Genomic DNA, 57671 nt, shown 5'->3' with positions numbered 1-57671 from the left:
GTCGCGCCCGGCGCCGGTCCTGCGGACCGCCCCCGTGCTCGCGGTGCTGGTGTGCCACGACGGGGCGCAGTGGCTGCGGGTGGCGCTGTCGGCGCTGCGGCACTCCACACCGAGACCGCGGCACGTGATCGCCGTCGACACCGGCTCCACCGACGAGACCGCCGAGATGCTCGCCGCGGCCGCCGAGGGCGAGGACAGGGTCCTCGATGGAGTGATCACCCTCGACCGGCGGGCCGGTTACCCCACCGCCGTGCACGCCGCCGTCGACCACGCCGTGCAGCGCTGGGGCGACCCCGGCGGGTGGATCTGGCTGCTGCACGACGACTCCGCGCCCGACCCGGACTGCCTGTCCACCCTGCTGCTGGCCGCCGAGCTGTCGCCGTCGGCCGCCGTGCTCGGCCCGCTCGCGGTGGACTGGCACGACCCGCGGCTGGTCGTCGAGGCGGGACTGTCCACCGACGCCTCCGGGCACCGGCAGACCGGCGTGGGTCCGTCCGAACTGGACTGGGACCGGCTCGGCCGGGGCGGCGACCGCCGGTTCGACCAGAGCACCGAGGTGCTCGGCGTGTCCTCGGCCGGGATGCTGGTGCGCCGCGACGCGTGGGAGTCCCTCGGCGGGTTCGACCGCGCGTTCACCGTGCTGCGCGAGGACATCGACTTCGGCTGGCGGGTCAACCGCTCCGGCCGCGTGGTGCTGTGCGTGCCGTCCGCGCGCATCCGGCACGCCCGCGCCATCGGCACCGGCCGCCGGGTGCTCGACGCGCACCCCGTGGCACTGGGCTCGTCGGCGCGCGCGGTCGACCGCGGGCACGGCATGCGCGCGTTCCTGGTCAACTGCTCGGTCGTCTCGTTCGTGCTCGGCGTCCCCCGCCTGGTCGTGCTGGCGCTGCTGCGGGCGCTCGGCTCCGCGCTGCAACGGCGGGGGGCCGACGCGCGCGCCGAGTTGACCGCGCTGAGCTACCTGGTGACCGGCCACGCCGAACTGCTCCAGGCCCGCGCCCAGCGCGCGGAGTCGGCGGGCGGGGGCAGCGTCCGCGGGTTGTTCACCAGCCGCTTCACCCGGCTGCGCAACGCCGCGCGCGGCGCGCTGTCGGCCATGGTCCGCCGCCGCGTCCAGGCCGACGCCGCGCTCGGCCGCCTGCCCAGCGACTACGCCCCCGACGCGGTCTGGCTGGCCCCCGGCACGGCGCGCCCCCAGACCGGGCCGGAGGCGCTGCCCGCGGGCGTGCAGGGCCGCCGGCCCAGGCGCCCGGCGGGCCTGCGCCGCCCGGCCCCGGCCATCGCCGTGCGGCTCCCCGAGCCGATCCCGGTCGACGGACCCAGGCCCGCCCCCGCGCCCCGGCCCTCGCCGGTCCCGCGCGACGGCAGCGGCCCGGAACCCGCCCCGGACCTGGTGCTCGTGCCGGTCGACCGGGGCCGGGTGCTGCGCCAGATCCTGCTGGCCCCGCCGCTGCTGCTGCTCATCGGCCTCGCCGCCCTCGCCCTCGTGGTCAACTCCGGCAGGCTGGGCCTGGACCTGGCGGGCGGCAGGCTGCTGCCGGTGGGCGGCCTCGGCCAGACCTGGGCGGGGTACGTCGGCTCCTGGCACGGCGTCGCGGGCGGCACGGCGGCCCCCGCGCCCGCCGCGCTGGCCGTGCTCGGGCTGCTCGGGGCGCTGCTGGCCCCGCTCGGCGGGGTGCAGGCCGCGGTCGCGCTCCTGCTGTTGGCCGACATCCCGCTGGCGGGCCTGAGCGCCTACCTGGCCACCCGCCGGGCCCCCGTGCGCCGCTGGGTGCGGGCCCTGCTCGCCATCGGCTACGCCCTGCTGCCCACCGGCGCGGCGGCCGTGGCCCAGGGCAGGCTCGACGTCGTCGTCGTGCACGTCCTGCTGCCCGTCGTCAGCGCCGGGATCACCGCGCTGCTGGTGCGGCGGCGGACCGGCGCCGGTCCGACGGCCTGGCTGTCGACCGCCGCGGGCACCGCGCTGGGCCTGGCGGTCATCGGGGCGTTCTCCCCGCTGACGCACCTGGTGCTGGTCGTGGTCGCGCTGGGCGGGTTCGTCGCCGTGCCCGGCGCGGGCAGGCGGCGCGGGGCGGCCCTGTTCCTGCTGGTCCTGATGCCGCTGGCGCTGCTGCTGCCGTGGCCCGCGGTGGTGATCCAGCACCCCGGCGTGGTCCTGCACGGCGTCGGCGCCCGGGTCGACACGCCTGCCGCGTCGTTCTGGGACGTCCTGTCGCTGCACGCGGGCGGGCCGGGGGCCTGGCCGGTGGTCGGGCTCGTCGTGGTCGCCGCCGTGGTCCTGGGCGTGGCGCTGCGGCCGGGCCGGGCGGTGCTGCCCGGGCTGGGCTTCGCGTTCGTCGGCGTCCTGGCGCTGCTGCTGGTGCGGGTGGCCCCGGCGACCGCGCTGGGTGCCGACACCGCCACCCACGCCTGGGCGGGCGCGCCACTGCTGGTCGTCGGGTGGGGCCTGGTCTGGACGCTGACCGGGGTGCTGCGCACGGGCACGGCCGGACTGCGCCTGCCGTCGTCGCCGGTGGTCGTGCGCGTCGTGACCGGCGTCGGCCTCGCGGGCCTGGTGGCCCTGGCCCTCGGCCCGGTCCTGGCCCCCGCGGGCCCACTGCGCGCGGACGGCGGCATGACCCTGTCGCCCACCCTCACCGCCGAACTCGCCAACACCCGCCGCGCCGTCCTCATCATGGCCGCCGACGGCGCCCCCACCCGCCAGACCACCGCCCGCCTCCCCAGGTTCGCCGACGACGACCTGGCCCCGACCCCCTCGGCGCCCCCGCGCCTGGCCGCCCTGGACCGCGACCTCCGCTCCCCTGAGCCCGGCACGGTCCGCAGCGCGGCGGCCCAGGCCGCCGCCTCGGGTGTCCTGTTCGTCGTCGCCCCGGACCACCCCGCGGCCGACCTCCTGCGGGACCGCGCGGGCCAACTGGTCGCCGACGCCCCACCCACCAGCACCGGCCGCCCCGTGTTCCGCCTGCTGCCGCCCTCGGGCTCGGCCTACCTGCTGCCCCCGGACCAGGCGCGCGGCGCGCTGCTCGGCACCCTGCCACCACCGCTGGTCGACAACCCGGCCCTGGTCCCGGTCGACGCCGCCGCCCCCTCGGTGGCCATCCGCGTGTCAGACGGCCCCCAGGGCCGCCTCCTGGTCCTGGCCGCCGAAGAGGAACCAGGCTGGACCGCGACCATCGACGGCCGCCCCACCGGCATCAACCGAGCCTGGTCGGGCCAGGTGGCGGTCACCCTGCCGACCCGAGCAGCGGAGATCCGCGTAGAGCAGCCAACCGCCCTGCGCGGAGTGCTCCTGCTGGTCCAGGGCGCCGTCCTCCTGTTCACCCTGCTGACAGCCATCCCCGGCAGACGAAAGACCCCTTAGCCCCCAGAAAGAGCGCACCCCACCCACCCAAATCTCCCAGCGCCGTTCCCAGCCAACGGCTGGATCGGGTGGTTCTGTGTGGTTGGGGGAGGCGATCATGTGCAAGCCTCGGGAGGGCGTGAGGGTGCCTTTCCCCTCACTTTTTGCCCTCACGCACATGATCGTCGTAGGGGTCCCCGGCCACACGGAACCACCCGATCCAGCACCCCCCACAGGCACCCGTGAAACCTAACCCTCCCCATCGATCACACCGGGGTCCAACCCCAGATAGGCCGCGACCTGCTCCACCAACACGTCATGGACCAGATCCGCCAGATCCGCGCCGTCCTTGGCCCGAGCCTCCAACGGCCGCCGGTACAGGACGATCCGAGCCCGAGTCGGCTGCCCCCTCCGGTCGACCCCCGCCGAGACCAGCCGCGCCAGCGGCACCCCGCCATCAGCCAGGACACCCTCCGGGGCAGGGCTGTCCGGAACCTCGGGGACGTCATCCACAGCCACGTCCAGCTTGGTCAACTCGGTGCGCCACCGCGCCTCGATGGGCTCGAGGGCGTCGAGGACCAGGGTGTCGAACTTCTCCGCGCGCGTGGCGGCCGCGGGCAGGGTCGACGGGTAGAGCGGCCCGCGCAGCCCCCGGCCGTGGCGGTCGCGGGTCGCTCGGCGGGGGTGGCGGCGCGGGGTGCGGGGGCTGACCACCGGGCCAGCGTACTGGGCCTGTGATGCACCGGATGGCGGGCTTGGGGCGTGTCGCGGGTGCTCTTGCGGTGCGCGGCACGGGGGACGCGCTATCGTCACCGGTTGTGCGGAGCGTGCGTCGGTGTTCACGAACCGGGTGTCTCAACCCGGCCGTCGCCACGCTGACTTACGCCTACGCCGAGTCGACCGCCGTCGTCGGTCCGCTGGCCACCTACTCCGAGCCGCACAGCTACGACCTGTGCGAGGACCACGCGGTGCGGCTGACCGTGCCCCGCGGCTGGGAGGTCGTGCGCCACGACGGGTCCTTCGCCCTGCCGGAGCCCTCGGTCGACGACCTCACCGCGCTGGCCGAGGCCGTGCGGGAGGCGGGCCGGGCCGACCGGCCCGCGGAGCAGACCGACCCCGGCCAGCCCGGCGGCGGGCGGCGGGGCCACCTGCGGGTGCTGCCCGACCCGGTCAACGACTGACCCCCGCCGGTAGGCTGCCGGGCGGAGCCCAACCGTCGACCACCGTCGACCACCGACCCTGGGGAGAACCCGTGCGCGACCTGTCCGGCGTCTTCAAGGCCTACGACATCCGCGGCGTCGTCGGCGAGCAGGTGGACGCCGACCTCGTGCGGGCCACCGGCTCGGCGTTCGCCCGCCTGGTCGGCGGACCCACCGTGGTCGTCGGGCACGACATGCGCGACTCCTCGCCCGGCCTGGCCGCCGCGTTCGCCGACGGGGTCAACGCCGAGGGCGTCGACGTGATCAGCATCGGCCTGGCCAGCACCGACATGCTCTACTTCGCCTCCGGCAGCCTGGACGTGCCCGGCGCGATGTTCACCGCCAGCCACAACCCGGCCAAGTACAACGGGATCAAGCTCTGCCGCGCGGGCGCCGCCCCGGTCGGGCAGGACACCGGCCTGGACACCATGCGCGCCGAGATCGAGGCCGAGACCCCGGTCAGGCACACCGGCGCGCCCGGCTCGGTCGAGACCCGCGACCTGCTCTCCGGCTACGCCGAGCACCTGCGCACCCTGGTCGACCTGACCGGCATCCGCCCGCTCAAGGTCGTGGTCGACGCGGGCAACGGCATGGGCGGCCACACCGTCCCGGTGGTCCTCGACGGCCTGCCGCTCGAGGTGACGCCGATGTACTACGAGCTCGACGGCACCTTCCCCAACCACGAGGCCAACCCGCTGGACCCGGCCAACATCGTCGACCTGCAGGCCAAGGTGCGCGAGGTCGGCGCGGACATCGGCCTGGCCTTCGACGGCGACGCCGACCGCTGCTTCGTCGTCGACGAGAACGGCGACCCGGTCTCGCCGAGCGCGATCACCGCCCTGGTCGCGGTGCGCGAGCTGGCCAAGGCCCCGGGCGGCACGGTGATCCACAACCTGATCACCTCCAACGCGGTGCCCGAGATCGTCCGCGAGCACGGCGGCACCCCGGTGCGCACCCGGGTCGGCCACTCGTTCATCAAGCAGGAGATGGCCGCCACCGGCGCGATCTTCGGCGGCGAGCACTCCGCGCACTACTACTTCCGGGACTTCTGGAAGGCCGACACCGGCATGCTCGCCTCCATGCACGTGCTGGCCGCGCTCGGCGAGCAGGACCGCCCGCTGTCGGAGCTGACCCGCGAGTACAACCGCTACGCCGCGTCCGGGGAGATCAACTCCACCGTCGACGACCAGACCGGGCGGCTGGCCGCGATCAAGGCCGAGTTCGGCGCCCGCGACGGCGTGCAACTCGACGAGCTCGACGGCCTGACCGTGCGGCTGCCCGGCGGCGCCTGGTTCAACCTGCGCGCCTCCAACACCGAGCCGCTGCTGCGGCTCAACGTCGAGGCGGCCGACGACTCCGCCGTCGCCGCGCTGCGCGACGAGGTGCTGGCGGTCGTGCGGGCCTGACCGGCCCGCGAGCACCGAACTCGCACCCGCGCCCCGCGACACCTCGCCCCCGGAGGAGGAACCCATGGCAGTCACCCTCGACCCGCAGTTGCTGGAGATCCTCGCGTGCCCGTCCGCCGACCACGCCCCGCTGGCGGTCGGCACCCCCGACGACCCCGGGGCCGACGCCCTGACCTGCACCGAGTGCGGCCGGGTGTTCCGCGTCGAGGACGGTGTGCCGGTGCTGCTGCTCGACGAGGCCACCGAGCCCGGCGAGCCGACGGAACCCTGATGACCTCCATCCCCGACGACACCCTCCTCGACGACGCCGCCCGGCTGCGCGACGCCGACCCCGACGGCCTGCTGCGCGCGGTCGCCGGGGCGGGCGCGCAGGTCCGCGCCACCATCGAGGCCGCGCGCGAGGCGGGCGTCGACCGGCTGGAGGGCCTGCGCCCCCGCGCCCTGGTGCTGATCACCCGCCCCGGCCTGGCCCCGGGCGTGGCGCGGCTGCTGGCCGCCATGCTGCACCCGGGCTGCCCCGTGCCGGTCGTGCTGACCGACGAGGTGCCCGGCTGGGTCGGGCCGCTGGACGTGGTCATCGCGCACACCGACGACCCGGGCGACCGGGTGCTGGCCGAGGGCGTCGACCGGGCCGGGCGCCGGGGCACGTCCGTCGTGCTCACCGCCCCGCCGGACGGACCGGTCGCCGCCGCGGCCGCCGGGTCCGCGCTGCTGGTCGCGCCGCGGCTGCCGGTGCGCCCCGGGTTCGGGTTCTTCACCGCCTACGCCGCGGGCCTGCTGGCGCTGGTCGCCCTCGGCCTGCTGCGCGCCGACGTGGCGGGCCTGGCCGACGAGCTCGACCGCGAGGCCGAGCGCGCCCACCCCGACCACGAGTCCTTCGTCAACCCGGCCAAGGCGCTGGCCCTGCGGCTGGCCGAGCACACCCCGCTGCTGTGGGGGCTCGACCCGGTGGCCACCGCTGTCGCCGGGCACGCCGCGCAGGCCCTGTCCACCCACACCGACCTGGTGTGCGACGTGGCCGACTACCCGCAGGCGATGAGCCGGACCGCGCTGCACCGGGCGGCGGTGCGCGCCACCTCCGGCGGCGACATCTTCGCCGACCCCGACGACTTCGGCGGCCCGGCGGCGACCCCGCCGCGGGCGGTGCTGCTGTCGGTGCGCGAGGTCCCCGGGGACCAGGTGCGCCGGATGTCGGCGCAGACGCTGCCCGGCGTCGACGTGCTCAGCCCGGCCGAGGAGATCACCGCGGACGAGCCCACCCGGGCGGCGGTGCTGGCCCTGCGCTTCGAGCTCGCCGCCCTGTACCTGGGGCTGGCGGCCGGGACGGCGGGCGGTGCCGGGTGGTACGCGCCTGCGACGGCGTAGCGCGTAGGTGGTGCGGCGCCGGGCGGGCGCCGGGCCGGTTCGATGGGAGTTGAGGGTCAGTGGAGCTGTTGCGCAACGCCGTGCGCCCCTACGCGTGGGGTTCGCGCACCACGCTCGCTGAGCTGCTGGGCAAGCCCTCGCCCGCGCCGCACCCCGAGGCCGAGCTGTGGATGGGCGCGCACCCCGGAGACCCGTCCCGGGTGGTCGACGCGTCCGGTGTGGAGCGGTCGCTGCTGGCGCGCATCGACGCCGACCCGGTCGCCGAGCTGGGCGGGGACACCGCGGCCAGGTGGGGCAACCGGCTGCCGTTCCTGCTCAAGATCCTCGCCGTGGAGGAGCCGCTGAGCCTGCAGGCGCACCCGTCGGCCGCGCAGGCCGCCGAGGGGCACGCGCGCGAGGAGCGGGCGGGCATCGCCCGGGACGCGGCCACCCGCAACTACCCGGACCCCACGGCCAAGCCCGAGCTGGTCTGCGCGCTCACCGAGTTCCACGCCCTGGCCGGGTTCCGCGACCCGCACCGCACGCTGGCCCTGCTGGAGGCGGTCAGCACGCCCGGCCTGTCCCCGTACGCGGAGCTGCTGGCCAACCAGCCCGACTCCGGCGGCCTGCGCGCGCTGTTCACCATGTGGATCACGCTGCCGCAGACCGCGCTGGCCGCGCTGCTGCCCGACCTGTTCGACGCGTGCGTGCGCCACGTCAAGGACCACGGCGAGTTCACCACCGAGTGCCGCACCGTGCTGGAGCTGGGGGAGAGCTACCCCGGCGACGCGGGCGTGCTGGCCGCGCTGCTGCTCAACCGGCTGGTGCTCAGCCCCGGGGAGGCCATCTACCTGCCCGCCGGGAACCTGCACGCCTACCTGCGCGGCACCGGCGTGGAGATCCTGGCCAACTCCGACAACATCCTGCGCGGCGGGCTGACCCCCAAGCACGTCGACGTGCCCGAGCTGCTGCGCGTGCTCGACTTCGGCTGCGGGGACATGCCGGTCACCGCGGGCGAGCGGCGCGGCCGCTGGCAGGTCTACCGGACCGGCGCGCCGGAGTTCGAGCTGGCCAGGGCGCAGTGGGACGGCGCCGAGCGCGACGAGGTCGTACTGGGGGGTGCGGGCGCGCCCAGGGTGGTGCTGTGCTGCGCGGGCTCGGTCCTGCTGCGCGACGGGGAGCGCGAGCTGCGCCTGGGGCCGGGCCGCTCGGCGTGGGCCCCGGCCTCGGACCCGGACCTCGTGCTGGTCCCGGAGGCCGCCGACACCCAGGTCTTCGTCGCGACCGTGGGCGCCGACGCGGCCTCGCACGACGCGCTCTGACCGCGTCCCCTAGGCTGCCACCCCGTCGGACACCGCGTCTCGACCATCGGACCAGGGAGCCACCGTGTCAGCAGGGGGAAGCACCAAGGCGATCCTCGCCGCGCTCTTCGCCAACGGCGGGATCGCCATTGCCAAGTTCGTCGGATTCCTCATCACGGGTTCGTCGTCGATGCTGGCCGAGTCCGTGCACTCGGTGGCCGACACCTCCAACCAGGGCCTGCTGCTGCTCGGTCAGAAGACCTCGCTGCGCAAGGCGAACAAGGAGCACCCGTTCGGCTACGGCCGCGACCGGTACTTCTACTCGTTCATCGTCGCCCTGATGCTGTTCAGCCTGGGCTCGGTGTTCGCCCTCTACGAGGGCATCCACAAGCTGTCCGAGCCGGAGGCGCTGACCTCGCCGATCGTGGCGGTGGTCATCCTGGTGGTCGCCATCGGCCTGGAGTGCTACTCGTTCCACACCGCGATCGTGGAGTCGAGGAAGGTCAAGGGCGACGCCACCTGGTGGGGCTTCATCCGCCAGTCGCGCACCCCGGAGCTGCCGGTCGTGCTGCTCGAGGACGCGGGCGCGCTGTTCGGCCTGGTGCTCGCGCTGCTGGGCGTCGGCCTGACCGTGATCACCGATGACCCGGTGTTCGACGCCCTGGGCACCGTGTCCATCGGCGTGCTGCTCGGTGTCATCGCGGTCATCCTGATCATCGAGATGAAGTCGCTGCTGATCGGCGAGGGCGCCACCGACGTCGAGCTGTCCACGATCGAGGACGAGCTGGCGACCGGCAAGGTCGAGCGCATCATCCACATCCGCACCCAGTACATCGGCCCGGACGAGCTGCTGATCGCCGCCAAGATCGCGCTGCGGCCGAACTTGTCGATGGAGGACGTGGCCCAGGCCATCAACGACGCCGAGGTCCGGGTGCGCACCGCCGTGCCCGCCGCCCGGCTGATCTACCTGGAGCCCGACCTCTACCGCGACAAGCTCGCCACCCCGCCCGCCGAGGTCTGACGGAGCAGGGCGCGGGGGCCCGGCGCTGGCCCCCGCGCCCGGACAACTCCCACCGGCTGCCGCACTTCCGGCGAACTACCCACCACGGGGGTAGCCTCGCGTGGTTCTGCGCAGCCGACGCCGAGGGGAGGTGGACCGTGCCGCGAAGCGGCCTGTTCCGCACGAAGTCCATCGAGCAGTCCATCGCCGAGACCGACGAGCCCGACACCAGGCTCCGCCGCAACCTGTCCACATGGGACCTGACGGTCTTCGGTGTCGCCGTGGTCATCGGGGCGGGCATCTTCACCCTGACCGCGCGCACGGCGGGCGACTACTCCGGGCCCTCGGTGTCGATCGCGTTCGTCATCGCCGCGGTGGCCTGCGCGCTGGCGGCGCTGTGCTACGCCGAGTTCGCCTCCACCGTCCCGGTCGCGGGCAGCGCGTACACGTTCTCCTTCGCCACCTTCGGCGAGTTCGTCGCCTGGATCATCGGCTGGGACCTGATCCTGGAGCTCGCGGTCGGCTCCGCCGCGGTGGCCAAGGGCTGGTCGACCTACCTGAACACGGTGCTGGGGTACCTGTTCGGGTTCGACCCCGCCAGCACCACCGCGACGGTGGTCGACCTCGGGTTCGTCGAGGCCGACTGGGGCGCGCTGGTGCTGGTGACCACGCTGGTGGCGCTGCTGGCGGTGGGCACCAAGCTGTCCTCGCGGGTGAGCATGGTGATCACCGCGATCAAGGTCGCCATCGTGCTGTTCGTGATCGTGCTCGGCCTGTTCTACGTCAAGGCGGCCAACTACACCCCGTTCATCCCGGAGCCGGGCTCGGGCCCGGCCGTGGCGACCGGCGTCGACCAGTCGCTGCTGTCGTTCCTGACCGGCAGCGAGGGCAGCTCGTTCGGCGTCCTGGGGCTGCTGGCGGGCGCGTCGCTGGTGTTCTTCGCGTTCATCGGGTTCGACATCGTCGCGACCACCGCCGAGGAGACCAAGAACCCGCAGAAGTCGGTGCCGCGCGGCATCTTCGCCTCGCTGTCGATCGTCACCGTGCTCTACGTCGCGGTCTCGCTGGTCGTGGTCGGCATGGTCAACTACACCGAGCTGTCCACCACCAACCCCGACGGCACCGAGAGCAAGAAGACGCTGGCGACGGCGTTCTCCGCCAACGGCATCGACTGGGCGGCGCAGGTCATCTCGATCGGCGCGCTGGCGGGTCTGACGACCGTGGTGATGGTGCTGATGCTGGGCCAGATCCGCATCATCTTCGCGATGTCCCGCGACGGGCTGCTGCCCCGCAAGCTGGCCAAGACCAACGCCAACGGCATCCCGGCCCGCGCGACCCTGGTCGTCGGCGGCCTGATCGCCGTGGCCGCGACCTTCTTCTCCGCGGACAAGCTGGAGGAGATGGTCAACGTCGGCACGCTGTTCGCCTTCATCCTGGTCTCGGCCGGTGTGGTCGTGCTGCGCAGGACCCGGCCGGACCTGCCGCGCGCCTTCCGCGTGCCCGCGGTGAAGTGGGTGGCGGGCCTGGCGATCGCCGCCTGCCTGTGGCTGATGCTGAACCTGACCGTGCTCACCTGGGTCCGGTTCGTGATCTGGATGGCCCTGGGCGTGCTGATCTACTTCGTCTACAGCAGGCGGCGCTCCGTGCTGGAGGACAAGGCAGGCGACCCGGTGGACAAGAGCTAGTGGCTCGGCTCGAACGTTCGCCGTGTATGGGCGGGTCGAGACGGGGTGAACGTTCTGGGCCGGGCCACTAGCATCCGGTCCGTGCCGCTGCTCTGCCTGGACGTCGGGTCCACCTGGACCAAGGGCGCCCTCGTCTCGGACGGGGGCGCCCTGCTGCGCACCGCCCAGCACGCGACGACCCCGCCGGAGGTGCTGCGCGGCATCGACGCGGTGGCGGGGGAGCTGGGGGCCCGGCCGTCGCTGGTGTGCTCGTCGGCGGGCGGTGGGCTGCGGTTGGCCGTTGTCGGGCAGGAGCGGCTGGTCAGCGCGGAGGCCGGGCGGCGGGTGGCGCTGTCGGCGGGGGCGAAGGTCGTGCACGTCGCCGCCGGGGACCTCGACGGGGCGGGCGTGCGGGAGCTGCGCGCGAGCGAGCCCGACGTCGTGCTCCTGGTCGGCGGGACCGACGGCGGCGACCGCAGGACCCTGCTGCACAACGCGCGCAGGCTGGGCGCGGCCAGGGTGCGGTTCCCGATCGTGCTGGCGGGCAACGCCGACGCGCGCGCCGAGGCGCACGGGCTGCTGGCGGGCCGCACGGTCGTCGCGACCGACAACGTCCTGCCCGACATCGGGGAACTCGAGCCCGGCCCGGCGCGCGCCGCCATCCGCGAGGTGTTCCTGCGCCACGTCATCGGCGGCAAGGGCCTCTCGCGCGGGCGCCGCTTCCGCGACCTGGTCCGCGCGGTCACCCCGGACGCGGTGCTGACCGGGGTGTCGCTGCTGGCCTCCGCCACCGCCGACACCGGCGCGGTCCTCGTCGTCGACGTCGGCGGCGCGACGACGGACGTGTACTCCGCCGCCCCCACCGCCGACGCGCCCACCGGCGCCGTCGCCCTCCCGGCCGACCGCCGCACCGTCGAGGGCGACCTGGGCGTGCGCTGGTCCGCCCCCGGCGTCGTCGCCGAGGCCACCACCGCGCGGCTGGTCGAACCCGACCCGGCCCTGTCCGCCGCCGCCGACCACCGCGCCACCGCCGTCGCGGACGTCCCGGGCACCCCCGCCGAGGCCGCCACCGACCTGCGCCTGGCCACCCTCGCCGCCCGCCTCGCCATCCGCCGCCACCTCGAGGCGGTGGGCTCATCCTTCGGACCGCTCGGCCTCGGCCTCGTGGTCCTCTCCGGCGGCGCGTTCCGCCACGCCAAGTCGCTCGACGACGTCGAGCACGCCCTGCGCGACGACCCGGCCCTGCGCCCCCTGCTGCGCACGGCCCGCCTCGCAGTCGACCGCCACCACGTCCTGGCCCCGGCCGGACTGCTGACCGCGGCAGGCCACCCCGGGGCAGCCACCCACCTGATCACGAGCGAGCTGACATGAAGACCATCGAACTCCCCGCAGGCGGCACGATCCGCGGCCGCCCCATCGCCACCACCCCCACCCCACCCCCCACCTTCGGCGTCTACCTCGTCCCACACCCCACCTACCCGTGGCCACACACAAACCTGATCTGGCCCGACTTCCGCACCCCGCGCTCCACCCCGGACACCCTGACCGCGCTGAAAGACCTCAACACCCGCGCCAAGTCAGGCGAACTGGTCGAGATCGCCTGCCGAGGCGGCATCGGCCGCACGGGCACCGCCATCGCCGCCCTGGCCGTACTCGACGGCCTGACCCCGACCGAGGCGTTCCGCTGGACCCGCGCGACCTACCACCCCCGAGCGATCGAAACGCCCTGGCAGCGCTGGTGGCTCAAGAAAGTCCGCTGAGCGCGATCGCCCCTCCGCGACACCACACCCCGCGACACCTCTGGTCTGCCATGGAGTTCTCGGACGGTGGTTAGTTGGGTTTCAGGCTGCTGTTTTGGTGTGGTGGTAGTGGTTTTCGGCTCATGTGATCGGCGGTGGTCCAACCGATGACTTTTCGGGTGGCGCAGTCGATGACGGTCGCCAGGTACAATCACCCCTGCCCTGTCGGGATGTAGGTGATGTCACCGACGAGTTTGTGCCCCGGGCGATCGGCTGTGAAATCGCGGCCGATCAGATCCGGCACGGCGTGGACGTCCGGCGCCCGCACGGTCGTGACCTGCCTCGGTCGGGGCCCGACCGGGACCAGGCCCAGCTCGCGCATCAGCGCCCGCACCAACTCGGGGCCCGTGTGGACGCCCTTGCCAGGGCGGCGTGGACCCGGCGGTAGCCGTAGGTGCGGCGGGACTCGGCGAACACCACCCCGATCTCGTCGTTCAACGATTCTCGCCGTTCTGCGGTCGCCGAACTCACTCGCACATCGACGTCACCGGATACGCGCCCTTCTCGCCGTCGATGAACTCGTAGATCTCGGTCACCGATAGTCGAGGGCGAAGAAAGCCGCGGCCTTTCCCAGGAACTCGTTCTTCGTCCTCAGCTCCTGATTCTCCCGCTCCAGTTCCCGCAAGCGGGCCCGCTCGTCCAAACCCAACGGGGCGGCGTCCTCGGGGGTGCTTTTCCGGTGCGCCTCGACCCTGTTCCGCAACGTCTGCTCGACCAGCCCCAACTGGCGGGCGGCCTCTGGGGGCGTCCCGAGATCCATTCTACCGGCTTAGCCCGAAGGAGACCCCCAAGTCGATCTTGCCTGTGGACAACTTCCAGACAACCCCCAAAACCTACGTGGCAACCGTGCCCTCGTCCCCAGCGATGTCAGCCTTCGGCTGTGCCCGCTCATCCTTGACGTCCTTATCCTGCAAGGCCTCCTCCTTCGGCGAGCCAGCCGGACGCGGCGGCCACGCCAGGTCCCCGCGCTCGGAGGCGTCCGGGTTCAGGCCCGCCGCCATCGCCACCGCGCGGTCCCACTCCGGGTCCGCCGGGTAGTCGCCGTGGGCGAGGGTGCCCGGGGTCCACCGCCGTCCGGGGAGCGGGGTGGCCATCGGGTCGGGCACGAAGTGGTCGCCGCCCAGCACCAGTGCGCCGTGCGGGCTGCGCGCGGCGGCGGTCAGCGGTCCCTCGGTGCCATCGGGGCGGTAGCCGGTCCCCAGCAGGCCCCCGTCGTAGACCTGCCGGGCCCAGGTCGTCACCGCGCCGCCGATGGGGTCGGTGCCCCGGCACACCGAGCGCCAGCGGCCGTTGAGCGCGCCGAACAGGTTCAGCAGGCTCGGGTGCGACACGATCGACGGGAACGCCCTCGGGTAGGCCCACTGGAGCTGGGACCCGGCGGTCACGACGCCGATGCGCTCGACGTCTCGCTGCGGCAGCACGGCCAGCAGCCGCGACGCGGTCACCGCGACGAGGAGGCTGCCCTGGCTGTGGCCGGTCAGCACGACCCGGGTGCCGGGGTCCTTGAGGTGCTCGACGACCCGCGCGGTCAGCTCCGGCACCACCTTGAGCGCGTAGCAGGGCGGCACCGCCGGGTGCGCGTCGCGCGGCCAGAACGACGCCAGGTCGGCGATGACCCCCAGCTTGCGGCCCGCGGCGGGCTGGCGGGCGGCGTTGTACACCGCGCGCAGCAGCATCCCGGCCAGCGCGCCCAGCGCCAGCACCCCGAACGCGGAGAGCGCGTCGGCCCACCACGGCGAGGTGAAGCCGGTCAGCCGCAGCGAGGTCGCGCCCGCCGCGCCCGCGGTCAGCACCGATGACACGACCAGCACCACCCGGTGCAGGTTGCGCCGCTGCCACCCGGCGATCCGCCACGCCCGCACCGCGTCGGCGGGGCGGTCGGGGTGCAGCAGGCCCGCCTCGGCGTAGCCGGACCCGCGCAGCAGCCGGACCCCGGCGACCACGCCGAGCACCGCGCCGACTACGACGCCCAGCGCCGCCGCCGCGCCCCACAGCAGCGCCACCGGCTCGTAGCCCGCGGGCAGCCGGGTGCCGGTGCCGATCAGTTGACCGACCGCGATCGCCAGACCCGCGCCGAAGCCGCCGCCGAGCAGCACACCGAACGACAGCACCGGGGCGGCCATCCAGCCGCCCGCCCACGGGCGCTGCTCGCGCGGCCGCGCGGCCCAGTACGCCCGGCGGCCGATGAGCGCCAACGGCAGCAGCACCACGCCGAAGAGCACGACGACGCCGCACAGCAGCGCCACGACCACCTCGACCGTCGGCCCGGTCCCCGCCACCTCCACGGCCAGCGGGGTGGTCAGCCCCGCGGTCGCCAGCAGCACCACCGCCAGGCCGAGCAGGACCCTGCGGACCAGCGGGGAGAACGCCCTGCGCACCGCGTCGTCCAGCGACGAGCCGCCCGCCCCGCGCGGGTCGTCGAGCAGCAGCGCGGCCAGCAGGCACAGCCCCGCCAGCCCCAGCGCCGCGAACCACAGCACCCGCGCCAGCAGGTCCTCCGGCACCTCGACCGGCCCGCCGAGCACCAGCACCGACACCGAGGCCAGCCCGACCACCAGGTGCAGCAGGCGCAGCGACGGGGTGTCCGGGTCGGCCACGAGCCTGCGCCCCGGCAGGTCCTCGCGGACCACCTGGCGCACCCGCTGGTCCGGCGCCCAGCGCACGCGGGAGATCCGGTGCAGGACGAACACCGCGGCCAGCACCGGCAGCAGTCCCACCGCCTGCCGGAACGGGTAGGCCGCGCGCGCCCGCTCCGGCACCCACGACAGGCAGTCCACCCCCGGCGCGAGGCACTGCACGGCGACGAGGTCGAGGGTCACCACCGCCAGTTGCGTCACCAGCAGCGCCGTCAGCAGCAGGGCGGCCACCCGCACCAACGCCCTGGCGGTGGCCAGCAGCGGCGTCCCCACCCGGTGCCCGGCGGGCACCGGCGGCAGCATCCAGTGCGCCATGTTGGCCAGCGAGAACGGGAACAGCAGCGCCCACGCCGCCTTGGCCCAGCCGCCGGAGGTCATCGCCCCCCACAGGTAGCCCTCGACCACGCGCGGCACCGACCGGCCCTCGGCGCGCAGCACCGGGCCGGGGGCCGGGCGCTGCAGGCGGTCGGCCGGGCGGACCAGCCGCCCGACACCGTCGCCCGCGACGTCCACCGCGGCGACAGCGGTGACCAGGGAGGCCGCGTCGGTGCCCATGACCCCGTGCACCCGCAGCTCGACGACCCGCGTCTCGGTTCCGGGCAGCAGCACGGTCCTCCCAGGGTGCGGGCGTGCCGACCGGGTCGGGCACGCTGTGCGTCCGTGGTCCGAAGCGGAGTAGGGGTGGGCTCAACCGTTTCGGCTGATCGCCCGCCGACGCGGCAACGGTAGTGTCTTGTCCGAGTCGAAGTCTGGAGGATTCACCCGATGACCGCAGAAGACACGCGGACCGAATCCGGGGCGAGGTTTGCGCAGACCCGCAACGGTATTGATTTCGCGGTCGCCGACCTGTCCCTGGCCGAGTTCGGCCGCAAGGAGATCCGGCTGGCCGAGCACGAGATGCCGGGCCTGATGGCCCTGCGTCGCGAGTACGCGGAGGTCTACCCGCTCAAGGGCGCGCGGATCTCCGGTTCACTCCACATGACGGTGCAGACCGCCGTCCTGATCGAGACCCTGGTCTCCCTCGGCGCCGAGGTGCGCTGGTGCTCGTGCAACATCTTCTCCACCCAGGACCACGCCGCGGCGGCGGTCGTGGTCGGCAAGCACGGCACGCCGGAGGAGCCCAAGGGCGTCCCGGTGTACGCGTGGAAGGGCGAGACCCTCCCCGAGTACTGGTGGGCCACCGAGAAGATGATGACCTGGCCGGACGGCCAGGGTCCCAACATGATCCTCGACGACGGTGGCGACGCCACCCTGCTGGTCCACAAGGGCAAGCAGTACGAGCAGGCCGGGGTGGTGCCCAACGCCGAGGACAACGACCCCGAGGAGTGGGTCATCATCCTCGAGACGCTGCGCGCCTCGCTCGCGCAGTCCTCGGACAAGTGGACCAAGATCGCCGACGGCATCCGCGGCGTCACCGAGGAGACCACCACCGGCGTGCTGCGGCTCTACCAGCTCGCCGCCGCCGGTGAGCTGCTCTTCCCGGCGATCAACGTCAACGACTCGGTCACCAAGTCGAAGTTCGACAACCGCTACGGCATCCGCCACTCGCTCGTCGACGGCATCAACCGCGGCACCGACGTCCTCATCGGCGGCAAGGTCGCGCTCGTCTGCGGCTACGGCGACGTGGGCAAGGGCTCGGCGGAGTCGCTGCGCGCGCAGGGCGCCCGGGTGATCGTCACCGAGATCGACCCGATCTGCGCCCTGCAGGCGGCGATGGACGGATACGAGGTCAAGCGCCTCGAGGACGTCGTCGGCATCGCCGACATCGTGATCACCACCACGGGCAACAAGGACGTGGTGATGGCCGAGCACATGGCGCAGATGAAGCACCAGGCGATCCTGGGCAACGTCGGCCACTTCGACAACGAGCTGGACATGGCGGGCCTGGCCCGCTACCCCGGCATCCAGCGGATCAACATCAAGCCGCAGGTCGACGAGTGGGTGTTCCCGGACGGGCACTCGATCATCGTGCTGTCCGAGGGCCGCCTGATGAACCTGGGCAACGCCACCGGCCACCCCTCGTTCGTCATGTCGAACTCCTTCTCCAACCAGGTGATCGCCCAGGTCGAGCTGTTCACCAAGCACGAGGAGTACGACAAGGAGGTCTACCGCCTCCCGAAGAAGCTCGACGAGAAGGTGGCCCGCATCCACCTCGAGGCGCTCGGCGGCGTGCTCACCCAGCTCTCCAAGGAGCAGGCCGAGTACATCGACGTCGACGTCGAGGGCCCGTACAAGTCGGAGCACTACCGCTACTGACGAGCACTGATCACGACTCCTCTGCCCCGGCACGCAACCCGCGTGCCGGGGCAGACGTCTGTCAGGGTGTGCCCACCAGCGGGGTGTAACGCCTGGGGGCACCGGAACGATCTAGAAAAGTTCTGGCGCGCGCAGGGGGCGCGTCAGGCCGGTGAGCCGCCCCGGGGTGGGTTAGGGGGTGGCGCGGCTGTCGGAGGGGAGGGGAGACCCCTCTGACAGCCGCACTGCCCCCGGTCCCTCGGTAGGGTCTTGGCCCGTGGGTCGACTCATCGTGATCGAGGGCGTGGACGGCGCGGGCAAGCGCACCACCGCCGACAAGCTCACCGCCGCCTTCGAGGCCAGGGGCGCGACGGTGGCCACCCTCGCCTTCCCCCGCTACGAGGTGTCGGCCGAGGCCCAGCTCATCCGAGACGCCCTCTACGGCAAAGCAGGCCCCTTGGCCGACGACGTGTACGGCATGGGCGCCCTCTACGCCCTGGACCGCCACGGCGCCCGAGACGACCTCCTAGCGGCCCTGACCACCCACGACGTCCTCCTGCTGGACCGCTACATAGCCTCCAACGCCGCCTACGGCTCCGCCCGCCTCCACCAGTCGGCCCCCGGCGAGTTCACCGACTGGGTCCTGGCCATGGAGATCGACCGCTACGACCTGCCGGTACCCCACCGCCACCTCCTGCTGAGCGTCCCCACGGAACTGGCCGCCGAGCGAGCCAAGGGCCGAGCCACCACCGAGCCGGGCCGCCCCCGCGACAACTGGGAGTCCGACACCCCCCTGCAAGCCCGGGTGTCGACCGCCTACACCCAACTTGCCCGAACCTCCTGGCTCTCCCCTTGGACCACCCTCCCCGGCGACGCCCCCACCGACATAGACGCCCTAGCCGCAAGCCTCTTGGCCTAGCCCCCCGCTCTTGCCCCTGCCCCCGTGGCAGCGCACCCACCCCAACGAGCCGCCCAAGCGAAGAATCCACTCTTTTCGCAGGCCAGACCCCCTAAGCAGCCCCCACCACGTCCCCGCCCCACCGCCCGATCTCCCCCTCCAGGTCCAACGGCAACACCCCCACCGCCTCCATCTCCGCCGTCACCCGCTCCCGGGGCACGAACCACGACACCTCGAACTCCACCCCGTCCGGATCTTTCGCGTACAGCGACTTCGACACCCCGTGGTCGGACGTGCCGACCAGCGCCCCCGCCGCACCGAGCCGGGCGGCGAAGTCGGCCAGCTCGACCAGCGTCCCCACCGACCACGCCAGGTGGTAGAGCCCCACCTGCCCCGGCACCGGCCCCACCGCCGCCGCCCCCACCTGGAACAACCCCAGGTCATGGTCGTTGTCTGACTCCGCGGCGCGCAGAAACACCGCCCGACCTGGGAACTCGGTGATCACCGTGAAGCCGAGCAGGTCGCGGTAGAACGCCGTCGAGCGGTCGATGTCGCGCACGTACAGCACGGCGTGGTTGAGCCTGCGGATTCCCATCACGGCACTCCCTCGGTATCGGTCATTCAATTTTCAACCATACCTGCGCGAGGGCTGCTCGCGCCTCCGGGCGCCGCAGTGCGACGATGTGACCATGAAGGCACGTGTGCTGGTAGTGGACGACGACCCGGCTCTCGCCGAGATGCTCACCATCGTGCTGCGCGGCGAGGGGTTCGACACGGCCGTGGTGGCTGACGGCTCTCGCGCCCTGCCCGCGCTGCGCGAGCTCAAACCCGACTTGGTGCTGCTCGACCTGATGCTGCCCGGGATGAACGGGATCGACGTCTGCAAGGCCATCCGCGGCGAGTCCGGCGTGCCGATCGTCATGCTCACGGCCAAGAGCGACACCGTCGACATCGTCCTGGGCCTGGAGTCCGGCGCCGACGACTACGTGGTCAAGCCGTTCAAGCCCAAGGAGCTCGTCGCCCGCGTGCGCGCCCGGCTGCGCCGCACCGAGAACGAGCCCGCCGAGACCCTGGGCATCGGCGACCTCACCATCGACGTGCCCGGCCACGAGGTCACCCGCGACGGCCGCGCCATCGCGCTGACCCCGCTGGAGTTCGACCTGCTGGTCGCCCTGGCCCGCAAGCCGCGCCAGGTCTTCACCCGCGAGGTGCTGCTCGAGCAGGTCTGGGGCTACCGGCACGCCGCCGACACCCGCCTGGTCAACGTGCACGTCCAGCGGCTGCGCTCCAAGGTCGAGCGCGACCCGGAGCACCCCGAGGTCGTCCTGACCGTGCGCGGCGTCGGGTACAAGGCCGGCCCGCCGTGACCCGGGCGGGTCGGGTGCGCGCCAACGGCACCCGGCTCGTCGCCGCCGCCCGCCGTGCCGTCGCCGCGGGTCGGCGGCGGTCGACCGTCCTCAGTGAACTGTGGCGCCGGTCACTGCAACTGCGCGTCGTGGTCAGCACCCTCGCGCTGGGCTCCGCTGTCGTGTTCGTGCTGGGCATCGTCCTGCAGAACCAGATCACCGGCCGCCTCATCGCCGCCAAGGAGGAGGCGGCGGTCCAGCAGACCAGGGCCGCGGTCGAGATCGCCGAGCGCGAGCTGGTCGGGATCAGCCTGGACTCCGAGGTCGTCCGCAACCGGCTGACCAGCGCCCGCAACCGCCTGACCAGCCTCTCGCCGGACAGCTCCGCGGGCGCGTTCGAGCCGGTCCTGGTCAACGACGACAAGGGCATGGCCCGCGACCAGGTCAGCTTCGCGGGCGACTACGACGCGGTGCCGGTCTCGCTGCGCGAGTTCGTCCTCAGCGACCCGCGCCGGACCGCCACCCAGATCTACACCGTCGAGCGGCAGAACAGCCGGATCACCTACCTGATCGTCGGGGCCCCCGTCTCCGCTCTGAGCACCACCCTGCCCTTGCAGCTCTACATGCTCTACCCGCTCACCGCGGAGCAGAGCACCATCAGCACCGAGCAGTCCACTCTTGTCGTCGGCGGCCTCGTGCTGCTGCTGTTGCTCGCGGGCATCACCAACCTCGTCACCAGACAGGTGGTGCTGCCGGTCCGGCGCGCCGCGCGCGCCGCCGAGCGCTTCGCCAACGGTGAGCTCGACGAGCGGATGGTCGTGGTGGGCGAGGACGACGTGGCCAGGCTCGCGCAGTCCTACAACGAGATGGCCGAGAGCATCGAGCACCAGATCCGCCAGCTCGAGGAGTTCGGCCAGCTCCAGCGCCGGTTCACCTCGGACGTCTCGCACGAGCTGCGCACCCCGCTGACCACCGTGCGGATGGCCGCCGACGTGCTGCACGCCTCCCGCGCCCAGTTCCCCGCGGGCCTGTCGCGCTCCACCGAGCTGCTGGTCGACGAGCTGGACCGGTTCGAGTCGCTGCTGGGCGACCTGCTGGAGATCTCCCGGCTCGACGCCGGGGTGGAGGATCTGGTCGCCGAGTACGCCGACGTGCGCGCCATCGCCCGGCGCGCGGTGGAGTCGGTGCGCGTCATCGCCCGCAACGTCGGCACCGAGATCGTGCTGGACCTGCCGGAGGAGGAGGTCACCGCCGAGGTCGAGTCGCGCCGGGTCGAGCGGATCCTGCGCAACCTGCTGGCCAACGCCATCGACCACGGCGAGGGCAGGCCGGTCGAGCTGCGCATGGCCATGTCCGCCGACGCGATCGCGGTGACCGTGCGCGACCACGGCGTCGGCCTGCGCCCCGGGGAGGCCGAGCTGGTGTTCAACCGGTTCTGGCGGGCCGACCCCTCGCGCAACCGGCAGACCGGCGGCACCGGTCTCGGCCTGGCCATCAGCCTGGAGGACGCGCGGCTGCACGGCGGCGGCCTCGACGCCTGGGGCGAGCGGGGCCACGGCGCCTGCTTCCGGCTGACGCTGCCCCGGATGGCGCGCGACGAGTACGGGGAGAGCCCGCTGCCGCTGCCGCCGGAGGACTACACCGCCGACGCGGACGTGGCGATCGAGGCCGGTTCCGTGGACGCTGGTGCTGAGGAGGTGCGCTCGTGAGCAGGTGGTCCAGATCCGGCTCGGTGCTGCTGGCGCTGCTGTCCGCCCTGGTGCTGGCGGGGGGGTGCGCCAACATCCCGGAATCGACCATGCCCAGGGTGGTGCAGGAGTCCGACGAGCAGAAGACGCCCAAGGTCGACGACCCGACCCCCAACCTGAACGCGTACGCGCTGGTCGGCGAGTTCGTCACCAAGACCGGCTCGTCGGAGGCCGCCCAGACCTACCTGGCGGGGGACGCGGCGCGGGAGTGGGACGGGGTCGCCGAGCCGACGATCATCGCCAACAGCCCCAGCACCCGGCCCGAGAGCGTCCCGACCGGGGACGCCGACGTGGTCGTGATCCTGCTCGAGGGCGCGACGATCGGGCGGCTGGGACCGCTGCAGAACTACTACGCCTCGGTGCAGAACGCCGCCTACCGCTTCACCGTCACCCGCCAGCCGAGCGGGCAGTGGCGGATCACCGAGGCGCCGGACACCGTCCTGATCACCGAGAGCGCCTTCGCCACCGCCTACAGCCGGGTCAACCTGCAGTTCTTCGACCCGGACGAGAGCGTGCTGGTGCCCGACCCGCGCTTCGTCCCGGCGGTCCCGCGCGACGGCTTGGAGGCCAAGGTCGTCGAGCTGCTGCTGACCGGGCCGTCCGACTCGCTGAAGGGGGCCGTCGCCAACCAGCTCGACGGGTTGGTGCTGCGCACCAACGTGCTGCAGGAGCCCGACGGCGCCATCAAGATCAACTTCGCCTCGGTGGACAAGTCCTCCGAGGAGCGGCAGAAGATCATCGCCCAGTTGGTCTACACGCTCAGCGACGTGACGACCAGCCCGCTGCGCATCCAGAGCGAGGACCGGCAACTGCTCCCGCAGCAGGAGGACTGGCGCCAGATCGACCTCGACCCGTTCGAGAAGCTCACGACCTCCAGGCCCGACCTGGTCGGGCAGGCGGTCACCAACGGGCGCGTCATCTCCCTGCGCGACGGCAAGCCGATCTCCGGCCCGGCGGGCTCCGGGGCCTACGACATCGCCTCGGCGGGCCTGTCCCTCGACGGCAGCACGCTGGCCGTCGTGCAGCGCACCTCGACGGGCCCTCGGCTGCGGGTCGGCCCGGTCGACGGCGACCTGTCCGAGATCAGCATGACCCCCACCCGGTCGCTGACCCGCCCGACCTGGCTGCACAGCGCCAGCGAGAACACCCCGCCCAACGAGGTGTGGACGGTTCAGGACGGCACCATCGTCAACCGGGTCGCCCGCGGCCCCGAGGGCGGTTGGGACAACTACCCGGTCGAGGCCACCGAGCTGACCCGTGGCGGCGGCGAGATCACCGACCTGCGGCTGTCCCGCGACGGCGTGCGGCTGGTCGCCGTGATCGACGGCCAGGTGCGCATCGCCCCGATCATCCGCAACCGCGACGGCGGCGTGGCCGTGCAGAGCCCGCTGACCATCCAGGGCGGGGTCTTCAGCGACGTGGTCAGCGTCGACTGGCTCGACCGGCAGACCCTCATCGTGGCGACCAACGACATCAGCAAGCCGGTGGCCGCGCTGCCCATCGACGGCTACTCGTACACGATCTACAACTCCGCCAACCTGACCCTGCCGGTCTCGGCGATCACCGCTGGCCCCAGCCGGGCGACGCTGGTGATGGACAAGCTCGGGCTGTGGTCGACGCTGGAGGCGGGCAAGGTCTGGCTGTCCCACCAGCACAGCCAGCCCGCCGGTTCGATCCCGTTCTACCCAGGCTGACCTGCGCTTTTCCGTAGCCTGTGGATAGTTTTGCGCACGATCCGGCGATCTGGTCCACCCTGACCGCCATGACGAAGCGCAACCCGGCCCGCGCCCTGCTGCGCGCGCTCCTCGACGCCCTGCTCCCCACCCGCTGCGCGGGCTGCGGCAGGCAGGACACCCCGTGGTGCCAGACCTGCGCGGGCGCCCTCGCCGCGCCCTTCCCCGTGCACCGGCCGCACCTGCCGCCCACGACGGCCGCCGCGGCGTACGCGGGTCCGGCTCGCCGCCTCGTCATCGCGGCCAAGGAGCGCAACCGGCGCGACCTCTACCCGGTCATCGCCGCCGCGCTCGTGTCCGGCGTGCCGCCCGCGCGGCCGCTGACGCTCGTGCCGGTGCCGTCGCGGCCCGCGGCGAGCAGGCGCCGGGGCGGGCCGCACATGACCGCCATCGCGCGCGAGGTCGGCGGGCGCGTGGGGCTGCCCGTCGCCGAGCCGCTGGTGCTGGGGCGGGGCGCGCGGGACTCCGTGGGGTTGGGCGCGCGGGAGCGCGGGCGCAACCTCGCCCGACACCTGCGGGTGCGGCCGGAGGCGCTGCCCGACACGCCGGTCGTGCTCGTCGACGACGTCCTCACGACCGGGGCCAGCGCGGTGGCGTGCGCGCGGGCTCTGCGCGGGCACGGGACAAAAGTGGCCGCCGTTGTTGTCTGCGTGGCAGCATGACCGTCCGCATCGCGAGAAGGCGCGCGGCTGAACGGGTGAACCACAGGAGGGAACCCACGCTCGTTCCCGTGCGTTGGCCGGGTATGCGGCTCAACGGTGAGCACCGCGGGGACGGCCCCGTACGCCGGGCGTGGTTGTACACCAACCCGGCGTGGTGCGCGATGCGTCGATCGGGTGACAACAAGTTCGCCCAATCGAACGTTTGGTCTGGGTTCGCCCGGATCTCACCGGGATTTCGGTCGCTGGCAGTTATTCGCGGTCACGGACGGACGTCCTCCGTGTCGGGGGCTGTCGCGCAGGTGAATCCGGGGCTAGCGTGCTGCGCTATCACCGTTCCCGGATGGCGGGAGGAGGCGAGTAGCCCATGACCCTGGCGCCGGTGGCGCGCTGACCGGGTGGGGGTTGTCCCCCTAGGTCACGCCCTGTTCTGGGCTTGGAATCCAGACGATCCCGGCGCTGAAGTCTTTCGGCGGAACCAACATCTCGCGTCACGCGAGGGAGGTCGTGTATGGACATCGTGGTTAAGGGCCGTAACGTCGAGGTGCCCGAGCACTACCGGGCGCACGTGGAAGAGAAGCTCTCCCGTCTGGAGCGCTATGACCGCAAGGTCATCCGCTTCGACGTCGAGTTGTTCCACGAGCCCAACCGCAGGCAGGCCAAGAACTGCCAGCGCGTCGAGATCACCGGTGTGGGCAAGGGCCCCGCCGTCCGCGCCGAGGCCTGCGCAGGCGATTTCTACGCCGCGCTCGACGTCGCCGTCGGCAAGCTCGAGAACCGGTTGCGCCGCCAGCACGACCGCAGGCGGGTCCACCACGGGCGGCGCAGTCCCGCCTCCGTCGCCGAGGCCACCGCGCTCGGCGCCAAGGCGCTGGGACCCAACGGCCACACGGCCGTACTGGACCTGCCCGCCACCGCCCTGCCCGGCCAGGACGTGCCGGAGCAGCAGTCCTGGGACGACCTGCCGGACAACCTCCCCGGCACCATCGTCCGGGAGAAGGAGCACCCGGCGAAGCCGATGACCGTCGACCAGGCCCTGGAGGAGATGGAACTGGTCGGCCACGACTTCTACCTGTTCGCCGACGTCGACTCCGGCTCGCCCAGCGTCGTCTACCGGCGCAGGGCCTTCGACTACGGCGTCATCCGCCTCGTCTGATCCAGCCCCGTCCGACCACCGCCGCCGCGCCCCGGGACCCGCGTTCCGGGGCGCGGCGGCGGGTGGCGGAACCCTCGCGGACCCTGATCCGTTACCCCCTGGTAGGTGGTGGCCCGGGTGCCTCGCCGAGCGCCGTCGGGGCACGTCGGTGCACGCGAGGCGGCGGGTTGCCTACGATGGCCAGGAACCGCGCCCCGCGACGGGTGCACGACTATCAGCGAGCGAGGTCGACTCGGATGGTGTTCTCCCGGATTCTGCGCGCGGGCGAGGGCAAGATGCTCAAGCGGCTGCGCAATATCGCAGACCACATCGAGACGCTGGAAGAGGACCTGGTCGATCTCTCCGACGAGGAGCTGCGCGACAAGACCGACGAGTTCAAGAAGCGCTACGCCGACGACGAGACCCTCGACGACCTGCTGCCCGAGGCGTTCGCGGTGGCCCGCGAGGCCGCCAAGCGGGTCCTGAACCAGCGGCACTTCAAGGCGCAGCTCATGGGCGGCGCCGCGCTGCACCTCGGCCAGGTCGCGGAGATGAAGACCGGTGAGGGCAAGACCCTGACCTGCGTGCTCCCCGCGTACCTCAACGCGCTGTCCGGCGAGGGCGTGCACGTCGTCACCACCAACGACTACCTCGCCCGCCGTGACTCGGAGTGGATGGGCCGGGTGCACCGGTTCCTCGGGCTCGAGGTCGGCGTGATCCTGTCGGAGATGACCCCGGCGCAGCGCCGCGAGGCCTACAACTGCGACATCACCTACGGCACGAACAACGAGTTCGGCTTCGACTACCTGCGCGACAACATGGCGTGGAGCCTGGACGACATGGTCCAGCGCGGCCACAACTTCGCCATCGTCGACGAGGTCGACTCAATCCTGATCGACGAGGCGCGCACGCCGCTGATCATCTCCGGCCCCGCCGACCAGTCCTCGGGCTGGTACAAGGAGTTCGCGCGGCTGACCCCCCTGATGAAGGGGATCGACACGACCACGATGGGCACCCAGGAGCGCACCACCCGGGCCGTGGAGATCGAGTCGAACTACCACTACGAGATCGACGTCCGCAAGCGCACGGTCGGCGTCACGGACAAGGGCGTGCAGTTCGTCGAGGACCAGCTCGGCATCGACAACCTCTACGAGGCGGCCAACACCCCGCTGGTGGGCTACCTCAACAACGCGCTCAAGGCCGAGGTCCTCTACACCAAGGACAAGGACTACATCGTCCGCGACGGCGAGGTCCTGATCGTCGACGAGTTCACCGGCCGCATCCTCGCCGGGCGCCGCTACAACGAGGGCATGCACCAGGCCATCGAGGCCAAGGAGCGGGTGGAGATCAAGGCCGAGAACCAGACCCTGGCCACGGTCACCCTGCAGAACTACTTCCGCCTCTACAACCGGCTCTGCGGCATGACCGGCACCGCCGAGACCGAGGCCGCGGAGTTCGACAAGACCTACGAGCTCGGCGTGACGCCGATCCCGACCAACCGGCCGATGGTCCGCATCGACCAGGCCGACCTGATCTACAAGACGGAGAAGGCCAAGTTCGAGGCGGTCGCCGAGGACATCGCCGAGCGGCACGAGAAGGGCCAGCCGGTGCTGGTCGGCACCACCAGCGTGGAGCGCTCGGAGTACCTGTCGAAGCTGCTGGTCAAGATGGGCATCCCGCACAACGTGCTGAACGCGAAGTTCCACGAGAAGGAGTCCATGATCATCGCCCAGGCCGGCCACAAGGGCGCGGTCACGGTGTCGACGAACATGGCCGGTCGTGGCACCGACATCCAGCTCGGCGGCAACCCCGACCACATCGCCGAGGAGCGGCTGCGGGCCAAGGGCCTCGACCCGCACGAGACGCCGGAGGAGTGGCGCGCGGCGCTGCCCGACGCCCTCGCCGAGGCCGAGGCGGAGGTCGAGCGGGAGCGCGAGGAGGTCCGGGAGGCGGGCGGGCTCTACGTGCTGGGCACCGAGCGCCACGAGTCGCGCCGCATCGACAACCAGTTGCGCGGTCGCGCGGGCCGCCAGGGCGACCCCGGCGAGTCCCGGTTCTACCTCTCGCTCGGCGACGAGCTGATGCGCCGGTTCAACTCGGGCATGGTCGAGCGGGTCATGGACACCCTGCGGGTGCCCGAGGACCAGCCGATCGAGGCGAAGATGGTCACCCGGGCGATCAAGTCCGCGCAGACCCAGGTCGAGCAGCAGAACTTCGACATCCGCAAGAACATCCTCAAGTACGACGAGGTCATGGACAAGCAGCGCAAGGTGATCTACGCCGAGCGCGAGCGCATCCTGCGCGGCGAGGACCTGCAGAGCCAGATCCAGCGCATGATCGACGACACGGTGGCCGCCTACGTCCAGGGCGCCACCGCCGACGGGTACGCCGAGGACTGGGACCACCACAAGCTGTGGACCGCCCTCAAGCAGCTCTACCCGGTGACGGTGACGTGGGAGGAGCTGGTCGACCGCGCCGAGGCCGAGGGCTTGGACGTGGACCACGACTACCTGCTCACCGCCATCCAGCAGAACGCGGCCGAGGCCTACGCCGCCCGCGAGGCCGAGATCGACGGCCGGGTCGGCGAGGGCACCATGCGCGAGCTGGAGCGCCGGGTCATGCTCACCGTGCTGGACCGCAAGTGGCGCGAGCACCTCTACGAGATGGACTACCTCAAGGAGGGCATCGGCCTGCGCGCGATGGCCCAGCGCGACCCGCAGATCGAATACCAGCGCGAGGGCTTCGAGATGTTCGCGGTCATGCTGGACGCGCTCAAGGAGGAGTCGGTCAGCTACCTGTTCAACCTCCAGGTCGAGCAGGCCGAGCCGCAGCCGCAGGTCCAGTTGGCCGCCGCCCCCGCGGCCGTGCCCACCGTCGACAAGGCGCGGCAGGCCGAGCTGCAGGAGCGCCAGGCCCGCGCCCAGGCGGCCCAGGCCGCCTCCGCCGCGGAGCGCGCGGCCGCGGCCGCGCCCACGGAGAAGCTGCCCCCCGCCCTGCGCAAGGGCCTGGAGGGCCCGACCAACCAGCGGCTCAACTACTCCGGCCCCACCGAGTCCGGTGGCGTCGAGTCCCGCAAGGAAGGCGGCGACGACGGCCAGGGCGGCAGCGCCTCCCGCCGCGAGCGCCGCCAAGCCGCCCGCGACCAGGCCAAGAAGGGCCGCCGCGGCCCCCGCCGCTGAGCACCACCCCCACACCTGTGCCGCGCCCGGTCCGCCCGGGCGCGGCACAGGTGTTTCCGGGCTGTTCCCGCTTGGCGTTGCTGCTGGTCATCGTGCCTATCGGTGTGCGGGGCCGTTGAGTAGCGGGATCATGCACCGCCACTGCTCACCAGCGGTCTCCATGCGGTCTGCGGAGGCCGGCTCCTGCCCCGCCCATCCGCGCAGCTTCACCACTCCTGGTTCTGTGCCGCCCCGGCCCGCCCGGGCGACGACACGGGTGGGCCCGGGCTGTTTCCGTTTGGCGTTGCTGCTGGTCATCGTGCCTATCGGCCTCCACCCGCGCGGCCGCACCACCCCCGGTTCCGTGTCGCCGGTTCCACCGGGCGCGGCTCGTGAGCTTGCTGGGGCGGGCACGCACCGCCACTGCCCTCCACGGCCTCCGTGCGGCCCGCGAGAGCCTGCACTCGCCAGCCCCCGGCCCCTCCACTCGCACCGACACGCACAGGTCCACCACCCCGACCCGTGCCGCGCCCAGCGGAACCGGGCGCGGCACAGGCGTCCCCGGGCTACCCCCGCCTGGCGTTGATGCTGGTCACCGGGCCCACAGGCCTGCCGGGGCCGTTGATCAGCGGGCGCAGCAGCACGCACCGCCACTGCCCCTCCACCGCCTCCATCCGGCCCGCGAAAGCCTGCACTCGCCAGCCCCCGGGCCCCTCCACCCGCACCGACGCGCACAACTCCACCACCCCCGGCACAACTGCGCACGTGTGCAGCGACAAGAGCCGATGTCGTCGACCGCGGCTCTTCCTGGCCCTGGTCAGCAGCGCCTCGTACACCCCCGCGTCCACCGCGGCCCGCAGTTGCCCCGGCGCGCGCTTGCCGTCGAGCACCTCCAGCACCAGTGCCAGCAGCCGCCAGAGCGTGTCCCGGGTGGGGCCCGGCTCGTCGCGGGTGGGCACCGGGCCCCGGCGCAGCGCCTCGACCGGGCGCGGCGGTGACGGTGGCGGTGTCGACCACGCGGGTTCCGGCTCGATGATGTCCGGCAGGATGCTCAAGCGCACCATTGTGTTTCCTCCCCCGAATCAGGTGACGTCGCGCAGACAGAGCGCCCGCCGCCCGGGGGAGCGGACGGGTGTCACCCGAAGAGGGGAAGGCCGTGGAGTACGAGGCGCTGGTGGTCGACTACGCCGGGACGTTCACCGACGAGGGGATGGCGGAGGTGGTCGCCGACGCGCGCGGGCGCGGGCTCAAGACCGCCCTGCTGTCCAATGCGGACCACCGCCCGCGCGGGCTGCCGGACGTCTTCGACGCCGTCGTCGTCTCGGGTGAGGTGGGGGTCGCCAAGCCGGACAAGGGGATCTACCTGCACGCGGCGCGCGTGCTGGGGGTCGACCCGAGCCGCTGCGTCTTCATCGACGACGTCCCCGGCTACGTCCGCGGCGCCGTGCTGGCGGGCATGACCGGCATCCGGCACACCTCGACCCAGTCCACACTGGACGAGCTAGCGGTCCTTCGCGGCTGATCGGCGCACCAGTTCGAAGCACAGCACCGCCGCGGCGCTCGCCACGTTCAGCGACTCCACGCCGCCCGCCATCGGGATCGACACCCACCCCGACACCTGCGAGCGCACCCCCTCGCCCACGCCTGCCGTCTCACTGCCGAGCACGAACGCCACCCGGCCCGGCCACTGGGCGTCGAACACCGTCGAGCGGGCGCCCGCGTCCATGGCCAACAGCGGGTAACCCGCCTCGCGGAGCGCGGCCGCCGCCTCCTCGGCCGTGTGGCAGCGCAGCACCGGCGCGGTGAACGCCACCCCGGCCGAGGCCTTGACCACCATCGGGTCGATCGAGGCCACCCCGCGGCGCGGCACCACGATGCCGCCGATCCCCGCCGCCGTGGCGGTCCGCAGGATCATGCCCACGTTGGCCGGGGTCGTGACCCCGTCGAGCAGCAGCACCGACCGCGGCGGCTTCGGGCCGGACAGCGCGTCGGCCAGGGTGCGCATCCGGGGCGCGACCACGTCGGCGAGCACGCCCTGGTCCTGCTTGCCGTTGCCCGCCAACACCTTCACCCGCTGCGGCGTGGCCCTGCGCACCTCGACGCCGCGCGCGCGGGCCGCGTCGATGATCTCCCTGGCCGCCAGGCCGCGGGCGTTGTCGGCCAGCACCACCTTGTCCACCGACAGCCCGCGGTCGGCCAGTGCCTCGAGCACCGGTTTGCGGCCGTAGACGGTGACGAAGCGGTCTTTGGGGGAGGGCTCCTGCGATGACACCCGGAGAGTCTGGCACGCGCGGGCATGACCCTGCCCACGCCCCGCTCTCGAGCCGCACCCGCGCGCGGGGGGTGTGTCAGGATCAACGGCATGCCAGACCGCCTGTCCGCCCTCGACGCGTCGTTCCTCTACCTGGAGGACCCCGTCACGCCGATGCACGTTGGCGGCGTCTCGGTCTTCCGCAGGCCGCGCGCGGGCTTCGCCTACCCGCAACTGGTCTCGCTCATCGAGCAGCGGCTGCCCCTGGTGCCCCGGTACCGGCAGAAGGTCGCCGAGGTCCCCGGCCACTTGGCCCGCCCGGTCTGGGTGGACGACCCGCACTTCGACATCGCCTACCACGTCCGGCGCTCCGCGCTGCCCCGCCCGGGCAGCGACGAGCAGCTCTTCGACCTGGTCGGGCGGCTGATGGCGCGGCCGCTGGACCAGAACCGGCCGCTGTGGGAGACGTACCTGGTCGAGGGGCTCGCGGGCGGCCACGTCGCCCTGATCACCAAGAGCCACCAGGCCCTGGTCGACGGGGTCCGCACGATCGACTTCGGCCAGGTCATCCTGGACTCGGCGCCGCACGAGCCGCAGGAGCCCGCGGAGGAGCCGTGGCTGCCGCGCCGCGCGCCCGGCCCGACCCGGCTGCTGCTGGACGCGGTCTCGGAGACCGTGCTGCGGCCGCGGGAGATGGTCGAGAACGTGCGCTCGGCGGTCACCGACGTCATGGCCACCACGCAGAAGGTCGCCGGGGTCGTCGAGACCGTGGTGTCGGCGATCGGCATTGCCGCCCGCCCGGCCCCCGCCGGGCCGCTCAACGCCGCCGTCGGCAAGTCCAGGCTGTTCGCCGTGGCCCGCGCCAAGCTCGACGACCTGCGCGACGTGCGGGCGCTGCACGGCGGCACGGTCAACGACGTCATCCTCACCGTCATCTCCGGCGCCCTGCGCTCGTGGCTGCTCTCGCGCGGGGAGCAGATCACCTCCTCGACGCTGGTCCGGGCGCTGGTGCCGATGGCCGTGCACGACGACGTCACCGACGGGACCGTGCCGGGCATGCTCGGCAACCAGGTCACCCCGCACCTGGTCGACCTGCCCGTCGGCGAGCCCAACCCGTTCGTGCGGCTGCACCACGTCAGCCACGCGCTGCGCGCGCACAACGACTCGGTCCGCTCGGTGGCGGCCTCGGCGCTGCTGCGCGTCGGCGGGTTCGCCCCGCCGACGCTGCACTCGCTGGGCGCGCGGGCGGCCGCGTCGATCTCCCAGCGCATCTTCAACCTGGTCGTCACCAACGTCCCCGGCCCGCAGATCCCGCTCTACGCGGGCACCGCGCGCATGACCGAGATGTTCCCGGTCATGCCGCTGAGCCGGAACCAGGCGCTGGCCATCGGGGTCACCTCCTACGACGGCGGGGTGTACTTCGGCCTGACCGGCGACCGCAGCGCGATGTCCGACGTGGACGTGCTGGCCAGGATGCTGGAAGAGTCCGTCGAGGAACTGCTGACCACGACAAGAGCCTGACTGAGAGCGTGATGTTGTGAGGGTCTACCTGCCCGCGACGGTGTCGATGCTGCGCACCCTGAGCGCTTCGGGCGAACTGGCCGCCATCAGCGGGACGGCGTTCGCGCTGACCCCCGCCCTGCGCGAGTCCTACGCGACCGGCGGCGACGAGGAGTTGGAGTACGCGGCGATGAACGACGCCGCGCGCGCCTCGCTGCGGCTGTTGCGCACCGAGGCCGACACCGACCCGGAGACGCTGATGCGGCGCGCGGTGGTCTCCGCCGACGTCGACGGGGCGCAGCTCCGGCCGGACCTCGACCACTCGGTGGTCCGGCTGGCCGGGCCGGTGCCGCTCAAGGCCGTCGCCGCCATCCACTTCGACACCGCCGAGGCCGAGGACGCCGTGCGCGCCGCCGCGGCCGTCGTCGACGCCGCCGACCTGGGCGACCCGGACGCCGAGTTCACCCTCGGCGACGCCGAGGACCACGAGCTGGCCTGGTACGCCGTGCAGGAGCTGCCGTTCCTGCTGGAGCTGCTCTAACCCGGACCTGCCCTGTGGATGGATTCCCGCAGATGTCGTCGCGCCGTGCCAACATGGTTGTCACAGCGGGTCACAAACCCGGGAGTCCGAGCCGAAGCAGGGAGGCGAGCCAGCCGATGGACGCCGTCACCTCCGTCCCCGCCCCGACCAACGAGCCGATCCGCGGCTACGCGCCCGGCAGCGCCGAGCGGGAGTCGCTGGCGCGCCGGATCGCCGAGCTGGAGGGCGAGCGGGCCGAGCTGACCATGACCATCGGCGGCAGGCAGCGGATGGCGGGCGGCGCGCGCGTCGAGGTGGTCCAGCCGCACGACCACGCGCACGTGCTCGGCGACACGGCCCAGGCCACCACCCAGGACGTGGCCGACGCGGTGGCCGCGGCCAAGGCCGCGGCGCCGGGTTGGCGGGAGCTGCCGTTCGACGAGCGCGCCGCCGTGCTGCTGCGCGCCGCCGACCTGCTGGCCGGGCCGTGGCGCGACACGCTCAACGCGGCCACGGTCCTGGGCCAGTCCAAGTCCGCCCAGCAGGCGGAGATCGACTCGGCCTGCGAGCTGATCGACTTCTGGCGCTACAACGTGTCCTTCGCCCGCGGCATCGCCGAGGAGCAGCCGGTGTCCTCGCCCGGGGTCTGGAACCGCACCGACCACCGCCCGCTCGACGGTTTCGTCACCGCGGTCACCCCGTTCAACTTCACCGCCATCGCGGGCAACCTGCCGACCGCGCCCGCCCTGATGGGCAACACCGTGGTGTGGAAGCCCTCGCCGACCCAGCAGCTCGCCGCCCACCACACCCTGCGCCTGCTCGAGGCCGCGGGCCTGCCGCCCGGCGTGATCAACATGGTCACCGGCGACGGCGCGGCGGTCTCCGAGGTGGCCCTCGCCGACCCCGACTTCGCAGGCCTGCACTTCACCGGCTCCACCCGCACCTTCAAGTCCCTCTGGCGCCGCATCGGCGACAACCTCGACACCTACCGCTCGTACCCGCGCATCGTCGGCGAGACCGGCGGCAAGGACTTCATCCTCGCCCACCCCTCCGCCGACCCGGCCGCCCTGCTCACCGCCCTGGTCCGCGGCGCCTTCGAGTACCAGGGCCAGAAGTGCTCCGCGGCCTCGCGCGCCTACGTCCCCCGCTCCCTCTGGGACAACGGCCTGCGCGAGGCCCTGGCCGACACCACCGCCTCCCTCACCTTCGGCGACGTCACCGACTTCACCCACTTCGGCGGCGCCGTGATCGACGCCCGGGCCTTCACCAAGCACCGCGAGGCCCTGGCCGCCGCCAACACCAACCCCACCATCGAAACCCTCGCAGGCGGCACCACAGACGACTCCACCGGCTACTTCGTCGCCCCCACCGTCCTGGTCGGCTCCGACCCCCTCCAGCCCCCCTTCACCACCGAGTACTTCGGCCCCATCCTCGCCGTCCACCCCTACGAGGACGCCACCTACGACGACATCCTCACCCTCGTGGACACCTCAACCCCCTACGCCCTCACCGGCGCCCTCTTCGCCACCGACCGCACAGCCATCACCAAGGCCCACACCACCCTCCGCTTCGCCGCGGGCAACTTCTACATCAACGACAAACCCACCGGCGCCGTAGTAGGCCAACAACCCTTCGGCGGCAGCCGAGCCTCCGGCACCAACGACAAGGCAGGCAGCCCAGCCAACCTCCAGAGGTGGACAAGCCCCCGCTCCATCAAGGAAACCTTCGTCCCCCACACCACCCACACCTACCCCCACATGACCTGACGCTCCCCCCAAGAGCACTTTCACTCGCCCCCAGAGCACCTTCGCCCCTAACCCCAGCAGCCCTCACGCCCAACCCTCGCCAACACCCCCGCCCTCCCACCCACATTTCCATCGCCTTTCCCCACAGCACCAAGACAACCAAACCCGGCGGCCCTGTCAGTCCCTGGCCCAGAGGACAGGCCCCCCAGCCCCCACCAGGACCCCGTCCCACCACAACAGGCCCCCGGAACACGCAGATCCCCCCAACAGACCACAACAGACAAACAGGCCCCGCCGCGAAGCGACGGGGCCTGTCCACTCAAGATCCGCTGACCTCAGCCGGGTCCGGAGCCTCCACCTTGACCGGCTTTCCCCAGTCCGTGTAGTCCAGCTGGACCTTGCTCTCGCCCACGCCCGGCACCGGAACCGTGGTCACGCTGCGGATAAAAAGGCTGTCGCCGTTGACCCAGATCTCCATGGGGTACTCGGTGATGCCCGCGTCGGTGAGGGTCTTCTTGGTCGCGTCGTCGTAGCCCGACTTCTCGTCGAGCTTGGCCACGTCGACCTGGATCGTGTAGTGGGTGACGTCCTGGCCGTCGAGGGTGGTCTTCTCCTGATCGATGAGCTCACCCGCGTTCAGGATGTTCTTGAGCTGCTCACGCGGGTCGGTGTTCTTCATCTGGTCCAGGGTGCTGCCGAACGACTCGGCGCCGGGGGTGTCGGCGGTGACCTTCATCCACGGCTTGTCGCCGCCGAGACCCAGGCCCGGCGGGACCTTGAGGTAGAAGACCTGGTCGACCAGGACCATGGTCATCTCGCCCACCGGCGTGGTCGTGGTGAACGACATCGAGGTCTGCTCGCCCGCGAAGCTGATGTCGCCTGCGCCCTCCGTCGTCAGCGGGCCACCGGCGGTGGTCATCTCGACGTGGACGCCCTGGGCGTCGACGCTGTTGTCGGCGACGGCCTCGGCGAGCGCCTTGAGGCTGCCGATGCCGCCCGCGGAGCCCTGCTCGCTCGCGGCGGGGGCGCCCGTGGGGACCGGAGCCCCGGGCGTCGTCGATCCGCACCCCGCCAGCGCGAGTGCGGACAGCAGCGCGCCCGCCACAGTCAGCCTGGTCTTACCCATGATGAAACCCCTAAGCCTTGCCGGAACTCTTGAATGACACAGTAGACGCGCCAACCGACAGTTCGGTTTCTCCCAACACAAATCTGGCGACGACGAACACAGTCCGCGGGTCAGTCGAGCGGTCGCAGCACGCGCTCGAGCCAGTCCGACACCGCGCGCCCGAGGCCCTCCGGGTCCATGTCCAGCGAGTGGTCCCCCGCCAGCGACACGACTTCCCGCCGCGGTCCCGCCGTCGGCTGGCCGAAGGGGTCCGCGCGGCCCTGCACCACGAGTGCGGGCACGGTGACGGCGTCGAGCTCCGGCAGCCGCGACTTGTCCGGCTTGCCCGGCGGGTGCACGGGGAACGCCAGGCACAGCACCCCCGCGGCCTCCCCCGCAGCGGCCGTCCGGCACGCCACGCGCGCCCCCGACGACCGGCCCCCGAACAGCAGCGGCAACCCGTCGAACCAGCGTCGCCCCAGGTCGGCGGCCACGGCGAGCCAGCACGCGTCCAGTTGCCCGGCAGGCGCGGGAGCGCGCCGACCCGCCACCCGGTAGGGCTGCTCGACCAGCGCGACGTGCACCCCGACCGCGATCGCGGCCCTGGTCGCGGCCACCAGGTCCGGGGCGCCGGTGCCACCGCCCGCCCCGTGCCCGAGCAGCAGCGCGGCCCTGGGCTCCTCCGCGCAGTGCAGCTCGGCCCTGGCCGGGCCGTGCGGGGTGTCGACGGTCGTGGCGCTCACGCGGGGAACAGCCCCGGGTCGCCTGCGTCCGCCCCGGCCCGCCGGGTCAGCTCGGCGGAGTTGTTGCGCACGCTGTTGACCAGGGGCGAGACCGGGCGGATCTCCAACGCCCCGACCAGGTCGGCGCTGGGCGGGGCCAGCAGCTCCGAGACCTCCGACCGGTCCGGGTCCAGCCAGCCGTCCCAGTGCTCGCGCGGCATCAGCAGCGGCATCCGGTCGTGGATGTCGGCCAGCGGGCCCACCGCCGCGGTGGTCAGCACCGCGCAGGTGATGAGCACCGGGGCGTCCGGGTCGGCCTTGTCCCGCCAAGTCGTCCACAGCCCGGCCATGGCCAGGCTGCGGTCGTCCGGCCCGGTGGTGAAGAACGGCTGCTTGGCCGACCCGTCCCGGCGCCACTCGTACCAGCCGTCGGCGGGCAGCAGGCAGCGGCGGGTGGCCAGCGACTTCTTGAACGCGGGCTTGTCCGCCGCGGTCTCCGACCGAGCGTTGATCATCTTGGCGCCGCCCGCGGCGTCCTTGGCCCAGTGCGGCACCAGGCCCCACTTCATGATCCGCAGGCTGCGCTCGGTGGTGCCGGGGTCGACCTCGCCGTCGGCGCCGCGGGGGTGGCGCCGCACCACGGTGACGACCTGCTTGGTCGGCGCGACGTTGTAGTCCGGGCCGCGCTCGGGCTGCTCGGTGGCGTCGACGGCGTCGAACTCGGCCGCCAGGGTCGCCGGGTCCTTCGAGACCGCGTACCTGCCGCACACGGGCGGTCCTCCATCCAGGGCTGCTTCAGTGGCTTGGGGATCGTGGCACGCGCCGCGACACCGGGCGAGCCGGTCCCCGGGGAGCAGCACCGGTAGGAGAGGATGAGAGCCATGTCGCAGCCCTGGACCGCCCCGACCGCGCCCGCGCCGGTTCGGGCCACCGTCACCGTCCCCGGCTCCAAGTCGATCACCAACCGCGCGCTGGTCCTGGCCGCGCTCGCCGGGGCCCCGGCGACGGTGACCGGCGCCGTCCCCGGCCGCGACGCCGACCTGATGGTCGCCGCGCTCGGCGCGCTCGGGGTGCCGGTCGAGGCCGACTGCGCGACCGTCCGGGTCGGCGCGCACACCGGGCTGACCGGTCCGGCGGCTGTCGACTGCGGCCTGGCGGGCACGGTCATGCGGTTCGTGCCGCCACTGGCCGTGCTGGCCGACGGCGTGGTCGAGTTCGACGGCGACCCCCGCGCCCGCGAGCGGCCGATGGGCACGGTCCTCAACGCCCTGCGCGCCCTCGGCGCCGACATCGACGGTGACAGCCTGCCCTTCACCATCCGGGGCACCGGGTCGCTGCGCGGTGGCGCGGTCACCATCGACGCCTCGGCCTCGTCGCAGTTCGTCTCCGGTCTGCTGCTCTCCGGCGCCGCCTACGAGCAGGGCCTGACCATCAACCACGACGGCAAGCCCGTTCCGTCGCTGCCGCACATCGACATGACCGTGCAGATGCTGCGCGAGGCGGGCGTCGACGTCGACGACAGCGAGCCCAACACCTGGCGGGTGGCCCCCGGGCCGATCGGCGCCGTGGACTGGGCCGTCGAGCCCGACCTGTCCAACGCGACCCCGTTCCTGGCCGCGGCCGCCGTCACCGGCGGTGCGGTCACCGTCACCGGCTGGCCCGCGGCGACCACCCAGCCCGGCGACGAGATCCGCGCCATCCTCGAGCTCATGGGCGCCGAGGTGGAGCTGGCAGGGGGCAGGCTGACGGTGCGCGGCCCGCGGGCGCTGCGCGGCATCGACTTCGACCTGCACGACGTCGGCGAGCTGACCCCGACCGTGGCCGCGCTGGCCGCCCTGGCCGAGGGGCCGTCGGTGCTGCGCGGCATCGCCCACCTGCGCGGGCACGAGACCGACCGGCTGGCCGCGCTGGTCGCCGAGGTCAACGGCCTCGGCGGCGACGCGGAGGAGACCGACGACGGCCTGGTCATCCGCCCCCGGCCGCTGCGCGGCGGCCCGTGGCGGGCCTACGCCGACCACCGGATGGCGACCGCGGGCGCGATCGTCGGCCTGGTCGTGCCCGGGGTCGAGGTGGACGACATCGGCACCACCGCCAAGACGATGCCCGACTTCCCGGCCATGTGGGCGGACATGCTCGGCTTCAGGAACTCCACAGACTCCACGGCGGGCGGGGTCTGAGGTGACCCGGCGCGGCGACTGGAGCCAGCTCGACGAGTCCGACGTGCGGGTGCGCCCGGGCAAGGGGACGCGTCCGCGCAGCAAGCGCCGCCCCGAGCACGCCGACGCCGTGGCCGCGATGGTCGTCGGCAAGGACCGCGGCCGCTGGACCTGCGCCGTCGACGGCGACGCGGACCGGTTGCTGATCGCCATGCGCGCCCGCGAGCTGGGCCGCACCCCGGTCGTCATCGGCGACCACGTCGACGTCGTCGGCGACACCTCCGGCGAGGTCGACACCCTGGCCCGCATCGTCCGCGTCTCCGACCGCACCAGCGTGCTGCGCCGCACCGCCGACGACACCGACGCCTTCGAGCGCGTGGTCGTCGCCAACGCCGCCCGCCTGCTGATCGTCTGCTCCCTGTCCGACCCGCCACCGCGCACCGGCTTCATCGACCGCTGCCTGGTCGCGGCGTTCGCGGGCGGCCTGCAACCCACCCTCTGCCTGACCAAGGCCGACCTGGCCGACCCCGCCGACCTGCTGGCCAAGTACGCCGAGCTGGACCTGCCGGTGGTCATCACCCGGCACGACGAGGAGCCCGCCGAGCTGCGCGCCCTGATCACCGACGAGGTCTCGGCCATGGTCGGCCACTCCGGCGTCGGCAAGTCCACCCTGGTCAACCGCCTCGTCCCCAGCGCCCTGCGGGCCACCGGCGTGGTCAGCGCCATCGGCAAGGGTCGCCACACCTCCACCTCCGCCGTGGCCCTGCCCCTCCCCAGCGGCGGCTGGATCGTCGACACCCCCGGCATCCGCTCGTTCGGCCTGGCCCACATCGAGCCCAAGGACATCGTCGCCGCCTTCGAGGAGTTCGTCGCCCCCGCCGAGGAGTGCCCCCCCGGCTGCGGCCACCTGGGCAACCCCGCCGACCTCGGCTGCGTCTTCGACGACGTGGTCGAGCGGGGTGAGGCCACCCCCGGCCGCCTCACCTCTCTCAGAAGACTCCTGGCCTCCAAGGCGGGCGTGGACGAAACCGCCCCCCAGGACTAGCAACACCCCACACCCCACACCCCACCCAAGTCTCCCAGCGCCCGACCTACGGAACGGCTGGATCGGGTGGTTCTGTGTGGTTGGGGGAGGCGATCATGTGCAAGCCTCGGGAGGGCGTGAGGGTGCCCTTCCCCTCACTTTTTGCCCTCACGCACATGATCGTCGTAGGGGCCCCGGCCACACAGAACCACCCGATCCGGCACCCCCACAGCCCCACGCTCTAAACCGCGATCGAAGCAACCACACCCCGGGTCAACCCAACAAGATCACCTGGAGCCAGCTCGACCTCCAACCCCCGCCGCCCACCCGAGCAGAAAACCGTCGAGAACCCCAACGCCGACTCATCCACCACTGTCCTCAACAGCCTCTTCTGCCCCAACGGCGAGATACCCCCCGCCACATACCCCGTCGCCCGCTCAGCAGCCGCCACCTCAGCCATCCGCCCCTTCTTGCCGCCCACAGCCGCGGCCAACGCCTTCAGGTCCAACTGCGCCGACACCGGCACCACCCCCACCACCAACACCCCGTCCACATCAGCCAGCAGCGTCTTGAACACCCGAGCAGGCTCAACCCCCATGGCCTCAGCGGCCTCCAGCCCGTAGGACTCAGCCCGCGGGTCGTGCTCGTAGGTGTGCACCGAATGGGTGACTTCGCGCTTGGCGAGCAGCGCCGTCGCCGGGGTTCCACGTCCTGCCACGGGGTGGGAGACTAGCGCGGAATGCCGGGACCACCCAGCGTGTTGAACTAGCTGTGCAGACCGAGCTGATCAAGGAGAGCAGGCGGCCAAGCTCACGCTCCGGGCCAGGCAGGCGCGACAGCGGCCGAGTAGGCTCGTCTGTGTCGTACGCGCACTTGGGCAAGGGTGCGCGAGCCGGAGAGGCGACTGAAGGGAGTCGGGTGCCCCGCACCGAGACCCAATCCGCCACCGAGCCGCAGGAGACGCCGCAGGAGCGCGCTGAGCGGTTCGAGCGCGACGCGATGCCGCTGCTCGACCAGCTCTACTCCGCCGCGCTGCGGATGACGCGGAACCCGGCCGACGCCGAGGACCTGGTGCAGGAGACCTACCTGAAGGCGTACGCCGCCTTCGCGTCGTTCTCCAAGGGCACCAACCTCAAGGCGTGGATGTACCGCATCCTCACCAACACCTACATCAACGGCTACCGCAAGCGGCAGCGCCAGCCGGTGCAGGCGCCCACCGAGGAGATCACCGACTGGCAGCTCGCCAAGGCCGAGAACCACACCTCGACCGGGCTGCGCTCGGCCGAGATGGAGGCCATGGACCTGCTGCCCGACGACGACGTCAAGCAGGCGCTGCAGCAGCTCCCCGAGGAGTTCCGGCTGGCCGTCTACCTCGCCGACGTCGAGGGGTTCGCCTACAAGGAGATCGCCGAGATCATGGGCACCCCGATCGGCACCGTGATGTCCCGGCTGCACCGGGGACGCCGCCAGCTCCGCGACCTGCTCTCAGGCGTGGCGAGGGAGCGGGGGTTCGCGCGGTCCGGGGAGGTGGCGGGCGCATGACGGACTGCGACAACCACGAGACGGACTGCTCCGACGTGCTCTCCGAGGTCTGGCTGTTCCTCGACCAGGAGTGCGACGTCGCCCGGCGCGACCTGCTCGCCCGCCACCTCGACGAGTGCAGCCCGTGCCTGGAGCAGTACGGCATCGAGGAGCACCTCAAGATCCTGCTGGCCCGCAAGTGCGGCGGCGACCAGGCCCCGGACGAGTTCCGCGCCAGGTTGCGCGCCTCGATCCGCAAGACGGTGATCGACCACGGCGGCGGACCAGCCGGCCTGCGGGCCGACGCCGAGGAGTAGAGAAGGCCCCCGAGCAGGTGCTCGGGGGCCTTCTCGCGTCTGAGCGTCGGACTCAGGCGTTGGGGCGCTTACCGTGGTTGGCGCCGCCCTTCTTGCGGTCGCGACGCTTGCGGGCGCGCTTCGACATGGTGCCTCCTTGGCTTTCGGGGTGCCGCGGGTCGCCGGGACACGACCCGGCCCCGCGTGGCTGCTGACGATTTTGCCACGGCGGCGCCACCGGCTCCGGGCGGGCTCCACGACGGGCTGCCCGTGGTTGGATTGCCACCGCGAGCAACACCCGCTGAGCACACCCCCGGGAGGGACCGGACATGGGCCACGAGATCCGTGCCGAGATGGTCGCCAACGTGATGAGCGTCGTCGCCCACGAGGGCCAGGCCATCGCCGAAGGCGACACGATCGTCGTCCTGGAATCGATGAAGATGGAGATCCCCGTCCTCGCCGAGGGCGACGGCCACCTGTCCAAGGTGGCGGTCACCGCGGGCGACGTCGTCCAGGAGGACGACCTCATCGCCCTGGTGGAGTAGACCCGCTCGCCCGGAGACCCCCACGCGGATCGGAGCACCGTGTCCACGCTGTCAGACCTGCTCGCCGAGCACACCGACCTGCCGGGCGCGGCCGTCGACCACCTGCAACTGGTGGTCGCGGAGTGGCAGCTCCTGTCCGACCTGTCCTTCGCGGACTTCCTGCTCTGGGTCCGGGTGGGCGAGGACGACGCCGCGGACGGCGACCAGTACGTCTGCGTCGCCCAGGCCCGGCCGACCACCGCCCCGACCGCCCACCCCGAGGACGTGGTGGGCAGCCGCACCGACGCGGGGGACAACCCGCAGTTGCGCCGGGCGGAGGTGGAGCGGCGCATCTGCCGCGAGGAGGACCCGCGCTGGTACCTGGGGGTGCCGGTGCGCCGCGAGGCGGTGCCGGTCAGCCACGGCGGCAAGATCGTGGCCATCCTGTCCAAGGAGACCAACCTCGCCGTCCCGCGCGTGCCCAGCGGCCTGGAGATCGCCTACCTCGGGATCGCGGGCGACCTGTGCCACATGGTCGGCGACGGCACCTTCCCGACCGCGGAGCCCTCGCCGGACGTGCACACCAGCCCGCGCGTCGGCGACGGCCTGATCCGCCTCGACCCGTCCGGGGCGGTGGTGTTCGCCAGCCCCAACGCGCTCTCGGCCTACCACCGGATGGGGCACGCCTCCGACCTGGTCGGGGTGCGGCTGGCCCCGCTGACCCGGTCGCTGATCTCCGACCCGTTCGACGCCACCGAGGTGGCCCAGCGCATCCTGATGGCCCTCGACGGCCAGCCCAGCATGCGCACCGAGGCCGAGTCCCGGCGCGGCGCCGCCGTGCTGTTCCGCGCCCTGCCGCTGCGCCCCGGCGGCCACCCGGCTGGCGCGCTGGTCCTGTGCCGCGACGTCACCGAGGTCCGCCGCCGCGACCGGGCGCTGATGTCGAAGGACGCGACGATCCGGGAGATCCACCACCGGGTCAAGAACAACCTGCAGACCGTCGCGGCCCTGCTGCGCCTGCAGTCGCGGCGCACCAGCAGCCCCGAGGCGCGCGAGGCGCTGGCCGAGTCGGTGCGCCGGGTGGCCGCGATCGCGATGGTGCACGAGACGCTGTCGACCTCGGTCGACGAGCGGGTCGACCTGGACGAGCTGATCGACAAGGTCATCCCGGTCATCGGCGACGTCGCCGCCCCGGAGAGCCACGTCAAGGTGAGCAAGAGCGGCCAGTTCGGCGTGGTGGCCGCCGAGGTCGCCACCCCGCTGGTGATGGTGCTGACCGAGCTCATCCAGAACGCCGTCGAGCACGCCTACCCGCCGGGCAACTCCGGGCAGATCGTCCTCACCGCCACCCGCTCGGCCCGCTGGCTCGACGTCGTGGTCGCCGACGACGGCCGGGGCCTGCCGCCCGGCTTCTCGCTGGAGCGGGCCAACGGCCTGGGACTGCAGATCGTCCGCACGCTGATGGAATCGGAGTTGCGCGGGACGTTGTCGTTGACGCGCCGTGAGCGCTCCGGCACCGAGGCGGTGCTGCGCGTGCCGCTCACCAACCGGCGGGGATGAACTCCCGCGCCCGTGGTGATCTGCGCGTTATCGGGGAGAACAATGTCCGAAAAAGACGAGAAGGCTGGTTGTCGGCAACCGACAACCAGCCTTCTCGGCGTTTTGGTTCAGAGGCTTTTCAGGCGTTGCTGCGTGCCCGGGTCCGAGCGTTGCGGCGCTTCAGCGCACGACGCTCGTCCTCGCTCATCCCGCCCCAAACGCCAGCGTCCTGGCCGCTCTCAAGCGCCCAAGACAGGCAGGCGGAGGCGACGGGGCAACGGTGGCAAACGGCCTTCGCCTCAGCGACCTGCAGAACCGCAGGACCGCTCGTCCCCACGGGGAAGAACAGTTCAGGGTCCTCGTCACGGCAGGCCGCGCGGTGGCGCCAGTCCATTTCTACGTGCTCCTCGCTCATAGGCGCGCTATGGCGTGCCTGTAGTCGTCATCCGGTCGTCGGGGTGCTTGTGAATGCTTTCACGAACTCGGCGGATGTCAAGTGCTCTTCCGAGCCCGGTGAGTGAACTCACCCGAAAGATCCACGTCAGCGGCTTGGGGCGACCGTGAGCAACGATTTGATCACGGGCGTAACGCGACCGGGCACCCCGGACGGGGTATCAAACGGTCGAGTGTGTTCGGTTGTTCCGCAGTTGGGGACTTACCCCGTCCTCCGCGCGGCTAAACGACGACCGCCAGCGCGTCCGCGACCGAGGTGAACCCCACCCGCGTGCACTCGCCGAGCAGGTCCCCGTCGCACTGCACGCGCACCGGCTCCTTGGCCGTCACCACCAGGCCCGGGATGTCGTCGCGGCGCACCAGCCTGCGCCCGTGCTGGCGGTCCTTCTCGCTCATGGCCCGCTGGAACGCGCCGAGCACGGTGGGCACCGACATCGACCGCAGCGCGAACAGGCCGAGGCCGCCCTCGAACGTGCAGCCGGGGTTGAGGTGGATCGGGCGGGCGTTGAGGTAGGTCCACGGGTCGGTGTTCGACACGAACGCCAGCCGCAGCCCCTCGATCGGGGACTCGCCGGGCAGGTGCAGCGCCAGCTCGGGCCGCGGCCTGCCCGGGCGGACGTACCTGGCCAGCGCCGACCGCGCGTACAGCGACGTCGTCGCCTTCTTGCCGCGCTTGCGGGCCACCCGTTCGACCACGTCGGCGTCCCAGCCCACGCCCGCGTTGAAGGTGAACCACCTCGGCGTCGCGCCCGAGCTGGTCTCGACCCGGCCGAGCCCGACCCGGCGCGTCCGGTTCCTGGCGATGGCGCGCAGCAGCACGTGCGTGGCCTCCACCGGGTTGCGCGGCAGGCCGAGCGCGCGGGCGAAGACGTTGGCCGACCCGCCGGGGACGACCCCGAGCGCGGGCAGGTCCGGCCGCGGACCGTGCGCCAGCAAGCCGTTGACGACCTCGTTGACCGTGCCGTCGCCACCGTGCGCGACCACCAGGTCCGCGCCGTCGACCGCGGCCTGGGCCGCGGCGGCCTGCGCGTGGCCCCGGTAGTCGGTCTCGACCACGTCGAGCTTCACCGCGCTGGCCAGCGCGTGCGCCAGCACGTCGCGACCACCGGGGGTGGTGGCGGTCGCCTTCGGGTTCACCACGAGCACTGCGCGCATTACCGCAGGGTAAGCCAGCGTCTGACCGGGTCCACCCGCCACCGGGTGAACCGGTCCGCGGGGCCGTCGCTGCCCGTGACCGGGTTCGGTACCTGCCGAGCCGCCGCTCCCTCCGCTGTAGCGGCCTCCCGATCCGACGAGTGCACCCAGACGACCGTCTGCTCATCGACCCGCGAGGCGTTGCACCCAAGATCTTGCCTGCTCGGTCCGCTCAGCACGACCGGCCGTACGAGTGGCATACGATCGGCGGTGTACACGCACCGTCATCGACATCAAATCGTGCGCGGGTGACAAGCCCGCCCCCGACCGTTTAGAGGCAACCGTGCGACTCACCGCCGACACCCCCCGGACCGTGCTCGGCGCGGGGGTGTTGATCTCGCTGCAGGGCCTCGTGGCGCTGGTCTTCACGGTGGCCCTGGTCGTCCAGGCGATCGCGGGCGGCTCCCCGCAGAGCACCCGGGCGGTGCTGGGCGAGGTCGTGTACTTCATCGTGGTCACCGCGGGCGTGCTGGCCTGCGGGGTCGGCTTGATCCTCGGGAAGACCTGGTCGCGCGGCCCCTCGATCGTGGTGCAGGTGCTGCTGCTGGGCGCGGCCTGGTACGCCATCGGCCCCTCGAGCAGGCCCGAGATCGGCGCCCCGGTCGCGGTTGTCTGCCTGGTCGCACTGGTGCTGCTGTTCCGCTCGAGCACCACCCGCTGGGCGCAGGGCGACGCCCAGGAGTGAGGCGTCTCGACTGGCGGACCGCGAGGCAGTCCGGGATTGACCGCCGGTCGTGGCTGCTCACCGAGGCCGCGCGGCCTGATCACCCGCTCTGGCCGTCCTCGGCGAGGGCGGCCAGAGCGCCGTCGGTGAGGCGCCGCACGGTCCACTCGTCCATCGGCAGGGCGCCGATCGAGCGGTAGAAGCCGATCGCGGGCTCGTTCCAGTCGAGCACCGTCCACTCCAACCGCTGGTAGCCGCGCGCCACGCACTCCTGGGCCAACGCCGTCAACAGCGCCTTGCCGAGCCCCTGGCCCCGCTGGGCGGGCTGGACGTAGAGGTCCTCCAGGTAGATCCCGTGCACCCCGCGCCAGGTGGAGAAGTTCAAGAACCACAGCGCGCACCCCACCACCTCCCCACCGACCTCGGCGACGTGGCCGAACAGGGCGGGCCGGTCGCCGAACAGGGCGGCCCGCAACTGCTCGGCGGTCAGGTGGCACTCGTGCACGGCCTTCTCGTACTCGGCCAACTCGTAGACCAGTCCGACCATGGAGTCCACATCAGACTCCCGTGCGCGCCGAACTCTCGTGTCGGTCATCGGTCCCCTCCTAGTCCACGATCACGTTGAGCCGCTTGACCTGCGGTTCGCCCCGCTCGTCGCCGAGGACGACGACACCGCCCGGGTCGAGTGCGAAGTGGACACCGCGGGCGGCGGGCTGCCCCAGCCACACGGCGGTCAGGACGCGGCTGAAGTGCCCGTGCCCCACCAGGACCACGTCGGTCCCCGCCCGCCGCGCCTTGGCGAGGACGCGCCGCGCCCGCTCGGTCACCTGGTCCGCGGTCTCCCCACCGGGACACGGGTGCGACCACACCGTCCACCCCGCCACCGTCTCCCGGATCTCCGGCGTCGTGAGCCCCTCGTAGTCCCCGTAATCCCACTCCCCGAGGTCCTCGGTCGTCTCGTCGACGGTCAGCCCCGCCAACTCCGCGGTCCGCCCCGCCCGCTGCCGCGGACTGGAGATGACGTGGACGGGGGAGTCGCCGAGAAGACCCCGCAGCACCTCGCCCGCCTTGCGCGCGCGGGCCTCGCCCGCCTCGGTCAGGGGGATGTCGGTGCGCCCGGTGTGCTGCCCCGACTCCGACCACTCGGTCTGGCCGTGGCGCAGCAGGTAGACGGTGGTGTCGCTCATGGTCCTCGAGCCTAGTTGCGGTGCCCGCGATTGCTTGCGCACTGCCCTTACCCGCGAGTAACTTCACCCCTGTGCCCCAGACCACGCCCGCCGCCACCCTGACCTACCGCGCCTGGCAGCGGGTGTCGAAGCTCCCCCTGGGCCCCCGTCTCTTCTCCGCCGCCGCGGTCCTGCGCGTCCCGTACTTCGGCACCGTCCTGCCGACCGTCGAGGAGATGCGCCCCGGCCTCGCCCGCGTGCGCGCCCCCAAGTGGTGGGGCGTGCACAACCACATCGGCACCTTCCACGCCATCGCCGTGTGCAACATGGCCGAGATCGCCATGGGCATGCTCGCCGAGGCCACCGTGCCCACCACGCACCGCTGGATCCCAGCGGGCATGACAGTCGCCTACACGGCCAAGGCCACCACCAGCCTCACCGCCGTGGCCACCGCCGCCGTCCCCGACTTCGGCCCAACCCCCTTCGACCACGCCGTCGCGGTCTCCGTCCGCGACCGCGCGGACAAGGAGGTCGCCACCGCCACCATCACGATCCGCGTCTCACCGACCACTTAGGTCATCCACCGACGCGGTCGGACAACTCCGGCGACGACGAGCGGCGCTGACCAACGGGTGGTGAACCCGCTGGTCAGCGCCGCTGTCAACGCCGTGGCGTCAGGCCTTCTTGGTCTCCCAGAAGATCTTGTCGATCTCGGCGATCAGGTCCAGCAGGGCCTGGCCGGTGGCGGGGTCCATGGAGCCCTTGGTGCCGGAGGCGCCCGCGGCCTTGGTGGCGCGGTTGAACAGGTCGTGCAGGTCGGGGTACTTCTCGAAGTGCGGGGGCTTGAAGTAGTCCGTCCACAGGACCCAGAGGTGGTGCTTGACCAGTTCGCTGCGCTGCTCGGCGATGAGGATGGCGCGGGTGCGGAACTCGGGGTCCTCGTTGTCCTGGTACTTCTGCTGGACGGCCTTCACGGATTCGGCCTCGATGCGGGCCTGGGCCGGGTCGTACACGCCGCACGGCAGGTCGCAGTGGGCTGTCGCCTCCAGGCGCGGGGTGCGGAAACGCGACAGGAGTCGCATTGGTCCTCCAGGGTATTGCGGGGATGCTCCGACGAAATCGACCCTACTCCGGGGGCGGGGTCCGGGCAGGTGGAGGTCGAGGTGAAGATCACCGCAGAACGGAGGTGCGGACGTGGTGATGGGGTGGGCGCCGGTGCGGCGGGTGACGGTGCGCGGGCCATCGATGGCGCCGACGCTGGCCGATGGGGACCTCGTGCTGGCGGTGCGGCTGCCGGTGCGGGTGGGGCACGTCGTGCTGGTGAGCTGGGAGAGCAGGCCGGGGCAGCTGTCGGTCAAGCGGGCGGTGCGGGCGGTGGGGGACCGGTGGCACGTCGAGGGGGACTTCGCCGAGGTCTCGACGGACTCGCGGGTGCTCGGGCCCGCCACGGTGCACGCCGTGATCACCCGCAGGCTGCGCCCGGGGCGCACCCGGCTCAGGCGGACCTGAGCTTGTCGTACCAGGCCAGGCAGTCGGTGTAGCGGGGCAGCAGGCCCGAGGCGGCCGCCTCGGCCAGGGACGGGGCTGAGGCGTCCTTTTCAGACAGCAGCGGCTCGAAGCCGTCGACGCCCTGGCCCCAGGGCAGCGCCAGCTCCTGGTCCATCGGGTCGATGCCGTGCTCGGCGCCCGGGTTGTAGCCGGTGGAGCACAGGTAGGAGATGACGGTGTCGTCCTCGAGGGCGACGAAGCCGTGGCCGACGCCCTCGGGCACGTAGACGCCGCGGAAGTCGACCGGGTCCAGCCGCACGCAGTCCCACTGGCCGAAGGTGGGGGAGCCGACCCGGATGTCGACGACGAAGTCGAGCAGCGCCCCCTGCGGGCAGTAGACGTACTTGGCCTGGCCGGGGGGCACGTCGGCGAAGTGCAGGCCGCGGACCGAGCCCCGGCGGGACGTGCTGTGGTTGGACTGCGCCACCGTCAGCGGGTGTCCCACGGCCTTGGTGAACGCCTCGCCCTGGAACGGGGAGACGAACACGCCCCGCGAGTCCGGGAAGGTGCGGGGGGTGAACTCGAAGGCGCCGGGGACGGTGAGCTCTCGTGCCTGCATGGGTGGACAGCTTAATCGCCCGCTCCCCGCGAGACGTCGCTCACCTCGCCCCGCGCGCGGCGTGCCCGCCCTGTGGTGGGCGCGTGCCGAAAACACCTGCTGGACATGCCACGCGATCAACAAACCGGACAGACGTCTTGGGAAACCTGGTCTGACCTGCGGAAAATGCCCGAACCAATGTGACCCCCGCCGCAGACACCGCGCCCGCGCTGCTGCCAGACTGGTCCGACCGCAGCGTCCGCGGCCACCGCCCCCGCACCCCGGGGCGGCGGTCGAACCATCCGGGACGACGGCCCGCTCACCGGGTCGAGGACCGGAGACACCCCCGCGCCGGCCAGGCGCGCTCCGTGCAGCAGCGCCGTTGAGCAGCGCACCCAGGAGGGACGCCGAGATGACCGCCGTGAATGAAGAGGCCACCGTGACCGAGCCGACCGACACCCCCATCAGCGATGAGGAGATCTTCACCGCGCACGAGGGCGGCAAGCTCGGGGTGAGCGTGACCAAGCCGCTGACCGACCCGCGCGCGCTGTCCATCGCGTACACGCCGGGTGTGGCCAAGGTCAGCCTGGCGATCGCCGCGGACAAGGCGCTGGCCAAGCGCTACACGTGGACCTCGCGGCTGGTGGCGGTGGTGTCCGACGGGACCGCGGTGCTCGGCCTCGGCGACATCGGCGCCGCGGCGTCGCTGCCGGTCATGGAGGGCAAGGCGGCGCTGTTCAAGACCTTCGGCGGCCTGGACTCCATCCCGCTGGTGCTGGAGACCACGAACGTCGACGAGATCATCGAGACCCTGGTGCGGCTGCGCCCGTCGTTCGGCGCGGTCAACCTCGAGGACATCTCCGCCCCGCGCTGCTTCGAGCTCGAGGAGCGGCTGATCGAGGCGCTGGACATCCCGGTCTTCCACGACGACCAGCACGGCACCGCCATCGTGCTGCTGGCCGCGCTGCGCAACGCCAACAAGGTCCTGGGCAAGGACATCGGCGAGCAGCGCGTGGTCATCGCGGGCGCGGGCGCGGCGGGCATCGCCTGCGCGAAGATCCTGCTGGCCGCGGGCATCGGCGACGTGACCCTGCTGGACTCGCGCGGGATCATCTTCCCCGGCCGCGACGGGCTCAACCCGATCAAGGAGCGGATGGCCGAGGTGACCAACAAGGCCAACCTGCGCGGTGGGCCGGTCGAGGCCATGAAGGGCGCCGACGTGTTCGTCGGCCTGTCCGCGGGCACCGTGCCGGAGGAGGTCGTGGCCACCATGGCCGACGACGCCATCGTGTTCGCGCTGTCCAACCCCACCCCGGAGATTCACCCGGACGTGGCGCGCAAGCACGCCGCGATCGTGGCCACCGGCCGCAGCGACTTCCCGAACCAGATCAACAACGTGCTGGCCTTCCCCGGCATCTTCCGCGGCGCGCTGGACGCGGGCGCCCGCCGGATCACCGAGCGGATGAAGCTGGCCGCCGCCGACGCCATCGCCGCCGTCGCCGAGGACGAGCTGGGTCCGGACAAGATCGTGCCGAGCGCGCTGGACCCGCGCGTGGCCCCCGAGGTCGCCGCGGCGGTGGCTCGGGCGGCGAAGGAGGACGGGGTAGCCTGACCCCCATGCGGGATGCTCGGCAGCGGTGCCCCACCCGCTCACACGAGGGTGGAGGGTTGCGCCGTGGCCGAGCACAGCGTCCGCGGGAACCAGCTCAGTGCTGTCCGCGCGGCCCTGGGCAACAGTCGATTTCCCCCAACTGACCTGGTAGAACCGGGCGTGGCCAACTTCGCGGACGATCCAGCGGGCGAGCGGGATCTGCTGCTCGAGGCGCAGCGCATCGCCAGCATGGGTAGCTGGATGGTGGAGGTCGGCACCGGTCGCGCGTACCTGTCCGACGGCCTGCGGGTGCTCTGCTCGATCCCCCGCGACATCACGGTGTCGGTCGAGGACCTGGTGGCCCTGGTCCACCCGGACGACATGGTCGCCATCGGCGAGTTCCGGGACCGCCTGCACAGCGAGTCCGTCCTGGTCGAGCTGGACGTGCACGACCAGACCGGGGACCGGGCGTTCCTGGTGCGCGCCCGCGCCGAGCTGGACGAGTCGGGCGGGCTGCGCGCGGTGCACGGCACCGTCCAGGACGTCACCAAGATCCGCGCCCTGGAGCGCCAGCTCAGCCAGGACGGGCGGCTGTTCCGCGAGACCCAGCGGGTGGCGCGGATGGGCACCTGGGAGTGGGACACCGAGACCGACGAGTGCCTGTGGTCGTCGATGCTCTACGAGCTGGCGGGCATCGAACCCGGCACCAAGATCACCTACCAGGACTACCTGCGGATCGTGCACCCCGACGACCGGGCGTGGGTGGACCAGCGCTGGCGCGAGCTGGCGGCCACCCGCGTCCCGGTCGAGTGCGAGCACCGGGTGGTGCGCCCCGACGGCAAGCGCCGGGTGTTCCGGGTGCGCGGCGAGGCGGCCGACTCCGAGCGGTCGGCGATGATCGGGACCTGCCAGGACGTCACCGAGCAGCGCTCCACCGAGACCAGGATGCAGCGCTCGTCGAAGCGGTTCACCGACCTGGTGGCGATCACGCCGGTCGGCATCGCCCTGTTCGACGACGCCGAGCGGGTGGTCGACGCCAACGACGCGCTGTGCTCGCTGCTGGGCATGGACCTGGACAAGCTGCGCGGGATGACCGCCGACCAGATCACCCACCCCGACGACCGGGCCAACCGGCGCGGCCGGGCCGGGGCCGCCTTCCACGGCGGGCAGCGGGTGCTGGTCACCGCCGCGGGCAAGCCGGTGTACTGCGAGCTCAACGCCACCGTGTCGGTCACCGACGAGGGGCGCCGGTTCTGGCTGGTGGTCTTCGCCGACGTCACCGACCGCCGCCGCCACGCCGAGCGGCTGCGCCACCAGGCCACCCACGACGAGCTGACCGGCCTGCCCGGCCGCGCCGCGGTCAAGGAGCTGCTGGCCTCGCTGCTCGGCGGCCGCGACTACGAGCGCATCGCCCTGCTGTTCTGCGACGTCGACAACTTCAAGCGGGTCAACGACTCCCTGGGCCACGACGTGGGCGACGAGCTGATCACCGCGCTGGCCAGGCGGCTGGAGCGCGGCCTGCCGCCATCGTGCACGGTCGCGCGGATGTCGGGCGACGAGTACGTGGTCATCTGCGCCGACGTCGACGAGGCGGGCGGGGTCGAGGTGCTGGCCAACCAGGTCGCCTCGCTGCTGCGCACGGCCGTCCCGGTCCGCGGCCAGCTCCTGCGCGTCTCGGCCTCGATCGGCGCCGCGGTGCCGAGCGGCCCGGAGACCACCGGCGCCGACCTGCTGCGCTACGCCGACGCGGCCATGTTCACGGCCAAGGCGCGCGGCACCGGCCGGGTGTCGCTGGCCTCCGACGCGCTCATCGCCTCGGCCAACAGCCAGATGCTGCTCGAGGGCCAGCTCCGCGAGGCCATCGCCAACGACCAGCTCGTGCTGCACTACCAGCCGGTCGTCGGCCCGGACGGCACGGTGCTCTCCGCCGAGGCCCTGGTCCGCTGGCCGCACCCCGAGCGCGGCCTGCTGATGCCCGGCGAGTTCCTGCCCGTGGCCGAGCAGGGCGACCTGCAGGGCGACCTGGACCGGTGGGTGCTGCGCACCGCGCTGACCGAGGCCGCCGAGTGGCCGCAGCTCAGCGGGGGCGTGCTCGGCGGCGGGGTCGCCATCGCGGTGAACCTGGCGGGCCTGGTGCCCGGCGACCCGGAGTTCGTCGACACCGTCGCCGCCGTCGTCGCCGAGACCGGCATCGCCTGGGACCGGGTGATCCTGGAGCTGGTCGAGACCAGCCTGATCGACCTGCCCTCGCGCAGCCGCGAGGCCATGGCGGAACTCGTCGAGCGCGGCGTCCGCTTCGCCGTCGACGACTTCGGCACCGGCTACTCCTCACTGGCGCGGCTCAAGGAGCTGCCCGCCCAGATCATCAAGATCGACCGCCGGTTCGTCTCCGGCGTGGCCACGGACGCCTCCGACTTCGCCGTGGCCCGCGCCCTGGTGGACATGGCGCGGGCGATGGGGCGCAGTTGCGTGGCCGAGGGCGTGGAGAACGCCACCCAGTTCCACGTGCTGCGCGGTGTTGGCGTGGACGCCTACCAGGGCTGGCTGCTGTCCAGGCCGATCCCGGCCCGCGACTTCCGCGAGGTCCTCAAGCTGGGCCCCGTGCACATCCCAAGCGGCGCCTGACCGCCGTTCCCCGGGCTGGTCGTGCGCGGCGCTTCCACACGGACCGCCTGCCCCAGCTCGTGGGGTGGGACCTGTGGATGGCTCGCGAGTTGTCCACAGACAAGATCGACTTCGCGGGCTCTTTCGCGTGAAGGCGGTAGGATGGACCGTGGGACGCCCCCAGTGGAGTGGTGGGGTTTGGTCTCGCGCGCGAGGGCGGTCGCGAACAAGGCGGAGCTGTGGCCCACGTGGTGTGAAGTACCTCCACTCAAGGACATCCGCGCTCACCACGCCCCACCCAACAAGCCCTGTCATCCCTGGGGCCTCGACCCAGTCCTGGCCGCTTGTAGCCACACACTCCGCAGCCCCGCGGGACAGGCCCCACCCAGCACACGCAGGCCCCAGGTCACCCCGAGGCGTCCAGTACCGCCCGGAGCCGGTGCAACGGCAGATCGATCAAACGGACCTCAAGATCGCCCAGGTCCGGAGCGGCAGCCTCAACCCGGGCCTTGGCCTCGCGCTTGGTCAGACCCGGCGTCGCGCGGATCAACGCCTCCCGCCACACGTTGGCGAGCTTGCCGTGGGCGAGGTCGAGCAGTGTGCGGCGGACCGGGGTCGGCTCGCCGGGGGTGGTCGTGACCGGGGTGGCCAGGACGACGGCGTGCTTGCCGTCGGCGAGGCTGCGGTGGAAGGCGATGTCGTACTTGCCCGCGACCAGTGACTTGAGCGCTTGTTGGCCTGCCGCGTTGGTGATGTCCGGGTGGTTGTTCGGGACCAGGGCGCCCACGCGCGCGGACGGGCCCGCGACCAGGGTGCGCGCCAGCCAGGGGCCGGGGTCGCCCATCAGGTCGATCGCGACGGCGGTCCCCGACCGGATCGGCTCGCTCCACCCGGGACCGAGTTGGGTCGCGCCCTCGCCGGTGAGCCGCAGCAGTTCCGCCACCGCCTCGGGTGCGGTGCCGCCCGCCTCCAGCGACTGCGGGCCGTGCGTGTAGATGCCGATGCCCGCCTCTGCCAGCCGAGGTGAGCGCGAGGTGGGTTGCAGCACGTAGAGGTCGCTCGCGCTGCCCACCGCCTGCGCGCCGTGGTAGCGGTTGAAGTGCGGGAGCACGGCCTCGAAGACCAGGCCCAGGTCGAGGACCTCGCGCTGGGTCTTCAAGCCGAGCGCCGGGTTCCGCGCGCTGTAGCCGTAGGCCACCAGCAGCCGCCCGTCCAATGACGACAACGCCTCGACACCGCGTGAGAGGAACAGGCGCATGCCCTCGGGGGTGTAGGGCGGGTCGGTGAAGACCAGGTCGGCCGAGCCGACGACCAGCGGCGGCAGCCCGAACCGGAAGTCCGCGTGCAGGCAGCGGATGTCGAGCCCCCGCTCCCGCGCCACGGAGTCCACATAGGACAGCAGTGACTCGTCGACGTCGACCACCGTGGCCCGCAGGCCGGGGCGCAGGGTGCACGCGGCGAGCGCGGTCAGGTCGTGGTCGCCGACGCAGACCAGGTGCGCCCCGTCGAGCCAGTACGTCTCGTCCAGCCACTCCGCGCGGCGCAGCGCCGTGGCCGCGTCGGCCTGCACGTGGTCGAGCGCGCGGCGGGCGGTCGGGACGTCGGCGACGTAGCTGGCGATCGCGGCGGCGGCCTCGCGGGCGGGGGGCGGCTCGGCCAGTTCCAGGAAGCGGTGCGCGGCCGACTCCGCCGACCGCCACGTCCCGCTCGCTGACACAACCTCGGCGCCGCAGGCGGCCAACAGCTCCTCGACGGTGCGCCGGGGCTGGGCCGAGGCGCGCACGAGGTCGTCGAACGGGACCGGGGTCGAGGCCAGTGCGGCCAGCAGCGCCCGCAACGGGCGCGAGTGCACGCCGCGCGTGCTGAGGAAATCGGTCAGTGCATCGCCCACAAGGAGGCAAGCGTACGGAAGTCGTCTCAGCGCGTTCGCCCGGATGGGACAACCCGCGCACGCGCCGTGGTCAGATAGTGGAATGCCCTGCCGGGCCCGCCCGATCAGGTTAAGGTCGGGCGATCCACGGCTGGCAAGGAGCCGTCTCGACCGAGGGGCCCGAGTGATCGAGTTCCAGTCCGTGACCAAGCGCTACCCGGACGGCACGGTGGCGGTGGACGCGCTGGACCTGGCCATCGACGACGGCAAGATCACCGTCCTCGTCGGCCCGTCCGGCTGTGGCAAGACCACCTCGCTGCGGATGGTCAACCGCATGGTCGAGCCGTCCGAGGGTGCTGTGCTCATCGACGGCGAGGACGTGCGGGCGCAGTCGTCGTCCGGGCTGCGCCGCGGCATCGGCTACGTCATCCAGAACGCGGGCCTGTTCCCGCACCGCACCGTGCTCGACAACGTGGCGACGGTCCCGGTCCTCAATGGCGCGAACAAGACCGAGGCGCGCACGCGCGCCGCCGAGCTGCTCGAGGTCGTCGGCCTCGACCCGGCGTTCGCCAAGCGGTACCCGGCGCAGCTCTCCGGCGGCCAGCAGCAGCGCGTCGGCGTCGCCCGCGCGCTCGCCGCCGACCCGCCGGTGCTGCTGATGGACGAGCCGTTCAGCGCCGTCGACCCGGTCGTGCGCGACGAGCTGCAGGCCGAACTGCTGCGGCTGCAGGCGGAGCTGGGCAAGACGATCGTGTTCGTCACCCACGACATCGACGAGGCGATCAAGCTCGGTGACAAGGTCGCGGTGCTGCGCGTCGGCGGCCGCCTCGCCCAGTACGACACCCCCTCGGCGCTGCTGGCCGGACCGGTCGACGACTTCGTCGCCTCCTTCGTCGGCCGCGACCGCGGCTACCGGGCGCTGACGTTCCTGCCCGCCACGGGCGTGCCGGTCGACCCGGTCGCCAGCATCGCGCTGGGCACCCCGGCCGCGACCGCGCGGGATCGGCTCACCGATGGCTGGGCGGTCGTCGTCGACGAGCAGAACCGGCCGCTGGGCTGGGTTTCCGACACCATTCTGTCCACTGTGGAGGCGGAAATCCAGGCGGGCCACCTGGCCTCCGGTGGCTCGCTGCACGTCGTCGACGCCGAGCACGCGGGCAACGCGGGCTCGCTGCGCAACGCCCTCGACGCCGCGCTCAGCTCCCCCTCCGGGGTCGGCATCGCCGTCGACGCGTCGGGCGCGGTGGTGGGCGGGGTCAAGGCCGACGCCGTCGTCGCCGCGCTGGCGCAGGCCCGCTCCGCAGGCGAGGTGCCCACGTGAGCTGGGTCTGGGCCAACATCGACCGGCTCTTCGAGACCAGCCTGACCCACCTGTGGCTGGCGCTCGTGCCCGTGGTGGTCGGCACGCTGGTGTCGCTGCCGCTGGGCTGGGCCGCCGCGCGCTCCAAGGCCGCCAAGGCGGTCCTGGTCCCGGTGTCGAGCCTGCTCTACACCATCCCGTCCATCGCGCTGTTCGTGATCATGCCGGTGGTCCTGGGCACCAAGATCCTCGACCCGTTCAACGTGCAGGCCGCGCTGACCGTCTACACCATCGCGCTGCTGGTCCGCTCGATCGCCGACGCGCTGGCCGCCGTGCCCGAGTCGGTGACCACCGCGGCCACGGCGATGGGTTACCGCCCGCTCGGCCGGTTCTTCGCCGTGGAGCTGCCGCTGGCCATCCCGGTGCTCGTCGCCGGGGTGCGGGTGGCGTCGGTGTCCAACATGAGCCTGGTGGCGGTCGGGCAGCTCATCGGCGTCGGCGGGCTCGGGTTCTTCCTGCTCGACGGCGCGCAGACCTCGCCGCCGAACTACGCCGAGATCATCGCGGGCATCCTTGCGATCGTGCTGCTGGCGCTGGTCGTCGACGGGCTGCTGGCGCTGCTGGGCAGGCTGCTCACCCCGTGGTCGCGGGTCGGGTCGGGCGCGGGGGGCAAGGCGTGAACCTGTTCCAGCAGATCTTCGCCTGGCTGACCGACCCGGAGCACTGGCGGACCACGCTCGGCATCGCGGGCATCCCGCAGCGCGTCGGCGAGCACCTGCAGTACACCGGGCTGGCGGTGCTGGTCTCGGCGCTGATCGCGGTGCCGCTCGGGGCCTGGATCGGGCACACCGGCCGCGGCGGCACCGTCGTCGTCGGCCTGGTCAACTCGCTGCGCGCGCTGCCCGAGCTGGGCCTGGTCATCTTGCTGGTGCTGGCCCTCGGCATCACCTACGCCGTGCCCGCGCTGACCATCGCGCTGGTGGTCCTCGGTGTCCCGGTGCTGCTCGCGGGCACCTACGCGGGCATCCGCAACGTCGACCGGTCCGTGGTGGACGCCGCGCGGGGCATGGGCATGACCGAGTGGGAGATCCTGCTCAAGGTCGAGCTGCCCAACGCGCTGCCGCTGATGTTCGGCGCGCTGCGCGCGGCCTCGCTGCAGATCATCGCCACCGTCGCGATCGCCGCGCAGATCTCCCTCGGCGGCCTCGGCCGCTACGTCATCGACGGTTTCGCCTTCCG

At 72.5% G+C, this 57671-nt stretch carries 55 protein-coding genes (2 of these 55 cut by a window edge); 36 read left to right on the top strand and 19 right to left on the bottom strand.

Annotation, left to right across the window (positions count from 1 at the left end):
- Positions 1–3361, top strand: partial view of a glycosyltransferase family 2 protein gene (locus GCL84_RS18360; protein ID WP_156756711.1) — the 3' portion only. The gene continues 11 nt to the left of window position 1, outside the view; the window shows 3361 of its 3372 coding nt (coding positions 12–3372); the start codon falls outside the window, past its left edge; it ends in the stop codon at positions 3359–3361.
- Between the two features lie 228 nt (positions 3362–3589).
- On the opposite strand, the gene GCL84_RS18355 is transcribed toward GCL84_RS18360, so the two are convergent.
- Complete coding sequence (locus tag GCL84_RS18355; protein WP_156756710.1) at positions 3590–4054, bottom strand: metallopeptidase family protein; 465 nt, start codon at positions 4052–4054, stop codon at positions 3590–3592.
- 104 nt (positions 4055–4158) lie between these two features.
- Here GCL84_RS18355 and GCL84_RS18350 point away from each other — a divergent pair, with 104 nt between their 5' ends.
- The 9 genes from GCL84_RS18350 to GCL84_RS18310 all read left to right on the top strand — a co-directional run bounded on the left by GCL84_RS18350 (position 4159) and on the right by GCL84_RS18310 (position 13014).
- On the top strand, positions 4159–4521 hold the full coding sequence (locus GCL84_RS18350) for a DUF3499 domain-containing protein (RefSeq protein ID WP_197523337.1): 363 nt from the start codon (positions 4159–4161) through the stop codon (positions 4519–4521).
- Between the two features lie 71 nt (positions 4522–4592).
- Positions 4593–5945, top strand: coding sequence for a phosphomannomutase/phosphoglucomutase (locus tag GCL84_RS18345; RefSeq protein ID WP_156756708.1), 1353 nt, complete (start codon positions 4593–4595; stop codon positions 5943–5945).
- A gap of 64 nt (positions 5946–6009) precedes the next feature.
- Positions 6010–6216: a Trm112 family protein gene (locus GCL84_RS18340; RefSeq protein ID WP_156756707.1), complete on the top strand. Its 207-nt coding sequence runs from the start codon at positions 6010–6012 to the stop codon at positions 6214–6216.
- Entirely contained in the window at positions 6216–7310 is a 1095-nt protein-coding gene (locus GCL84_RS18335) for an SIS domain-containing protein (protein WP_156756706.1), read from the top strand. The genes GCL84_RS18340 and GCL84_RS18335 overlap by 1 nt, the downstream gene beginning before the upstream one ends.
- Before the next feature lie 59 nt (positions 7311–7369).
- Positions 7370–8611 (top strand): mannose-6-phosphate isomerase, class I, encoded by a 1242-nt coding sequence (gene manA / locus GCL84_RS18330; RefSeq protein ID WP_156756705.1) that lies wholly within the window; start codon positions 7370–7372, stop codon positions 8609–8611.
- Between the two features lie 64 nt (positions 8612–8675).
- Positions 8676–9611 carry a cation diffusion facilitator family transporter gene (locus tag GCL84_RS18325; RefSeq protein ID WP_156756704.1) on the top strand — a complete coding sequence of 312 codons (936 nt, stop codon included), beginning with the start codon at positions 8676–8678 and terminating at the stop codon, positions 9609–9611.
- Between the two features lie 137 nt (positions 9612–9748).
- Complete coding sequence (locus GCL84_RS18320) at positions 9749–11275, top strand: amino acid permease (RefSeq protein WP_156756703.1); 1527 nt, start codon at positions 9749–9751, stop codon at positions 11273–11275.
- A gap of 81 nt (positions 11276–11356) precedes the next feature.
- Entirely contained in the window at positions 11357–12625 is a 1269-nt protein-coding gene (locus GCL84_RS18315; RefSeq protein ID WP_156756702.1) for a glutamate mutase L, read from the top strand.
- Entirely contained in the window at positions 12622–13014 is a 393-nt protein-coding gene (locus GCL84_RS18310; RefSeq protein ID WP_156756701.1) for a protein-tyrosine phosphatase family protein, read from the top strand. Before GCL84_RS18315 ends, GCL84_RS18310 begins: the two co-directional genes overlap by 4 nt.
- Before the next feature lie 360 nt (positions 13015–13374).
- Here the strand turns inward: GCL84_RS18310 and GCL84_RS30830 are convergent, their stop codons facing one another.
- The 3 genes from GCL84_RS30830 to GCL84_RS18300 form a co-directional block, all read right to left on the bottom strand.
- A complete protein-coding gene (locus GCL84_RS30830; RefSeq protein WP_197523336.1) occupies positions 13375–13491 on the bottom strand; it encodes a transposase in 117 nt (38 codons plus the stop codon).
- A gap of 94 nt (positions 13492–13585) precedes the next feature.
- Positions 13586–13813 carry a hypothetical protein gene (locus GCL84_RS18305; protein ID WP_156756700.1) on the bottom strand — a complete coding sequence of 76 codons (228 nt, stop codon included), beginning with the start codon at positions 13811–13813 and terminating at the stop codon, positions 13586–13588.
- A gap of 73 nt (positions 13814–13886) precedes the next feature.
- Positions 13887–16244: a hypothetical protein gene (locus GCL84_RS18300; RefSeq protein ID WP_407924408.1), complete on the bottom strand. Its 2358-nt coding sequence runs from the start codon at positions 16242–16244 to the stop codon at positions 13887–13889.
- Between the two features lie 210 nt (positions 16245–16454).
- Here GCL84_RS18300 and ahcY point away from each other — a divergent pair, with 210 nt between their 5' ends.
- On the top strand, positions 16455–17945 hold the full coding sequence (gene ahcY, locus GCL84_RS18295) for an adenosylhomocysteinase (protein ID WP_156756699.1): 1491 nt from the start codon (positions 16455–16457) through the stop codon (positions 17943–17945).
- A gap of 256 nt (positions 17946–18201) precedes the next feature.
- Positions 18202–18843 (top strand): dTMP kinase, encoded by a 642-nt coding sequence (locus GCL84_RS18290; RefSeq protein WP_235926397.1) that lies wholly within the window; start codon positions 18202–18204, stop codon positions 18841–18843.
- A gap of 91 nt (positions 18844–18934) precedes the next feature.
- On the opposite strand, the gene GCL84_RS18285 is transcribed toward GCL84_RS18290, so the two are convergent.
- Positions 18935–19417 carry a VOC family protein gene (locus tag GCL84_RS18285; protein WP_156756698.1) on the bottom strand — a complete coding sequence of 161 codons (483 nt, stop codon included), beginning with the start codon at positions 19415–19417 and terminating at the stop codon, positions 18935–18937.
- A gap of 94 nt (positions 19418–19511) precedes the next feature.
- Between GCL84_RS18285 and mtrA the strand changes: the two genes are divergently transcribed.
- The 6 genes from mtrA to secA all read left to right on the top strand — a co-directional run bounded on the left by mtrA (position 19512) and on the right by secA (position 28622).
- On the top strand, positions 19512–20189 hold the full coding sequence (mtrA, locus tag GCL84_RS18280) for an MtrAB system response regulator MtrA (protein WP_156756697.1): 678 nt from the start codon (positions 19512–19514) through the stop codon (positions 20187–20189).
- Entirely contained in the window at positions 20186–21877 is a 1692-nt protein-coding gene (gene mtrB, locus GCL84_RS18275) for an MtrAB system histidine kinase MtrB (protein ID WP_197523335.1), read from the top strand. The genes mtrA and mtrB overlap by 4 nt, the downstream gene beginning before the upstream one ends.
- The gene (locus GCL84_RS18270; protein ID WP_156756696.1) at positions 21874–23610 is read left to right on the top strand and encodes an LpqB family beta-propeller domain-containing protein; all 1737 of its coding nucleotides are present in this window, start codon (positions 21874–21876) and stop codon (positions 23608–23610) included. The genes mtrB and GCL84_RS18270 overlap by 4 nt, the downstream gene beginning before the upstream one ends.
- A gap of 68 nt (positions 23611–23678) precedes the next feature.
- On the top strand, positions 23679–24311 hold the full coding sequence (locus GCL84_RS18265) for a ComF family protein (protein WP_156756695.1): 633 nt from the start codon (positions 23679–23681) through the stop codon (positions 24309–24311).
- 508 nt (positions 24312–24819) lie between these two features.
- Entirely contained in the window at positions 24820–25464 is a 645-nt protein-coding gene (hpf, locus tag GCL84_RS18260; protein ID WP_156756694.1) for a ribosome hibernation-promoting factor, HPF/YfiA family, read from the top strand.
- A 236-nt stretch (positions 25465–25700) separates the two neighbouring features.
- On the top strand, positions 25701–28622 hold the full coding sequence (gene secA, locus GCL84_RS18255) for a preprotein translocase subunit SecA (RefSeq protein ID WP_156756693.1): 2922 nt from the start codon (positions 25701–25703) through the stop codon (positions 28620–28622).
- A gap of 545 nt (positions 28623–29167) precedes the next feature.
- Here secA and GCL84_RS18250 read toward each other — a convergent pair.
- Entirely contained in the window at positions 29168–29656 is a 489-nt protein-coding gene (locus GCL84_RS18250; RefSeq protein WP_156756692.1) for an Rv3235 family protein, read from the bottom strand.
- Positions 29657–29733: 77 nt separating this feature from the next.
- Here GCL84_RS18250 and GCL84_RS18245 point away from each other — a divergent pair, with 77 nt between their 5' ends.
- Positions 29734–30123, top strand: coding sequence for an HAD-IA family hydrolase (locus GCL84_RS18245; RefSeq protein WP_235926395.1), 390 nt, complete (start codon positions 29734–29736; stop codon positions 30121–30123).
- Here GCL84_RS18245 and GCL84_RS18240 read toward each other — a convergent pair.
- Positions 30103–30873 (bottom strand): TrmH family RNA methyltransferase, encoded by a 771-nt coding sequence (locus tag GCL84_RS18240; protein WP_156756691.1) that lies wholly within the window; start codon positions 30871–30873, stop codon positions 30103–30105. The two genes, GCL84_RS18245 and GCL84_RS18240, sit on opposite strands and share 21 nt — an antisense overlap.
- Positions 30874–30963: 90 nt before the next feature.
- On the opposite strand from GCL84_RS18240, the gene GCL84_RS18235 reads away from it, so the two are divergent.
- From GCL84_RS18235 to pruA, 3 genes are all read left to right on the top strand, one after another.
- The gene (locus tag GCL84_RS18235) at positions 30964–32373 is read left to right on the top strand and encodes a WS/DGAT/MGAT family O-acyltransferase (protein ID WP_156756690.1); all 1410 of its coding nucleotides are present in this window, start codon (positions 30964–30966) and stop codon (positions 32371–32373) included.
- 16 nt (positions 32374–32389) lie between these two features.
- Positions 32390–32893, top strand: coding sequence for a DUF6912 family protein (locus GCL84_RS18230; RefSeq protein ID WP_156756689.1), 504 nt, complete (start codon positions 32390–32392; stop codon positions 32891–32893).
- Between the two features lie 116 nt (positions 32894–33009).
- The gene (pruA, locus tag GCL84_RS18225; RefSeq protein ID WP_156756688.1) at positions 33010–34638 is read left to right on the top strand and encodes an L-glutamate gamma-semialdehyde dehydrogenase; all 1629 of its coding nucleotides are present in this window, start codon (positions 33010–33012) and stop codon (positions 34636–34638) included.
- Positions 34639–34936: 298 nt separating this feature from the next.
- Here the strand turns inward: pruA and GCL84_RS18220 are convergent, their stop codons facing one another.
- The 3 genes from GCL84_RS18220 to GCL84_RS18210 form a co-directional block, all read right to left on the bottom strand.
- Entirely contained in the window at positions 34937–35743 is an 807-nt protein-coding gene (locus tag GCL84_RS18220; protein WP_156756687.1) for a LolA-like protein, read from the bottom strand.
- Positions 35744–35853: 110 nt separating this feature from the next.
- Positions 35854–36465, bottom strand: a complete 612-nt coding sequence (locus GCL84_RS18215; RefSeq protein WP_156756686.1) for an alpha/beta hydrolase family protein — start codon at positions 36463–36465, stop codon at positions 35854–35856.
- The gene (locus GCL84_RS18210; protein ID WP_156756685.1) at positions 36462–37214 is read right to left on the bottom strand and encodes an SOS response-associated peptidase; all 753 of its coding nucleotides are present in this window, start codon (positions 37212–37214) and stop codon (positions 36462–36464) included. The genes GCL84_RS18215 and GCL84_RS18210 overlap by 4 nt, the downstream gene beginning before the upstream one ends.
- 111 nt (positions 37215–37325) lie before the next feature.
- On the opposite strand from GCL84_RS18210, the gene aroA reads away from it, so the two are divergent.
- Together aroA and rsgA are read left to right on the top strand one after the other, a co-directional pair.
- On the top strand, positions 37326–38621 hold the full coding sequence (gene aroA, locus GCL84_RS18205) for a 3-phosphoshikimate 1-carboxyvinyltransferase (protein ID WP_156756684.1): 1296 nt from the start codon (positions 37326–37328) through the stop codon (positions 38619–38621).
- 1 nt (position 38622) lies between these two features.
- A complete protein-coding gene (gene rsgA, locus GCL84_RS18200; protein ID WP_156756683.1) occupies positions 38623–39645 on the top strand; it encodes a ribosome small subunit-dependent GTPase A in 1023 nt (340 codons plus the stop codon).
- A 220-nt stretch (positions 39646–39865) separates the two neighbouring features.
- Here rsgA and ybaK read toward each other — a convergent pair whose 3' ends face one another.
- Complete coding sequence (gene ybaK, locus GCL84_RS18195) at positions 39866–40342, bottom strand: Cys-tRNA(Pro) deacylase (RefSeq protein ID WP_156756682.1); 477 nt, start codon at positions 40340–40342, stop codon at positions 39866–39868.
- Between the two features lie 200 nt (positions 40343–40542).
- On the opposite strand from ybaK, the gene GCL84_RS18190 reads away from it, so the two are divergent.
- Both GCL84_RS18190 and rsrA read left to right on the top strand, forming a co-directional pair.
- Positions 40543–41166 (top strand): sigma-70 family RNA polymerase sigma factor, encoded by a 624-nt coding sequence (locus GCL84_RS18190; RefSeq protein WP_156756681.1) that lies wholly within the window; start codon positions 40543–40545, stop codon positions 41164–41166.
- The gene (gene rsrA / locus GCL84_RS18185; RefSeq protein WP_156756680.1) at positions 41163–41462 is read left to right on the top strand and encodes a mycothiol system anti-sigma-R factor; all 300 of its coding nucleotides are present in this window, start codon (positions 41163–41165) and stop codon (positions 41460–41462) included. The genes GCL84_RS18190 and rsrA overlap by 4 nt, the downstream gene beginning before the upstream one ends.
- 52 nt (positions 41463–41514) lie before the next feature.
- Here rsrA and GCL84_RS31010 read toward each other — a convergent pair whose 3' ends face one another.
- Entirely contained in the window at positions 41515–41589 is a 75-nt protein-coding gene (locus tag GCL84_RS31010) for a 50S ribosomal protein bL37 (protein ID WP_096498094.1), read from the bottom strand.
- Positions 41590–41770: 181 nt separating this feature from the next.
- Here GCL84_RS31010 and GCL84_RS18175 point away from each other — a divergent pair, with 181 nt between their 5' ends.
- Positions 41771–41986, top strand: coding sequence for a biotin/lipoyl-binding carrier protein (locus GCL84_RS18175; RefSeq protein ID WP_156756679.1), 216 nt, complete (start codon positions 41771–41773; stop codon positions 41984–41986).
- Between the two features lie 39 nt (positions 41987–42025).
- The gene (locus GCL84_RS18170) at positions 42026–43525 is read left to right on the top strand and encodes a sensor histidine kinase (protein WP_156756678.1); all 1500 of its coding nucleotides are present in this window, start codon (positions 42026–42028) and stop codon (positions 43523–43525) included.
- A 118-nt stretch (positions 43526–43643) separates the two neighbouring features.
- Here the strand turns inward: GCL84_RS18170 and GCL84_RS18165 are convergent, their stop codons facing one another.
- The gene (locus tag GCL84_RS18165; RefSeq protein ID WP_156756765.1) at positions 43644–43898 is read right to left on the bottom strand and encodes a WhiB family transcriptional regulator; all 255 of its coding nucleotides are present in this window, start codon (positions 43896–43898) and stop codon (positions 43644–43646) included.
- A 281-nt stretch (positions 43899–44179) separates the two neighbouring features.
- Positions 44180–45112 carry a diacylglycerol/lipid kinase family protein gene (locus GCL84_RS18160; protein ID WP_156756677.1) on the bottom strand — a complete coding sequence of 311 codons (933 nt, stop codon included), beginning with the start codon at positions 45110–45112 and terminating at the stop codon, positions 44180–44182.
- A 322-nt stretch (positions 45113–45434) separates the two neighbouring features.
- Between GCL84_RS18160 and GCL84_RS18155 the strand changes: the two genes are divergently transcribed.
- The gene (locus GCL84_RS18155) at positions 45435–45836 is read left to right on the top strand and encodes a hypothetical protein (protein ID WP_156756676.1); all 402 of its coding nucleotides are present in this window, start codon (positions 45435–45437) and stop codon (positions 45834–45836) included.
- Positions 45837–45915: 79 nt separating this feature from the next.
- Here GCL84_RS18155 and GCL84_RS18150 read toward each other — a convergent pair whose 3' ends face one another.
- Positions 45916–46410, bottom strand: coding sequence for a GNAT family N-acetyltransferase (locus GCL84_RS18150; RefSeq protein ID WP_156756675.1), 495 nt, complete (start codon positions 46408–46410; stop codon positions 45916–45918).
- A 10-nt stretch (positions 46411–46420) separates the two neighbouring features.
- Positions 46421–47002: a histidine phosphatase family protein gene (locus GCL84_RS18145; RefSeq protein ID WP_156756674.1), complete on the bottom strand. Its 582-nt coding sequence runs from the start codon at positions 47000–47002 to the stop codon at positions 46421–46423.
- A 71-nt stretch (positions 47003–47073) separates the two neighbouring features.
- Here GCL84_RS18145 and GCL84_RS18140 point away from each other — a divergent pair, with 71 nt between their 5' ends.
- Entirely contained in the window at positions 47074–47556 is a 483-nt protein-coding gene (locus tag GCL84_RS18140) for a hotdog fold domain-containing protein (protein ID WP_156756673.1), read from the top strand.
- Positions 47557–47655: 99 nt separating this feature from the next.
- On the opposite strand, the gene sodN is transcribed toward GCL84_RS18140, so the two are convergent.
- A complete protein-coding gene (sodN, locus tag GCL84_RS18135; RefSeq protein ID WP_156756672.1) occupies positions 47656–48063 on the bottom strand; it encodes a superoxide dismutase, Ni in 408 nt (135 codons plus the stop codon).
- Positions 48064–48181: 118 nt separating this feature from the next.
- Here sodN and GCL84_RS18130 point away from each other — a divergent pair, with 118 nt between their 5' ends.
- A complete protein-coding gene (locus GCL84_RS18130; RefSeq protein ID WP_156756764.1) occupies positions 48182–48490 on the top strand; it encodes a S26 family signal peptidase in 309 nt (102 codons plus the stop codon).
- Here the strand turns inward: GCL84_RS18130 and GCL84_RS18125 are convergent.
- Positions 48477–49088: a dTDP-4-dehydrorhamnose 3,5-epimerase family protein gene (locus GCL84_RS18125; RefSeq protein WP_156756671.1), complete on the bottom strand. Its 612-nt coding sequence runs from the start codon at positions 49086–49088 to the stop codon at positions 48477–48479. The genes GCL84_RS18130 and GCL84_RS18125 overlap by 14 nt on opposite strands.
- Before the next feature lie 391 nt (positions 49089–49479).
- Here GCL84_RS18125 and GCL84_RS18120 point away from each other — a divergent pair, with 391 nt between their 5' ends.
- Positions 49480–50679: an NAD(P)-dependent malic enzyme gene (locus GCL84_RS18120; protein ID WP_197523334.1), complete on the top strand. Its 1200-nt coding sequence runs from the start codon at positions 49480–49482 to the stop codon at positions 50677–50679.
- Positions 50680–50838: 159 nt separating this feature from the next.
- Entirely contained in the window at positions 50839–53283 is a 2445-nt protein-coding gene (locus tag GCL84_RS18115; RefSeq protein WP_235926393.1) for a putative bifunctional diguanylate cyclase/phosphodiesterase, read from the top strand.
- A gap of 385 nt (positions 53284–53668) precedes the next feature.
- On the opposite strand, the gene GCL84_RS18110 is transcribed toward GCL84_RS18115, so the two are convergent.
- The gene (locus GCL84_RS18110; RefSeq protein ID WP_156756670.1) at positions 53669–55153 is read right to left on the bottom strand and encodes a bis-aminopropyl spermidine synthase family protein; all 1485 of its coding nucleotides are present in this window, start codon (positions 55151–55153) and stop codon (positions 53669–53671) included.
- A 163-nt stretch (positions 55154–55316) separates the two neighbouring features.
- On the opposite strand from GCL84_RS18110, the gene GCL84_RS18105 reads away from it, so the two are divergent.
- The 3 genes in view from GCL84_RS18105 to GCL84_RS18095 are tightly spaced (each overlapping or abutting the next) and all read left to right on the top strand, a layout consistent with a single transcriptional unit that may run on beyond the window.
- Complete coding sequence (locus GCL84_RS18105; RefSeq protein WP_197523333.1) at positions 55317–56453, top strand: ABC transporter ATP-binding protein; 1137 nt, start codon at positions 55317–55319, stop codon at positions 56451–56453.
- Complete coding sequence (locus GCL84_RS18100; protein ID WP_156756668.1) at positions 56450–57112, top strand: ABC transporter permease; 663 nt, start codon at positions 56450–56452, stop codon at positions 57110–57112. The genes GCL84_RS18105 and GCL84_RS18100 overlap by 4 nt, the downstream gene beginning before the upstream one ends.
- A protein-coding gene (locus GCL84_RS18095; protein WP_156756667.1) for an ABC transporter permease crosses the window boundary here: on the top strand, positions 57109–57671 show its 5' portion. 178 nt of this gene lie beyond the right edge of the window; only the first 563 of its 741 coding nucleotides appear in the window; its start codon is at positions 57109–57111; the stop codon falls past the right edge of the window. The genes GCL84_RS18100 and GCL84_RS18095 overlap by 4 nt, the downstream gene beginning before the upstream one ends.

The organism is Actinokineospora pegani (assembly GCF_009745975.1).
Taxonomy (GTDB): domain Bacteria; phylum Actinomycetota; class Actinomycetes; order Mycobacteriales; family Pseudonocardiaceae; genus Actinokineospora; species Actinokineospora pegani.
The sequence above is the reverse complement of the archived record's forward strand: the minus strand, read 5'-3'. Positions and strand labels throughout refer to the sequence as shown.

Bases quoted from the DNA above. Each gene is read 5' to 3' on its own strand.
- GCL84_RS18340 (WP_156756707.1), top strand. From the start codon at position 6,010: ATGGCAGTCACCCTCGACCCGCAGTTGCTGGAGATCCTCGCGTGCCCG.
- GCL84_RS18335 (WP_156756706.1), top strand. From the start codon at position 6,216: ATGACCTCCATCCCCGACGACACCCTCCTCGACGACGCCGCCCGGCTG.
- GCL84_RS18310 (WP_156756701.1), top strand. From the start codon at position 12,622: ATGAAGACCATCGAACTCCCCGCAGGCGGCACGATCCGCGGCCGCCCC.
- GCL84_RS18305 (WP_156756700.1), bottom strand. From the start codon at position 13,813: ATGGATCTCGGGACGCCCCCAGAGGCCGCCCGCCAGTTGGGGCTGGTC.
- GCL84_RS18300 (WP_407924408.1), bottom strand. From the start codon at position 16,244: ATGGGCACCGACGCGGCCTCCCTGGTCACCGCTGTCGCCGCGGTGGAC.
- ahcY (WP_156756699.1), top strand. From the start codon at position 16,455: ATGACCGCAGAAGACACGCGGACCGAATCCGGGGCGAGGTTTGCGCAG.
- GCL84_RS18285 (WP_156756698.1), bottom strand. From the start codon at position 19,417: ATGGGAATCCGCAGGCTCAACCACGCCGTGCTGTACGTGCGCGACATC.
- mtrA (WP_156756697.1), top strand. From the start codon at position 19,512: ATGAAGGCACGTGTGCTGGTAGTGGACGACGACCCGGCTCTCGCCGAG.
- GCL84_RS18265 (WP_156756695.1), top strand. From the start codon at position 23,679: ATGACGAAGCGCAACCCGGCCCGCGCCCTGCTGCGCGCGCTCCTCGAC.
- hpf (WP_156756694.1), top strand. From the start codon at position 24,820: ATGGACATCGTGGTTAAGGGCCGTAACGTCGAGGTGCCCGAGCACTAC.
- secA (WP_156756693.1), top strand. From the start codon at position 25,701: ATGGTGTTCTCCCGGATTCTGCGCGCGGGCGAGGGCAAGATGCTCAAG.
- GCL84_RS18235 (WP_156756690.1), top strand. From the start codon at position 30,964: ATGCCAGACCGCCTGTCCGCCCTCGACGCGTCGTTCCTCTACCTGGAG.
- pruA (WP_156756688.1), top strand. From the start codon at position 33,010: ATGGACGCCGTCACCTCCGTCCCCGCCCCGACCAACGAGCCGATCCGC.
- GCL84_RS18220 (WP_156756687.1), bottom strand. From the start codon at position 35,743: ATGGGTAAGACCAGGCTGACTGTGGCGGGCGCGCTGCTGTCCGCACTC.
- aroA (WP_156756684.1), top strand. From the start codon at position 37,326: ATGTCGCAGCCCTGGACCGCCCCGACCGCGCCCGCGCCGGTTCGGGCC.
- rsrA (WP_156756680.1), top strand. From the start codon at position 41,163: ATGACGGACTGCGACAACCACGAGACGGACTGCTCCGACGTGCTCTCC.
- GCL84_RS18175 (WP_156756679.1), top strand. From the start codon at position 41,771: ATGGGCCACGAGATCCGTGCCGAGATGGTCGCCAACGTGATGAGCGTC.
- GCL84_RS18165 (WP_156756765.1), bottom strand. From the start codon at position 43,898: ATGGACTGGCGCCACCGCGCGGCCTGCCGTGACGAGGACCCTGAACTG.
- GCL84_RS18160 (WP_156756677.1), bottom strand. From the start codon at position 45,112: ATGCGCGCAGTGCTCGTGGTGAACCCGAAGGCGACCGCCACCACCCCC.
- GCL84_RS18150 (WP_156756675.1), bottom strand. From the start codon at position 46,410: ATGACCGACACGAGAGTTCGGCGCGCACGGGAGTCTGATGTGGACTCC.
- GCL84_RS18145 (WP_156756674.1), bottom strand. From the start codon at position 47,002: ATGAGCGACACCACCGTCTACCTGCTGCGCCACGGCCAGACCGAGTGG.
- sodN (WP_156756672.1), bottom strand. From the start codon at position 48,063: ATGCGACTCCTGTCGCGTTTCCGCACCCCGCGCCTGGAGGCGACAGCC.
- GCL84_RS18130 (WP_156756764.1), top strand. From the start codon at position 48,182: ATGGGGTGGGCGCCGGTGCGGCGGGTGACGGTGCGCGGGCCATCGATG.
- GCL84_RS18125 (WP_156756671.1), bottom strand. From the start codon at position 49,088: ATGCAGGCACGAGAGCTCACCGTCCCCGGCGCCTTCGAGTTCACCCCC.
- GCL84_RS18120 (WP_197523334.1), top strand. From the start codon at position 49,480: ATGACCGCCGTGAATGAAGAGGCCACCGTGACCGAGCCGACCGACACC.